Genomic DNA, 56,675 nt, shown 5'->3' on the forward strand with positions numbered 1-56,675 from the left:
GTTCGCACCCGGCACCACGCTGTCGACGCTGATGAAGTTCTACGGCGACCGCAAACTGTCGATGAACCATCCGCCCGTCTTCAACGTGACGGTGTCCAACGTCGCCGGACCCGACTTCCCGATGTACTTCTGTGGGGCGAAGGTGGCGGCCATCTATCCGCTCGGTCCGATCTTCCACGGCCTGGCCCTCAACATCACCGTCTTCTCCGTCGACGGACACCTCAACGTCGGCATCCTGACCTGCCCCGACGAGGTGCCCGACGTCGAGATGATCGCCGAGGCCTTCGATCACCAACTCAAGGCGTTGATCGAGGCGTGTGACGACTGAGGGTCGACGCCGCGAACGGCCTCGCAGTTAGGCTGAGACCGTGTCTGTTCACGACCATGGTTTCGCGCGGGTCACCGGGGCAATCCCGGTTGTCCGCATCGCCGATCCGAAGGCCAATGCCGAGGCGATCGTCGAGTCGATGCGGCAGGGCGCCGCAGAGGGCTCGCTACTCGTCGTCTTCCCCGAGATGGGTTTGTGCGGTTACAGCATCGACGATCTCGTCCAACAGGATGCGATTCTCGACGGCTGTCGCGACGCATTGAAGTCGATCGTCGACGCCAGTGCAGGGTTGACCCCGCTCGTGGTGGTGGGGTTACCGCTGGTGGTCGGCGACGGCCTGTACAACTGTGCCGCGGTGATCCGTGACGGCGCAGTACTGGGCGTGATCCCCAAGTCGTATCTGGCCAACTATCGGGAGTTCTACGACAAGCGCTACTACAGTGCCGCACGCGATGCGTCGCAGGACACGGTGCGGCTCTTCGGCTCCGACGTCCCGTTCGGTGCGGATCTCCTCTTCGACGCCGAGGATGTCCCGGGCTTCTGCCTGCACGTGGAGATCTGCGAGGACGGCTGGGTGCCCATCCCGCCGAGCGTGTGGGCCTCGCTGGCCGGCGCGACCATCCTGGCGAATCTGTCGGGTAGCCCGGTCACCGTCGGAAAAGAGTCGTACCGGAAGTTGTTGAGTACCAGCCATTCCGCGCGCTGCATCGCCGCGCACCTGTACGTGGCGGCCGGGTTCGGTGAATCCACGACCGATCTCGCGTGGGACGGCGACGCGTTGATCACCGAGAACGGGACCCTACTCACACGCAGTAAGCAATTCGAGATGGGTGCCCAATCCATCACCGCCGACATCGATCTCGACCGTCTGCGCCAGGAGCGCATGCGTATGACCAGTGTGCGCGATCAGGTCGGCGACCACGCCGAGGACCTGAAAAGGTTGCGGCGCATCGGTTTCAGCTTCGGCGTGCAGCCTGGAACCGATGACGTCGATGTGCTGCGACGTGCCATTGCGCGGTTCCCGTTCGTGCCCAGCGGCACCAGCGACCTCGATGAACGTTGTCGGGAAGTCGGCAACATCCAGGTGCAGGGACTCGCGGCACGTTTGCGTGCGACGGGACTCGAGAAGATCGTCATCGGCGTTTCCGGTGGACTCGATTCGACCCTTGCGTTGTTGGTCGCGGTGGACACCTTCGACCGACTCGAGTTGCCGCGCAACAATATTCTGGCCTACACGATGCCAGGCTTCGCCACCGGAGGCGCAACACTGCGGCGGGCGCACGTCCTGATGGACTCGCTGGGCGTGAGTGGGACGGAACTCGACATCCGCCCGTCGTGCGAGCAGATGCTCGCCGACCTCGACCACCCGTACTCGCGTGGCGAGAAGGTCTTCGATGTGACGTTCGAGAACGTGCAGGCCGGGGAACGGACCTCACACCTGTTCCGCCTGGCCAACCACCATGGCGCCATCGTCCTCGGTACGGGAGATCTGTCCGAGCTCGCCCTCGGATGGTGCACCTACGGCGTCGGTGATCAGATGTCGCACTACAACGTCAACGGGTCGGTTCCCAAAACGCTTGTTCGCCATCTCATCCGGTGGATGATCAGCTCCGGTGAGTTCTCCGATGAGACCAGTGAGGTTCTCGCCGAGATCCTTGCCGACGTGATCTCACCCGAATTGGTACCGCCAGGCGAGGACGGTGCGATTCAATCCACCGAGGACACCGTCGGGCCGTACGAATTGCACGATTTCTTTCTCTACTATCTCACCCGGTTCGGCTACCGTCCCAGCAAAGTCGCGTACCTCGCCCGTCAAGCTTGGGGTGATCTCGACCGAACGCCGTGGGATACCGAGCCGCTCGACGACCGCAACGTCTACGACGCGGCGACGATCGACAAGTGGCTCACGGTTTTCTGCCAGCGCTTCATGGCCAACCAGTTCAAGCGCACAGCCATGCCCAACGGACCCAAGATCGGTTCCGGCGGTTCGCTGTCGCCACGCGGTGACTGGCGTTCACCGTCGGATGCCTCCGCACGTGCGTGGTTACAGGAGCTCCGCGGGGAGTGAGACGCGGGCAGTGAGATGGGGCCGAGCCCCACGGTGATCATCTCGACCACCGTGGGGCGGTTCGCTATTGAGTTCTCAAACAACAGATGCGGTCCCGGCGATGCCGGGTGCGGGGAATCAGGGTGTGGGGCGGGGTAGGTCAGGCTGCGGTGTCGTCGAGTCGCATGCTGCGTCGGTGGTAGGACGGCACCGGTCGCCGTTGCGGATCCACGCTGGCGGGCGGGATCAGCCAGGGGTGGCGGTCGAATCCCATGATGATGTCCCACCCGTGGTGGTGCACATCGTCGTGACAACTGCTGCAGAGGAGGCAGCCATTGTCGAGGTCGGTGGGACCACCGTCGGCCCAGTGGTGCACGTGGTGTGCTTGGCAGCGTCCGGCATGGGCACCGCATGTGATGCACCCGCGATCCCGCACCAGCAAGGCTTTGCGTTGTCCGGGGGTGAAGAAGCGTTCCTGGCGTCCGACGTCGAGGGTACGCCGTCGGTGTTGAGGATGATTTTGGTGATCGTCGTGTCACACGACAACATCCGCGCGGTGGGTTCGGTGATGGCTCCCATGTTCTGCAACTCGCCGCCGAGCCCGGGGTTGTCGGCTGACCAGGTCCACAACAGTCCGTTGGTCGGTTTCGCGGAGAAGGTCGTGTCGGCCAAGCCTTGTGCCGCAAGTTCGACGATCGTCTCGAACGCGGCCGCACAGATCTGTTCGGGTGTCCGCGGATCCGGGGAGCCATCCGGCTGGGGTTTCGGTGCCGACAAGGCTTCCATCAGGGTGCGGGTTTTCTCGCCGGCGATGATGTCGAGGTTCGCCGAGATTTCCAACCGTCCGTCGTCGGTGATGCGGGCGGTGTAGGAGTTGATCGTCTTGTCTTCGGCGGCTGGTAACCCGCCAGGCGTCTCCGCAGCGAGCTCGTTACCCAACTGTCGCGCGTAGAGGTTGATCTCGGCGGGGGTGAATCCGGCGAAATAGTGCGACAGCAGTTTCCGGAGATATTCACACCGGTGGACGGTGTTGAGGGGTTCGGGGGAGCGGGTGTCGATGTGCGCCAACCCGCGGACGATGGCGTCGGTGTGTTCGGATGAGATGGACCCGTCCGCAGCATGTGCGAGCAGCAGATCCACATCGGTGGTGCCGGCGAACCGCACGTACCGACCTGCGACGGCGGGTGCGAAGCCCATGCTGATCAACAGTTCTCGCAGTCGGGTGGTTTTGTGGTCGGCCACCCCTAACCGATCTATTTCGCCGGTGAGGGTGGTGGCGTGGTGATCGACCAGATTGCGAAGCAGCAGGACTTGTTTCATCGCACCGAAGGCTTGGGGTCCGGTCATCTCCGGATTCCATTGCAGGTCGCTGAGTTGGGTGACGATGGTGGCGAAGACCGCTTCGGCATCAACATCTTTGACGTTCAAGAATTGTGGTGGTGTCGATCATGGGCCCCTCCCCGGTGGCTGATCGGTGTGATGCCCTTATCTTACTCGAACATATGGATTACGGCAAGGGTGTTTGATAATTCTGGGGAGGGAAAGGTGCTTGTGGACAACGGGTTACGGGGGTGGGCTGGCGGCAGATTTTTCTGTCGGTGGGGTGTGGTAGGCGTGCGGATTCAGCTGTAGATGTTCGATGTGGTTGGGAGGCTTGTTGTCTCGCCGGGTCTCGAGGCTCGCCGCACGCGGCTCGCACCTCGACCATCGGGGGGGCCAGGCCGCTGGGCGGCGTTCATCTCGACCATCGGGGGGAGGGGGCCGAGGTGCGCGGCGCGCGAAAAGTAGCTACAGCCCCAGATCCTTGGCGATGATCGTCTTCATCACCTCGTTGGTCCCGCCGTAGATCCGCGATACGCGGGTGTCGGCGTAGAGGCGGGCGATGGGGAACTCGGTGATGTAGCCGTAGCCGCCGTGCAGCTGTAGGCATTTGTCGATGACCCGGCCCGCGGTGTCGGTGGCGAAGAGTTTGGCGCGGGCGGCGTCGGGAACCGACAGCTCATCCGAGTTATGCAGCGTCAGAGCGTGATCGACGAACTGCTGGATCGCCTCGACCTCCGCAGAGCACTCGGCGAGGACGAACTTCGTGTTCTGGAAAGAGGCGACGGGACGCCCGAAGACGTCACGCTCGCGGGTGTAGGCAAGTGCATGTTGCAAGGCAGCGGCGGCGGTGGCCGCCGAGCCGATCGCGATGGTGAGCCGCTCCTGCGCCAGATTGTGTGTGAGGTACCGGAATCCGGCGCCCTCGTCGCCCAGACGGTCGGTCACCGGCACGCGCACCGAGCTGAACGAAAGTTCGGCGGTGTCGGAGGCCTTGAGCCCGATCTTCTCCAGCTTGCGGCCCACGGCGAAGCCCTCGGAGGAGGTATCGACCACCAGGATCGACAGGCCGCCGCGGCGGTTGTCGGGGTCGAAGGCCGACGTGCGGCAGACCACGAGGATGCGGTCGGCCAGGGCGCCGCCGGTGATGAAAGTCTTGGCACCGTCGAGGATGTAGTGGTCGCCGTCCTCGCTGAGTTTGGCGGTGGTGGAGATGTTGGCCAGATCCGACCCGGTGCCGGGCTCGGTCATCGCAATCGCGAACATCAGCTCGCCGGAACAGAATCCGGGTAGCCACCGCTGCTTCTGTTCGTCGGTCGCGTACTCCATGAGGTAGGGCAGGATGAGGTTGGCGTGCACCGAATAGCTGCCGAAGGTCACTCCGGCCAGCGCGCATTCCTCGGCGATGACCATCGAGTAGGTGAAGTCGTGCTCGCCGCCACCGCCGTATTCCTCGGGCGCCTCGATGCCTAGCACCCCGAGCTCACCGAGCTTGTTGTAGAACTCGCGCGGCGGATGCCCCTGCTTCTCCCAGTCGTGGTGGACTGGAACGACCTCCTTGGCGATGAAGTCGCGAATGGTCTTGCGGAAGGCTTGGTGATCGTCGTTGAACACGGTGCGCTGCATGGGTTCTGGCCTCTCTAATTGGTGCGGTACTCGCGGAGCAGTCCCTTGGAGATGATCTGTTTCTGGATTTCGCTGGTGCCCTCGCCGATCAGCAGGAACGGAGCTTCCCGCATCAGTCGTTCGATCTCGAATTCCTTGGAATAGCCGTAGCCCCCGTGGATACGAAAACTGGCCTGAGTGACCTCTGCGCAGTACTCGCTGCACAGGTACTTCGCCATGCCGGCCGCGACGTCGTTGCGTTCGCCGGAGTCCTTGAGTCGGGCCGCGTTCACCATCATCAGGTGCGCCGCTTCGGTTTTGGTGGCCATCTCGGCCAGCGAGAAGGCGATGGCCTGATGCTCGGCGATCGGCTTGCCGAAGGTGCGTCGCTGTTGGGCGTAGGTGACGGCGAGTTCGAAGGCGCGCTGCGCGATGCCGCAGGCCCTCGCCGACACATTGACCCGGCCGACCTCGACGCCGTCCATCATCTGCGCGAATCCACGGCCCGGTGTGCCGCCGAGGATGTGCTCGGCATCGGTGCGATAACCGTCGAAGATCAACTCGGTGGTGTCGATCCCCTTGTAGCCCATCTTGTCGATCTTGCCGGGAATCGTCAGTCCGGCAACCACTTCGCCGAAACCGGCCGGCTTCTCGATGAGGAAGGTGGTCAGGTTGTGGTGCGGCTTCTCGGCTCCCTCATCGGTGCGCACGAGCGCCGCGACCAGGGTCGACGAGGCGCCGTTGGTGAGCCACATCTTCGCGCCGTTGATCGTGTAGGTGCCGTCGTCGGAGCGTTTGGCCGACGTCGTGATGGCCGCGACGTCGGAGCCGAGGTCCGGTTCGCTCATCGAGAAGGCGCCACGCACCTCGCCGGTCGCCATCCGCGGCAGCAGCCGCTGCTTCTGCTCCTCGGTCCCGTGCTGTCGCAGCATGTAGGCGACGATGAAGTGGGTGTTGATCACCCCGGACACACTCATCCAGCCGCGTGCGAGTTCCTCGACGCACAGCGCATAGGTCAGCAACGATTCGCCGAGCCCGCCGTACTCCTCCGGGATCATCAGCCCGAACAGTCCCATCTCCCGCATGCCGGCGACGATCTCCTCGGGGTAGGCGTCGGCATGCTCGAGTTTTTGCGCGTTGGGGATGATCTGGGTGTCGACGAAGCGCCGCACGTTGGCGACGATGTCGGTCTGGATGTCGGTGAGACCGAGGGTCTGGGCAAGGCGGGCCATGGTCTTCAGCATGCCCGTGACGGGCCCGCCCGGTAACGGGGTCTTCGGCTAAGGCACCGATAGGAGGAGACAATGCCACGCCTGGAGGCGTCGCTGTGGGCCGCTGACCAGCACGTATAGGCGGCACCCTGGGCACTCATCGCAGAGCCGGGCAGTGTCGGCGATTCCGGCAGAGGGGTCTGCTGGGCGCGATCCCGCCATCGAATCGTCGGTGACGCCCCACCGCTTGCGGCGACGCCGTGTGCCGAGCGCGACATAGGTCGCGGCTATGACCCCATGAGCGTGAATCACCTTGTGATCGAGTGCCCGTCATGGTCGATTCGTTCATAGGGGTCGATTCGTTCATAGGGGTCGATTCGTAGGTAGGGGTCGATTCGTTGGTAGTGGTTTGGAGAAAGGAACTCTGATGAGCGATGCGGTGATCGTCGATGCGGTCCGTACCCCGATCGGACGCCGGGGCGGGGCGTTGTCGGGTATCCATCCGGCCGACTTGTCCGCCCACGTCCTCGAGGCACTCGTGGAGCGCACCGGCGTCGATCCCGCCGACGTCGACGACGTCATGTGGGGGTGCGTCAGTCAGCACGCCGAACAGGCGGGCAACATCGCGCGCACCGCGATCCTGGCCGCCGGCTGGCCGGAAAGCGTTCCGGGGACCACGATCACGCGGGCCTGCGGATCGAGCCAGCAGTCGCTGGCGATGGCCGCCGCCGCGGTCATCAGCGGTCAGCTCGACATCGTCGTCGCCGGTGGGGTCGAGTCGATGAGCCGCGTGCCGATGGGCAGCGCGGCCCCGAACGGTGAGCATCAGCCCTCGACCGTGCTCGATCGCTACGGCGTCGACCGGTTCAGTCAGGGCATCGGAGCCGAGATGGTGGCCCGGCGTTGGGATCTGAGTCGCACCCGACTCGACGAGTACTCGCTGCGATCCCACGAGCTCGCGGCGGCGGCCAGCGATGCCGGAGCGTTCGACGGTCAGCTCGCCCCGGTGCCCGGCGTCCTCGAGGGAGACGAGGGCATCCGGCGCGGCGGATCGCTGGAATCGCTGGCCAAGCTCACGACCGTGTTCGACGAGAACGGGGTCATCCACGCCGGCAACGCCTCTCAGATCTCCGACGGTGCGGGCGCGCTGCTGGTGTGCTCGTCGGAGACCGCCGCCGCACAAGGCTGGACCCCGCTGGTCCGTATCCACACCACCGTGGTGGCCGGCGACGATCCCGTCGTGATGCTCACCGGACCCATCCCGGCCACCGCCAAAGCCCTTGCCCGGTCCGGGCTCTCGATCGACGAGATCGGGGCGTTCGAGGTGAACGAGGCGTTTGCGCCGGTGCCGCTGGCGTGGCAGATCGAGACGGGTGCGGCGGAGAAGGCGCTCAATCCGCTCGGCGGCGCCATCGCGGTCGGGCACCCGCTCGGCGGCTCCGGTGCCATCCTCGCCACCCGGCTGGCGCATCACATGCGCGACAACACCATCCGTTACGGACTACAGACGATGTGCGAGGCGGGTGGCATGGCCAACGCCACCATCTTCGAACTCATCGGCTGACCACCTCAGGAGCAGATGTATGGAACTCAAGGACCTCTCCACCGCCATCACCGGCGGAGCCTCCGGCCTCGGCCTGGCCACCGCCCGGCGCATCGTCGATGCCGGCGGGCAGGTGACCCTCATCGACCTGCCGACCTCCGACGGTGCCGAGGTGGCCGAACAGCTCGGTGCCGCAGCGCGGTTCGCGCCCGCCGATATCACCGACCGGGAGCAGTTCGCCGCCGCGCTCGACGTGGCCGACGACCGCGGCGGTCTGCGCGCACTCGTGCACTGCGCCGGTGCGGGGCGCCGGATGCGCATCCTCGACGCGCAGGGACGCGCCGGATCGGCCGACGACTTCGAATTCGTCATCCGGCTCAACCTCATCGGCTCCTTCCACGCCCTCTCGCTGGGGGCCGAGCGGATGGCCCGACTGCCCGAGATCGACGGCGAGCGGGGCGTGATCGTGATGACCGCATCGGTCGCCGCGTTCGAGGGACAGATCGGCCAGATCAACTACAGCGCCTCCAAGGCGGGCATCGTCGGGATGACACTGGTGGCCGCACGAGATCTGGCGAGCAAGCACATCCGCGTCAACACCATCGCCCCCGGCACCATGGACACCCCGTTGCTGGCGCGGTTGCGTGAGGACGTCCGCGAATCGCTGGCCGCGAGCATCCCGAATCCGTCGCGGCTCGGTAAGCCGGACGAGTTCGGGCGGTTGGCAGTCTCGATCGTGGAGAATCCGTACCTCAACGGGGAGACCATCCGCCTCGACGGCGCGATCCGGATGGCCCCGAGATGACCGAATTGCACTATCCGGCAATCACTCTCGCCGCGTTGCCGGCCGGCATGGCCCGGCTGTATGCGAACCGCGCGGCCGTCATCGACGGCGAGCGGGTGCTCACCTTCGACGATCTCGACGTGCGCACCGCCGCGGTGGCCGCCGGGCTCGCCGCGATCGGGGTGGGCGAGCGCGACGTGGTCGCGCTGCACCTGACCAACAGCGCCGACTTCGTGCTGGCCTACTACGGGGCGTTGCGCGCCGGCGCGACGGTGACATTGATCAACCCGGCGCAGCCGGTCGCCGGGCTGCGGGCCCAACTCGTCGAGACCGGCGCCGTCGCGGTCGTCACCGAGGAGCCGCAGGCGCAGACACTGGTGTCGGCGATCGAGGGACTCGATCTGCGGGCCGCGATCCTCGTCGGTGACGACACCGGGTCCGAGACCGCCATGGCCCCTGCGGGTCTGATCACCCTGGCGCAATTGGCCGCCGATGCCGGCCCCGCTCCACGGGTCGCGATCACCGGTGCGGATGTGGCCCACCTGGCCTTCACCGGTGGCACCACCGGTGTCTCCAAGGGCGTGCAGGTGTTGCACCGCAACGTCATCGCCAACGTCACCCAGATGATCGCCTGGCGCGCCGGACATGCGGTGACCGAAAACGACGACGGGTCGTTTCGCCTCACCCCGCGCGACGGCGCCGGACGCGGCGTCGTACCCGGGCAGGCCGCCACCATCGTGGTGTCCCCGCTCTATCACGCGCACGCCCTGATCAACATGTCCTTCCTGCTGATGTGTGGTGCCACCCACGTGCTGGCCGGCCGATTCGATCCGGCCCGGATGCTCAATCTCATCGAACGACACCGCGCCACCTACATCACCGGCAGTCCGACGATGTGGCATGCGCTGGCCGCACATCCCGATGTGGCCACACGCGATCTCTCCTCGGTGCGGGTGGTGTCGTCGGGGGCCGCACCGATCGATCACGTCAGCCTCGAGCGACTCGCCGCTGCCTTCCCGTCGGGTGCCGTCGTGGAGGGCTACGGGCTGACCGAGGCGACCTGCCTGGTCTCGTCGGCGCCGCTGGCCGCCACCGACGATGGCACCGGTGAATACCGTTTCGGCAGTGTCGGATTGCCGACCTTCGACACCGAGGTGTCGATCCGTTCGCTCGACGATCGCACCACCGAACTCGCCGCGGGCGAACGCGGTGGCCTGTGGGTCCGCGGACCTCAGGTGACCGCCGGGTACCTGCACCACCCCGAGATCACCGCCGAACAGTACGTCGACGGATGGCTCGACACCGGCGACATCGCCTACGTCGACGACGACGGCTACCTCTACATCTGCGACCGTGCCAAGGACATGCTGATCTACAAGGGCTACAACGTATATCCGCGCGAACTCGAGGAGATTCTGGTGACTCACCCCGACATCGCCGGTGCCGCGGTGGTGGCCCGGGAGGCCGGGCCGGTCGGGCAGGAGCCGGTGGCCTTCGTCGTCGCCCGGCCCGGGCACCGGGTCGACGCCGACGCGGTGCAGGGTTTCGTCGCCGAACAGGTGTTGCCGTACAAGAAGATCCGCGACGTGATCGTCGTCGACGAGTTGCCCACCTCCGCCGCGGGCAAGATCCAGAAAGTGGCGTTGCGAGCCCAACTCGCCGCCGAGCACACCGGAAAGGGCCGACTCCATGCGTGATGTCGTCATCTGCGAGCCCGTGCGCACCCCGATCGGGCGCTACGGGGGCATGTTCCGATCGCTGACCGCCGTCGACCTCGGGGTGGCCGCCCTGCGCGGACTCCTCGAGCGGACCGGCATCCCCGACGACGACGTCGACGACGTGATCCTCGGTCACTGCAACGGCAACAGTGAGGCACCGGCGATCGGCCGTGTCGTCGCACTCGACGCCGGACTGCCGACCACGGTGCCCGGCATGCACGTCGACCGACGGTGCGGATCGGGATTGCAGGCGATCATCCAGGCCGCCTACCAGGTGGGGTGCGGCGACAACGATCTCGTCGTCGCGGGCGGCACGGAGTCGATGAGCAATGCGTCGTTCTACTCGGTGGACATGCGTTGGGGCGGTGCGCGCACCGGAATCGCCATGCACGACAGCCTGGTTCGGGCCCGCTCCACCGCCGGTGGCAAGAACTGGCCGGTACCCGGTGGCATGATCGAAACCGCCGAGAACCTCCGCAAGGAATACGGGATCTCCCGCGAGGAGCAGGACGATCTCGCCGTCGAATCGCACATGCGCGCGGTTCGTGCACAGAAGGACGGCATCCTCGGTGAGGAGATCATCCCGGTCACCGTGCGAGATCGTAAGTCCGAGAAGCTGATCGATACCGACGAGCATCCACGTCCCGATATCTCGCGCGAATCGCTCGCCGGACTGCGGCCCATCATGGGCGCCACCGACCCCGACGCCACGGTGACCGCGGGCAACGCCAGCGGACAGAACGACGCGGCCTCAATGTGCCTGGTGACCACCGCCGAGGTCGCCGCACGGCACGGCCTGACGCCGCTGGTGCGCCTGGTGTCGTGGGGCCTGGCCGGCGTGCCACCGGCGACCATGGGCATCGGCCCGGTGCCGGCCACCGCCAAGGCGCTGGACAAGGCGGGATTGACGCTCGCCGACATCGACGTCATCGAACTCAACGAGGCCTTCGCCGCGCAGGCGCTGGCCGTCACCCGGGAGTGGGGATTCGGCCGATTCGCCACCGACAGTCCCGATTTCGCGCGCACGAACGTTCACGGATCGGGTATCTCGCTGGGACATCCGGTCGGTGCGACCGGCGGGCGGATGCTGGCATCGCTGGCGCGGGAACTGCACCGGCGCGAGGCACGCTACGGCCTGGAGGCCATGTGCATCGGCGGCGGACAGGGGTTGGCCGCAGTATTCGAACGGGTCAGCGGATAGTTGATCTTCGTGACAAGCCGCCTTGACATCTGATGTCAAGGCGGCTTTACTCGTGGCATGCCCGACCCGGACGTCCCATCGCCGATCCGGGCCGCGCGGACCCGAGCGGCCCTACGGCAGTCCGATCTGGCGAAGGCGGTCGGGGTGAGCAGGCAGACGATCGTGTCGCTCGAACGCGGCGACTACGCACCGTCGGTCTACCTGGCCATCCGGGTCGCGCGGGCGCTCGGCGCCGGCGTCGAAGAACTGTTCCCGTTGCCCGAGGAGACCCGAGGAGAGCTGAGATGAGTTCCGGACGAACCACATTCCCCGATCTGTTGCTCGGCCCCGACGATGCGTCGTGGGGCGATGAACGTGAGCGCGCGGTACTGCTGGAGGGCTACGCCTACATCTACACCCTCTCGACGCTGCTGCTGTGGGCGCTCGGCGCCGTCGCGGCGTGGTTCGTACCCGCCTGGGTGACCGTCCTGTGGTGGGTCGCGTTGATCGCGCCCGCGATGGAATGGCAACGATTCTGCAAGGCTCGCCGCGTGGATCCCCAGACGTTGGTCTACGCCCGCGGATCCCGCCGCCGCATCATCGTCACCAGCCTGTACACCGGTGCCTGCTCACTGTCGATGGCACTCGCGGTGATCCTCGGGCTCGGACCCGACGGTGAGGCCACGACAATCGTGGGGGCCGTCGTCGGCGGTATCGTCGGCGGCGCCGCGGCGTTCCTGCTGGCCCGGCGACATGCGATCAAGTCCGAGAAAGAGCAAGCCGCAGGCCATCTCGACGACTGAGCAGTGCTTACCCCGCGCACCTCACTCCTCGACCGCTCGCTGCGCGGCCATCGACCGCGCGACGTCGGCGAAGGCCTGACCGGCGACCGAGAGGCCGCCCGGATCGAAGATCATCGCGAAAGTCCGTGCGAACCGCGGTGACACCGGCCGCACCACCGCGCGATCGGCCACCGATTCGGCGATGCGACGTTCGAGCAGGGTGGCCCCGATCCCGGCGAGCACCATGGGCAGTCGCTGCTCCCGATGGTCGGAGAGCACCGCGATCGGCAGTCGCACACCGGATTCGCGGATCGCGCTCTCGATCTCCTCGGCGACCGACCCGCCCCGCGGAACGAAGACCATGGGAATGCGGGGGAGATCGGCGATGGGGATCGGCCCGTCGGGAACCTCGGTCCCGGGTGGGCACACCAGCCAGAATTCCTGTTCACCGAGCACGATCATGTCGAGATCGTCACCGACCGTGGGCAAATGGGTGATGACGAACTCGCAGCGCCCCTCCTCGATCATCGCCGACGCCTGTGTCTCGACCCGCAGGTCGCCGAGGCGCACGGTGACCCCCGGATGGCGGGCCCGGAAGCCGGCGACCAGGTCGATCACCGCGCCACCGTCGATGAAGGGGGAGGCGAGCACCTCGACGCGGCCGGTCGGTTCGTCACCGGCCGCGGAGAGGGCGTCGTCGACGGTAGCCACATCACGCATGATCTGCCGGGTCGATCCGACGAGCGCCCGTCCCGCAGAACTCGGCACCATGCCGCGTCCGATCCGGTGGAACAACTGCACCCCGACTTCTCGTTCCAACGCCCGAAGCGCCTGGGACACAGTCGGTTGGGTGACACCCAACGACGCCGAGGCACCGCCGATCCCGCCGTGCTCGACGACGGCGAGGAAGTACTCGAGCTGGCGCAGTTCCATCGAACTCACCACGCTCCGTCGTGGGAAATGGTGACCTCGTCGGGCACGAGGTCGGCCGGTGGCGCGGGTGTCCCGCTGATGCGGCGCGCCACCGCGACGAAGGCGATCGCCGCCGGCGAGGGCTGCCCCGACCGCATCACCAGTCCGTAGTCGCGCAGCAATGGGGGCACCACGCCGAAGACCTCGGCGCCGCTGAACTGTTCGGCGGCGACCGGACGCGGGACCACCGTCCCGCCGACGCCGCGGTCGACGAGATCCCAGATGGCCGAGGAATGGGCGCAGTCGACCACCACGTTGCGGGCGTCGTCGGCGATGACGTCGGCGAGCAGGGCCGCGGTCGCCTGATCGGACAGGTTGACCAGCAGCGGCAGATCGCGCACGGCCGCGCGGGGCACCGTGCCCGACTCGGTGACCACATCGTCACCGACGAGTCCCGGTGGCGCGGCGAGGACGAGTTCCTGCGCGCCGAGCGGGATCGACACGAGGGAGGCGTGGTCGGCGTCGGAATCGATCACCCCGATCTCGGCGTCACCGCGCCGCAACGCGGCGAGTACCCCGGACGGGCCGTCGGCGGCGTGGACGCGGACGACCACGGCGTGGTGTCGCTCCCGGAAGGCCCGCACCATCGTGACCAGCGGGTCGATCGCGAAGGCGGCGTCGGTGACGATGTCGACGCGTCCGGAGCGCAGTTCACGGACGGCGGCCACCTTCAGTTTCGCGCGCTCGACGTCGGCGAGGATACGGCGCGCGGCGACCTCGACGCGCCGGCCTGCGTCGGTGAGTTCGAGTCGTCGACCACTGCGGTCGAACAGGGTGACACCGAGACGGCGTTCGAGCGTGCGGATGGCCTGGGAGAGTGAGGGCTGGGAGATGTAGAGGGCATGCGCCGCCTTGGTGATGCCGCCGTGGTCGATGACCGCGACGAAGTAGGTGGCGAGATGCAGGTCCACCGCCACAGCCTAGTCACAGCGCTCAGAGCTGTGCCCGCGGCCCGTCGACGCGAGAGGGCATGATCCACGATTGGGGGATGCGGGCGAAGGAGCCGACCGCCGGGTCCATCACCGGCCGGTAGTTCGCCGCCGGCCCCGCACCCGCCGTCAGCTCACGGTAGGCGTCCACCCCGCTCGTCGGATGGCGCGTGAGGCCCGGATCGCGCAATACGTCGACCCGGTACAGACCGAATCGTGTTGTGTAGCTGCCCCATTCGTAGTTGTCGGTGATCGACCAGTGGTTGTAGCCGACGATCGGTAGTCCGTCGCCGCGCGCGCGTTGAAGCCAGAAGAGACTGTCGCGCAGGAAGTTCGCCCGGGTGTAGCCGTCGGCGCGGGGTGCTCCGTCGGACAGCGGCATGCCGTTTTCGATGATGTAGAGCGGTTTTCCGGGGAAGGCCTGTGCGTAGTGATGGCACGCCTGGTAGATGTCGTCGGGTTGCGGGCGGACCGCCGCGAAATCGCCGCCCGCCGCGGCGATCGTGGTGAGATTGTTCAGCGCCGCGCCGTAGTAGTAATCGATGCCGATGAAGTCGAGGGTGTCGACGACCCGATTCATGAACAACGCATCGGTGACCGGGGTGACCGCGGGCAGGAAGGCCTCGTTGACCGCAACGCGCGCTTGCGGATTCGCGTCATGGGCGGCGGTGTGGGCGATCCGGTGGGCGTGTGCGATGCGGTCGAGGAACCGCGGCATGTCGGCGTCGGTGAGTGCGCCGATCTCCTTCTCGTGACCGTAGAAGACCAGGGGTTCGTTGATGCTGATCCACATCGAACACTGCTCGGCGTAGCGCGCGGTGATCATGCGCGCATACCGTTCGAAGTCGCCGAGTGTGCGGGCGCCGAGGAAGCCGCCCTGATCGGCCACCCACCCCGGATACACGTAATGCACCAGTGTGATCATCGGGCTCATGCCCAACGACCGGATGTCGGCGACGAGGTCGTCGTAGTAGGCCAACGCCGCCGCACTGAACCGGCCGCGTTGCGGCTCGACTCGCGCCCACTCGATACCGAAACGAAAGGTGTTGAGTCCCATGCCCGCGGCGAGGTGCAGATCGGCCCGGTAGCGGTGCCGGAAGTCGACGGAGTTGCGCACCGGGTCGACCCGTCCGGTCCGCGCCGCACGGTCGGTGTAGCGCCGCCAGTTGGAGTCCGGGTTGAAGCCCTCGGCCTGGAAACCCGAGGTGGCCGCACCGAAATGGAAGCCGTCGGTCCAGCCGGGCACACTTGGGGCGCGCACGAAGGGTGCGGTGCCCGGCGCGGCGGAGGCCGGCGCAGCACCCGGGCCCGACGCACCCAGGCCCGACGCGCCCAGCCCGACTCCCGCTGCGACCGCGGTGGTGGCGCCGAGCAGACCGCGCCGGGAGATCCCCGACGGTTGCGCGGCGTGGGCCCCGGAGCGGTGAGATCGGCTCATCCCGAGGGTCAGCGGCCGGTCCAGAGGGGCGCCCGCTTCTCGGCGAATGCGCGAGCACCTTCCTGGGCGTCATCGGAGGCGAAGATCGGGTCGAGCACCTCGCGCTGGGCGGTGATGAGATCGGGGTCGGTGTAGCGGATCGCCATGCCCACAACCTGTTTGGTGGCACGGACCGCGAGCGGACCGTTCGCGGCGATCTGGGCGCCGAATTCGCGGGCGCCCTCGAGGGCGCCGCCGGTCGGGGTGAGGACATTGACGAGACCGAACTCGTGGGCACGCTTCGCGGTGATGGGGTCGCCGGTCAGGGCGATCTCCATCGCGAGCTGATAGGGGAGGATCTTGGGCAGGCGCAGCAGACCGCCGGCTGCTGCGGCGAGACCCCGCTTCACCTCGGGCAGACCGAATTTCGCGTCCTCGGCGGCGACGATCAGATCTGCCGACAGGGCCAGTTCGCAGCCGCCGGCCAGCGCCCAGCCCTCGACCGCGGCGATCAACGGCTTACTCGGCGGATTCTCGGTGATCCCGCCGAATCCGCGACCCGGCACACTCGGCACCTCGCCGCGGGTGAACGCCTTGAGATCCATTCCTGCGCAGAATGTTCCGCCGGCACCGGTGAGGATTCCGACGGTGATGTCGTCACGGGCCTCGAACTCGTCGATCGCCGCGGCGATGAGGGTTGCGACCTGGGCGTTGACCGCGTTACGGGCCTCCGGGCGGTCGATGGTGATGACGGCGACGCCGTCGGCGAATTCGGTGCTGACCGGGCTCATCGGCCGGTGTCCTCTCGATCGGTGGGGGTGGTGACATACCAGTGCACGGGTTCGGTGCCCGACCGGGCGATGATCCCGCGTTCTTCCAAAACCAGAAGGTGGGCGTTGGTCTCGCGCAGGGCCATTCGGCTCAGCGGCAGGGACAGCTGCTCGAACGGCCGGGACCAGGTGACCGATCGGGTGATCTCCCACGCGGTCGACCCGGGCACCTCGGCGATGGCCTCGGTGATCTCGGCGAGTCGTTCCTCATGGTGGGAGAGCAGGTGAGTGACGCGGCCGGCCAGTCCGCGGAACCGGTACTCGTGCGACGGCAGCGCCTCGAGGTCGCCGAGGTGCTCGGTATTGGCCAGCGAGGTCAGGTAATCGGCGAGCGGGCTGGGGTTCTGGAACGAATTGGTGGACACGTTCGGACTGATCCGCGGCAGCAGATGATCACCGGTGAAGATGATCCCGGCGTCGTCGTCGGCGAAGCACAGGTGCCCCGCCGTGTGTCCCGGCGTCCAGATCGCGCGCAGATTCCATCCCGGGATGTCCAGGGGTGCGTCGCCGACGAGTTCGACGTCCATCGTGCGGCCCCGGGGTAGCCGCACGATCTCACGGATTCCGGCGTCGATCACGTCGGTGGGGGCACCGAGTTCGCGCAGATCGAGCTGGGCGACGGCGAGTTCGCGGGCGAGCTGCGCCTCGTCGCGGTGATGCAGGAACCGGGCGTCGTTGCGGTGCATGCCCAGTCGCGGGTCGGCGTGCTCGAGCAGCCGGGGGACGAGACCGAAATGGTCGGGGTGCAAGTGGGTGATGAACACGTCGGTGATGTCGGACAGGTCATGACCGGTGGCATGAATGCCCGCGACCAGCGTGTCCCACGATTCGTCGGTGTTCCAGCCGGTGTCGATCAGGGCGAGACCACCGGCCGAGGTGACCAGCGCGTACGCCAGGATGTAGCGCAACGGATTGTCGGGCATCGGTACCGGGATCGAGAACACGCCGGGCCGCACCTCTTCGACCGGCGGCAACACCTTCTCGGCCCACGCCTGCCGTTGCCGGTGTCCGGTGACCACCACCCCGGTGCTCGTGGCGACTTCGTCGGTGCTCCTGACGACTTCGTCGGTGGTGCTCGCACCCGGGGCGGCCGCATCCGTGGTCGGTGGGCCCGCCGATCGAGTGCTCATCAGTCCATACGATCACGCGGGACACGGCCGGGCAAACACCTCTGGGCTCACGCATCGTGAGGTAAACCCTATGTGTCCCAGATTCGCTCGCGGCATTGACACGGTGACCACGGCGGGCAAGGGTGGCCGACGTGGCCTTTGCGCAGACCCCCGACGACGCCGCCGACCCCGAGCCCGATACCCCGGACGACTCGCTTCCCCTGGCCGGTCTGACCGTGGTGGCGCTCGAGCAGGCCGTCGCCGCGCCGCTGGCCACGCGACATCTCGCCGACCTCGGGGCACGGGTGATCAAGATCGAGCGGGTCGGCGAGGGCGACTTCGCCCGACACTACGACGCCGAGGTCGAGGGACTCGCCTCGCATTTCGTGTGGCTCAACCGGGGTAAGGAGTCCTTCGCGGTCGACCTCAAGCAGGAGCGGGGCGCAGCGCAGGTGCGCGCGCTCATCGACCGCGCCGACGTGTTCCTGCAGAACCTCGCCCCCGGTGCGGCCGCCCGGCTGGGATTCGACGCGCAGCGCCTGCGTGCCGAGCACCGTGCACTGATCGTGGTGAACATGAGCGGCTACGGCACCGTCGGGCCGATGCGTGACCGCAAGGCCTACGACATGCTCGTGCAGGCCGAGGCCGGGCTGATCTCGGTCACCGGCACCGCCGAGCACCCCGCCAAGACCGGTGTCCCCACCTCCGACATCGCCGCGGGCATGTACGCACTCACCTCGACCCTGTCGGCGCTGGTGCGTCGCGGTATCACCGGTGCCGGTGCCACGATCGAGGTGTCGATGTTCGACGCGACCGTCGAATGGATGGGCCATCCGATGTACATCGGGATGCACGCCGGGCGCCAGATCCCACGATGCGGCGTCGGGCACGCGGCCATCGTCCCCTACGACGCCTATCCGACGCGTGACGGCGAGATCCTCATCGGCGTCCAGAACGACCGCGGGTGGCGCGCACTCGCGCAGGTGCTCGGCCGACCGGAACTCGGCGACGACCCGCGCTACGCCACCAACATCGAAAGGGTCGCTCGCCGTGCCGAAGTCGACGACCTCGTCGCCGCGCGGACCGCGACGTTCGACACCGCAGAACTCGACGAACGTCTTGCGGCCGCCGGGATTCCGGCCGCGCAGATCCGCGACGTCGCGGGCCTGCTGGAGCATCCACAACTCTCGGCACGTGCTCGGTGGCGCATGGTCGACACCGAGATCGGCCCGATCCGGGCGCTGTTGCCGCCCTTCACCTTCGACGACGTCGAGATGCGGATGGGCCCGGTACCCGCGCTCGGCGAGCACACCGAGGCGATCCTCGCGGAGTTGGGCGAGTCGACCACCGGATGAGCCGGCGGATCAGGGTTCGATGAGTGGTCCGGCCGGCATCGTCGGGGTGCGTTCGGCGTCGTCCCACACCGAGAGCAACTCGGCGAGGATCTGCCTCGACATCCCCAGTGCGCTGAGGTGACTCTCACCGGGCAGCTCGAAGAGCTTGGCATCGGGCAACAGCGAAACCATGTGTATGCCATGCGAATACGGGATGATGTGGTCGTGGTCGCCGTGCCACCAGCGCACCGGCGTGGTCACGTCACCGACGCGGAATCCCCAATCCTGGGCGAAGGCCACGACGTCGGTGAACGGCGCCTCCATGCGTCGGCTGCCGCCGTGCAGCAGGTCGTCCAGGAACATCGCCCGGAATTCGGGGCGCGCGAGCAACTCTCGGTCGGCGCGCGGTGAGAACCGGCCGTAGAGGCGGATCGCCGGATTCGCGATGGGCGCGGCCACCCCGAGTACCGAACTGAGGACCTTGCCCAGGGGTGCACCGGCGACCCGGACAGCCGGGGCCAGCAGCGAACCGAGGGCCATCGCCCCGCCGCCGATGGCGTCGGGGCCCACGGTGGGTGCGACTCCGCCGACGATCCCGGCGACCATGACGCGCTCCGGTAGCGCGTGTGCGGTCGCCAATGCGTACGGTCCGCCGCCGGACATGCCGATCACCGCGAACCGGTCGATGCCGAGAGCCTCCAGAACCGGCTCGAGATCGCCGGGGAACTCCGCCACACACCGGTACCGGTGGGCGGTGGAACTGCCGACGCCGGGGCGATCGAGCCCGATGAGCCGGATGTCGTGCTCGGCGGCGTAGGCGCGGGCCTCGGTCGGGATCTGGCGGCGTGCGCCGGGCGTGCCGTGCAACCAGATGACGGCGCGGCCGGTCGCCGACCCGAACTCGGCGAACCCGATCCGGCGTCGTCCCCCCTCCACCGCCACCGAGCCCTCGATCTTCGGTCGGTCGATCCCCATCATGTGACCAGGATCGCACTGTGAGTCGGTACGGTGGGCGTCGGGTCGGCGACAGAGGGGGTGGCTATGGCCGCGGGAATGGCGCCATTGCGCAATCGGGTGTTCCGCAACCTGTTCATCGCCCAGATGGTGTCCAACATCGGCCTGTGGATGCAGACCGTCGGCGCCCAGTGGTTCCTCGTCGACCAGCACGCGGGGCCGACGGTGATCTCGCTCGTCCAGACCGCGAGCCTCCTGCCGACACTGCTGTTGTCACTGCTCGCCGGGGTGCTCGCCGACATGCTGAACCGCAAGTGGCTGCTGGTGGTGATGAGTGCGTACGCGACCGTCATCGCCGGGGTCATGGCCGTCCTGGCGGTCTTCGACCTGCTCGACCCGGGCATGCTGCTGGTCCTGACGTTCTTGCTGGGTGCGGGTTCGGCGTTGTCGGCGCCGGCGTTCCAGGCGGTTAATCCGGAGATCGTGCCGCGTGAGCAGATCGCCGACGCCGCGTCCCTGGGCAGCATGTCGATCAATGTCGCGCGGGCCGTCGGACCCGCCCTGGCCGGCGCGCTGTTCACCGTCGGCGGCGCCGGTGTGGTGTTCGCGATCAACGCGGTCTCCTACCTGGCCGTCGTCATCGCGCTCCTGAGATGGCGGCGGCCTGCCGATACCTCGACGATGGAGCCCGAGCATCTCGGTACGTCGATGGCCGTCGGGCTGCGCTACGTCGCCGCGGCACCCATCGTGCGTCGGATTCTGGTGCGCTCGGCGTTGTTCGCGTTGCCCGCCTCGGCGCTGTGGGCGTTGCTCCCGCTGGTCGTCAGCGACTCCTTCCATCTCGGCTCCACCGGCTACGGTGTGGTCCTCGGTGTCCTCGGCTGTGGTGCGATCCTCGGCGTCCTGGGACTGCCCTGGATGCGTGATCACCTGTCGCCCAACGTGATCCTTGCTTCGTCGGCAGTCGTCTTCGCGGCCGGTACCGCTGCGGCCGCGCTCGGGTCCACGGTGGTGGCGTTGATCGTGTTCGTCCCGACCGGGGTCGCGTGGATCGCCACGCTGTCGACGCTCAACGCCGAGATCCAGTTGACCCTGCCTGCGTGGGTGCGTGCCCGGGGGATGGCCGCCTATCTCCTGGTGTTCATGGGGTCACAGGGAATCGGATCGCTGGTGTGGGGTGCGCTGGGCGGGCTGTTGACGGTGCGATGGGCGTTGCTCATCGCGGCGCTCGCGCTGATCCTGGCGGCGCTGGCCGTGGCGGTGCTACCGATTCACGCCGAGACGGGCACCCTCGATCGGACGCTGTCGACCGCCTGGCCGGAGCCCATGCTGGTTTTCGAGCCGGCCCCCGACGACGGTCCGGTGCGGGTGGTCGCCACCTACCGGGTCGATCCGGAGCACCACGAAGAGTTCGCCGACGCGATGACCGGTGTGGCGCTGTCCCGGCGCCGCACGGGTGCACGAAATTGGCATCTGTATCGCAACGGCGAGGACTCCGACGACTACGTCGAGCAGTTCATCGTCGGCTCGTGGTCGGAGTATCAGCGCCAGCGCACCGAGCGCTGGACCGAATACGACCACCAGCGGGTGTCGGACGCGCTGGCCCTGACCGTCGACGGACGCTCCCATCAGGAGCACCTGTTCATCCTGCGCTGAGTGTGTGGCGGGTACTGGGTCGCGGCCGGCGAGCACAGCCGAATCGGAGGAATCTCGCGTAACGTCGTAGCAGTGAGTGCTGCAGTTCTGGATCGGATCTCCCGAGGTCTGTCGCTTCCCGGCCCGTCCTATCTGCCGGTGCGTGACCTGCCAAGCGGGACCATGGTGGAATTGCCCGGGCGCGGTAGCACTTTCGTCACCGACTCCGGCCCGGCCGACGCGCCGGCGATCATCCTGCAGCATTCGGTGATGACCACCGGACTGCTGTGCTGGTATCCGGTGATCCCCGAACTCAATCAACGCTATCGGGTCATCACCCTCGATCACCGCTGGCATGGCCGCGGCATCCGATCGGGCGCCTTCGACCTGCTCGACTGCGCCGACGACGTCGCCGCGCTCGCCGACGTTCTCGGGATCGGTCGGTTCGTGACCGCGGGCTTCTCGATGGGCGGTGGCATCTCGCAACTCGTGTGGCGTCGCCATCACGATCGGGTCGCGGGGTTGGTCCTGTGCTCGACCGGGCCGTACTTCAGCACCCGTGATCCGCACCTGCGGGAGCAGGCCAACAAGACCGGCCGACTGCTCAAACCCGTCTATCGCATCATCCCCCGGCCGTCGGACGCGACGTTGGACAAGCCCACCTCGCACACCGCCCTGTGGGGTATGCGTCAGTTCCTCTCGACTCCGTTGTCGCACACCGGCGACTTCGGGGAAGGGTTGGGGCGCTTCGACTCTCGTGAGTGGCTTGCCGAGATCGACGTGCCGACGTCGGTGGTGGTCTCGGTCCGGGACAAGGTCGTCGAACCCGAACGCCAGCAGCTGCTCGTCGACGGTATCCCGGGAGCCCGACGTTTCGACGTCGACGGCGGGCACGCGTGCTGTGTGCTCGGCGCGGACAAGTTCGTGCCGGAGTTCCTCGACGCTGTCGACGCGGTGGTTCGTGCGGGGGACCCGGACTCCCCGCGCATCGTCGTGCCCTGACGTTGCGCCTTCTCGCACGCAGCGCGGTGGGGTTGAGAGGCTGTCATTGCACAGATGTGCTGTGGCGGTTCACGCGGTGACGGTGTGAACAGGGCCACGCCCCAATCGGATAGGTGATCTCGCCGTCGCGGGTCTTCCGTTCTGCGCCAATCTGAGAGAACATGTGTACACCGAAATCCGTCGAGAACTGCAGGCGGTCCGTACATTTCCCTGTGGAGGCCGATCATGATCGCACTCGTCGTAGTCCTGCTCGCGCTGGTTGCCCTCGGCATGCTGTGCAACCGGCCCGGCCTGAATTTCTATGCCCGAGAACTGGGTTCGTCGGGGCGCTACCGCGAGCGCTGACGCCCGCCCATCACGTGTGGCGAGATCGAGTCACCCGGCGCATCACGTATCCGGCAGTACGACAACGGGACCGATACCGCACACGGGGTTTGCGGTATCGGTCCCGGTCTACGCTGACCCGTCGATCGATCGGGTCAGCGTGATCCCTGTGAGAAGGGGGTTCAGGCGCCCTGGCCGGCCTCGATCTCCAGGGTGATGGTGACCTTGTCGCCGATGACGACGCCGCCACCCTCGAGCGGCATCTCGATATCGATGCCGAAGTCCTTGCGGTTCAGCACGGTGGTGGCCTCGAAGCCGGCCACCGGGCCGTTACCCATACCCGGGTTGACGCCGTTGAACTCGAGTTTGAGATCGACCGGCTTGGTCACGCCGTGCAGGGTGAAATCGCCGGTGAGCACGTAGTCGTCACCGTCGGGGCGCACCGCGGTCGAGGTGAAGGTTGCCTTCGGGTAGGTCTCGGCGTCGAAGAAGTCGGCGGACTTGATGTGGCCGTCGCGCTGCTCGTTGCCGGTGGTGATCGAGGTGACGTCGATCTCGGCCTGCACCGACGGCGTTCCGTCCTCGGCGACGGTGATGGTGCCGCTGAAGGTGTCGAACTTGCCGCGAACCTTGCTCACCATGAGGTGCTTGACGGAGAAGCCGACGGTCGAGTGGACGGGATCGATGGTCCAGGTGCCTGCGGCGATCGGCGCGGTGACGGTGGGGGTGCTCATGGGATGCTCCTTGTTCCGGGGTGTCCGGGGGTCGATGACTGTCGTATCGATGACCGGTGAGGTCGCTGGGTCGTTCCGGCCCATTACCGAGCATAACCGGACCACGGTCCGATTTCATTCCCGAATGCCGAAATTTTTTCGTGCGCTTCTATGACCAGGCGAAAACCGGCTGCTCGTACTCGTCGACACGGGTGTCACGGCCACGCAGCGCGACCTCGGCGAACTGATAGAGCACCGCGGCGGTCGGCGCGTGCACCAGCGCCGTCCGTCCACTCGGTGAGTGGTCGTCGGGATCGCGGTGCAGTCCAGGAATCGGCATCTGGATGACCGGTCGCGTCGACTCCGGAATGGTGATGAACCGGGGTGTGACGAGGAGGTCGTCGAGCGGGATGAAGTACCACACCGAGACCTCGTCGGGGTTGGGTGATGGTTCGGGGGCGTGCGGCGCCCAGCACACGACGGGAGTGATCACATACCCGGACCTGGTCGGATAGTCGTCGAGTATGCCGACGACGTCGTCGGGGGACAGGGCCACCCCCATCTCCTCGTGCAGCTCACGCAGCGCTGCGGTGGTCTGATCCTCGCCGGGATCGAGCCGGCCGCCGGGTAATGCGAACTGGGCGGCGTGGCGGCGCATACTCATCGGTCGGCGCAGGAGCCAGATGCCCTGCTCGCGCTCGTTGGTGTCGGCGTCGTCGGTGTTGCTGCTGTCGCGGTCGACGACGACGATCGCCACGGCCGCGGCCTTGCCCGGCGTGGTGGCGGCTCGCCGGTCGAAGGCCGACAGCCGGTTGTTCAGGACCTCACGCTCGACCCACGTCACCTTCTCAGTTGACCACGTGCGCGGATCGGTGCCGACAAGTGGCGCCGCGCGAGAGGTCAATACAGCGTGGGGATTCGCCGGAGCGGCAGGTCGGGTCCCTCGTCACCGGTCGCCTTCCGCTTGGGCAGTTCCACGACGGGGCGGTCGATCGGGGTGTAGGGAACCTGGTCGAGGATATGGCGGATGACGTTGAGGCGCCCGCGTTTCTTGTCGTCGGTATTCGCGACGTACCACGGTGCCCAGCCGGTGTCGGTGAAGCGGAACATGTCGTCGCGCGCACGGGTGTAGTCGTCCCAGCGCGTGTACGACTTGAGGTCCATCGGCGACAGCTTCCAGTACTTGCGTGGATCGTCGATACGGCTCTGGAGTCGCAGTGTCTGCTGACCCTCGCTGACCTCGAGCCAGTACTTGAGCAGGATGACCCCGGAGGCGACGATCGACCGCTCGTACTCGGGGGCCTCGGTGAGGAACTGCTTGGTCTGCTCCTCGGTGCAGAAGCCCATGACCCGCTCGACCCCGGCGCGGTTGTACCAGCTGCGATCGAAGATGACGACCTCGCCCGCGGCGGGTAGGTGCGGGACGTAGCGCTGGATGTACATCTGCGATTTCTCGCGCTCGGTGGGTGCTGGCAGCGCGACGACCCGGAAGACCCGGGGGCTGACCCGCTCGGTGATCGACTTGATCACGCCACCCTTGCCTGCGGTGTCACGGCCCTCGAAGACGATGCACACCTTGGCTCCGGTGGTGCGCACCCATTCCTGCATGGCCACGAGTTCGGCGTGTAGGGGTTTGACGAGCTTGCGGAATTCCTTGTTCTTCATGGGCTCGGTCGTCGTGGGCTCGTCATGACCATCGGGGTTCGAGGAGTGTTGCTTGTGCTTCTTCTTGCCCATGTTCGGCCTCCTCGACGGCGCCCGCCCGGAGGGCACTGATCTGCCCAGACTAGGTGACTGCGGTGTCCGTTTGGCCTTTACGAGTCGATTAACGATTCGTCGCGGGTGCATACTCGCGGGTTGTGGCCGATGCCCTCGCTCCCTTGACGCTGCACACGGTGGTGTCGTTGTGGCGAGTCGATATGCCCACATCTGTTGTGGTGGTGTTGATCGCGGTGGCCTATGTCGTGGCCGTGCGCAGGTCGACGGTGCTGTGGAGCCGGGCGGTTCCGTTTCTTCTCGGCGTGGCGGTGTGGCTGATCAGCGCGTGCGGGTTTGTCGGCGTGTACTCCGACACCCTGTTCTGGGTGCGAGCGCTGCAGATTGTGCTGGTGCTGATGGTGGTGCCGTTCTGCCTCGCGCTCGGGATGCCGGTGACGGTTGCCCGCGAGTCGTGTTCTGCGGCACGCAGAGTGATCGATCGTTGCCTCCGAACGCGGGCGGCGCGGGTGATCGCGTCACCGGCGGTGACCTCGGCCGGCGTCATCGTGACGCCGTGGCTGATCTATCTCACCGGGTGGTATCCGGCGATGTTGCGATCCGACGCCGTCGACACCGGGACCCGACTGTTGCTCGTGCTCTGCGGCCTCGGATACTTCTACGCGCGGCTGCAGATCGACCCGGTGCCTCGGCGCTATCCGCAATCCCTGTCATTACTCGTCACCCTTGGCGAGACACTCGGCGACGGCATCCTGGGCGTGGTGATGTGGCAGGGTGGACTCCTCGCGGCCTCGTATTACGAAGCGCTGCACCGCACGTGGGGGCCGTCGCTGCGGACCGATCAAACCATCGGCGCCGGCGTGTTCTGGGTGCTCGGCGACGTCATCGGTCTGCCGTTCCTCCTCGTGCTCTTCGACCGATTCCGTACCGACGAGGGTCGGCGGGCAGAGATCGCCGACGCCGAACTCGATGCGGCCGCACGCGAGTCGACCCGATCGACGGCAGCGGAGACCGAGTCCGACCAACCGTCGGGACTCTGGTGGGAGAACAACCCGGAGTTACGCGAGCGCTTCCGCTGAGCCGGTGGGAGTGTCGGCCGTCGGGGGGGTCTCGAGACCTCGACCATCGGGAGGGTGAACCACCCCGGGTTGAGGCGCTCCTTGATCGGGAGGAGGCCTCCCTTGATCGGTGGTCGAGGTGTCGAGGAGCGTTAGCGACGAGCCTCGAGACGGTGAGAATATGGGTAGGGCTTGTCCGGGTGTTCTGACTTACCTCGAGACGGTGACACGGGTGATCAACCGTTCGGTGGATTGAGCAACCGACACCAGGTCATCGTTGGACAGGCCGGTCAGATCATCCGATGCCAACTCGTCCATCAGTGTGTGGGCGAGGGCGATTTTCTGAGCGGTCGACAACCCGGACACATCCGGTAACGCGTCAGCGGGGAGTGCGGTATCGACCACAATTTCTCACCCCCCCGGCGATAGCGCACATGTGTTTGTGTGCTGTTGTGTTCGAGTGTATGCCGGGTTTGTCGGGTTGGCAAGGGGTTGTCGAAAGTTTTTTCGGGTGGGTTTGGTGGTGGGTTCCAGCGTCGGTTTGGCAGGGTCTCGAGGCTCGGCGCTTGGGGCGCCTCGCACCTCGACCATCGATGGGGAAGCACCTCGACCACCGATGGGGAAGCATCACTCAGACGTCAGCACGGCGACGATCGGTGTGGCGCGGTGACCGGAATCGTCAGATTCCATTTCTGGAGTGCGGGCTCGACGTAGGCGATCGTGTTGTCGCGGTCGGTGGGGCCGTCGTGCAGGATGCCCACCGCGCACACGCTCTGGTCGGGGTTCACGACGAACACCGCTGAACCCGAGTCGCCGACGACGGCATACCCACCCCAGTGGAGGCTCCGCGTGTTGGCGTCGAGTAGCGGCCCGCACGTCAGGCCCGCGCGTGCGCCGGCCATGCAGACCGGTGTTCCCGGAGGCAGTGTGGCCGCTTCCCGGGGTGTCATGACGCCGGCGATCGGGTGACCGTCGATGGTGGTGACCCATTGTGCTGCAGTCGCAGTCGGCGGTAGGAATGCGGCCGCGGCATCAAGCATGGTGCCGTCGGCCAGGGCGTCGTCCTCGTGGAGTTCGTAGGGGCTGAGGGGCAGGCGGCCCGTTTCGGACGAGTTGGTGTACAGCCACGTGGGTTGACCCAGGCCGCTTACGCAGTGCCCGGCCGTCAGGTCGCCGCGGCTGCCCGTCGACGAGGTGACCGGCCAGCCGAGGGTGCATTGCGACGCCGGGCCGGATGCCGTCGCGTCGACGATCGTGACTCCCGGCCGATACGTGTGGTCGGTCGTCGGGGTGAAGGGGACGGGATGCCCGCCGCTGCTGTTGGGCAATGTGACGAACCGGGTGGTCACCGGCGTCGGATCGGTCGTGGCTACGGCCCCACCGCATGCGGCGATGAACAAGAAGGGCAGCAACGCCGCCGGAATCGCCCACCGCAGCCGGGTCATACGCGGCAGGGTAGCGAGTAAGGCTGTGGTCTTCCTGCCGACCACGATCGAATGCGATGGAAACCTCAGTGAAAAGTGGCTTCGGCACAACGTGATTCGCTGTGGAGGACACTGTCGACACGTCGGACACGCGGAGATCGCAAGTATCCTCACCCGTATGTCGGGTTCGCCCCGGATTGACGCGCTTCGATTCCAGCCGGTGACACCCGAAAACAAAGAAAACCACCTGCTACCAGGTGGTTTTTCTATGTGGCCAGGGCCGGGATCGAACCGGCGACCTTCCGCTTTTCAGGCGGACGCTCGTACCAACTGAGCTACCTGGCCGGAAGGTTCGGTACGAACACCGAGACCTTTGGCGACCCTGACGGGACTCGAACCCGCGACCTCCGCCGTGACAGGGCGGCGCGCTAACCAACTGCGCCACAGGGCCTTGTTCAGTTATCTGTTCGCCGAGGCGAACAGCGTACCCCCTACGGGATTCGAACCCGCGCTACCGCCTTGAAAGGGCGGCGTCCTAGGCCGCTAGACGAAGGGGGCCGGTTTCCGTTCGGGAGGGCTCCGTTGGGAGCCGACTCAGATTAGGACACCGCGCGCGGAAAACACAAATCGCCACGTCAGGGGCATTTTCTGGACGTCGACACGCGAAGCGGACACCGCCTGTCCGCGACCCGTTCGACGCGAGGTAAACTCGCTTCCGCCCTCGGCGCCGAGGGTAACGCCCCTATAGCTCAGTTGGTAGAGCTACGGACTTTTAATCCGCAGGTCGTAGGTTCGAGCCCTACTGGGGGCACCGCAAACCGCCTGGTCACGGGCGGTTTTGTTGTCTCCGGAGCGGGTTGACATCGCTTGCGGTGATCGCCGCGGTCAGTGTCCACAACCGCTCGGCAGCAACGGGATCAACGGCATAGGGCTGGACCCCTCCGTCGTCCATCTTGCCGTCGGGTTCGGCGGGTGAAGCAACCGTGCAATCCTCGAGATACAGTCCGCCGAGATCGTCGAGCGCGGCGGAGGTAGCCGCCCACAATCCGGTGGCGGCTCCCTGGGAGGGTGTCTTGAAGCCGTGGCCCACGACGTTGCCGGACGCGTCGATCCAGCCCAGTTCCGTTTGCTCGGCAGAGGACAGCTCGCGCTGTAGGCCAGTGATGATCTTGCCCGGGTGCACGGCGAAGGCGCGGACGCCGTCGCCGTGACCGATTTCGTCGAGCCCAACAGCGAAAAGCGCGTTGGCTGTCTTGGATTGGCCGTACGAGATCCACTTGTCGTAGCCGGCGCGCAGATGTAGGTCGTGCCAACGGATGTCGGACAAATGGTGACCTGCCGACGAGTAGACGATCACCCGTGCCCCACTCCTGGCGAGTAGTGGGTAGAGGCGGGCCAGCGTCATGAAGTGTCCGAAGTGGTTGACCGCCAACTGATAGTCCCACCCCGGTCCAACTGGCCGAGGCGGCGTCGCCATCACGCCCGCACAGGCGACGACGAGGTCGATCGAGTCCAGTTCGGCGAGAAGGTGATCTGCCGCTTGGGAAACCCGGTGCGGATCTCCGAGGTCGACGTCGTCGAGAACTGTGACGCGTGGGAGGTGGTCGAGCATCGAGCGTGCGATTCGTCCCCGTCGCGCCGGGACGATGACGTGGGCGCCCGCAGCGACCAGTGCGTTGGTGGTTTCCAAACCGAGTCCGGAGTAGCCGCCGGTGACGAGTGCGGTTCGTCCGTGCAGATCGATGCCGTTCATCACCTCCGATGTGGTGCTCGCGGTATCGAATTCGGTCGAGAGTGGGTACTGGTGGACGATGCTCATGACCCGAACCTAGAAGCTAGAGTTCTGTCTAGGTCAAGGGCTGGAGGCGCGATGGTCGACGATACGGAGGCGTCATATTCGATCGGCGAGGTTGCCGACGCGGTCGGCATGAGCGTCCACGCACTGCGGTTCTACGAGCGCGAGGATCTGCTCATCGGTCCGATCGAGCGAACATCCGGTGGACGGCGCCGCTACCGCGAGGTCGACATCGACTGGCTACGCATCTGCACCCGCCTGCGTGAGTCCGGCATGCCCCTGGCGGATCTCCGGCGCTTCGCCGCGCTCGTGCGCGAAGGTTCGGGCAACGAAGCCGAACGGCTGGAGATTCTCGAGGGACAGCGACGCCGGGTCGACCGGCAGATCCGCGCCCTACGGGATGCCCGCGACATCATCGACTGGAAGGCCGACGTGTACCGGGAGCACCTGCGCACCGGAGACGCAGTCGGTCTCTGGGACCCCACCACGTGAGTTCCTGCGCCCGAGAAGAGTTCGTTGAGACGAATACGAATGTGCGTCTCATCACGTTCCGCACTTCCGGGCATGGGCAAAGCCGACAACAAATCGCCCTGAACTGGTCATTTGCAGTGAATCGGCAATCCGACCGCGATTGCATCTCAGATTACTCTCAGGTAAGTTCGCGCCACCGCTTTGGCGGCGGGTCACACCCGCGGCGATGCGGGGGATTCGGTGAGCGAGAAGGGGTGGGCCCGCATGCGGTCACGTGCCGGGGTGTCGAGAAGTGGCAGTAGGGGTCGAGCGGGCGTCATCGTCGGTCTCGTGGTCCTCGTGCTCGTGGCGTGGGTCCAGCTGCCGGGCGCTGCCGCGGCGGACGAGCCGCCGACGTACTCGGGTGCGGTGCCGCTGACCCCGCCGGGACTCGGGACGATCTTCGGTGGCTCTGTGCTCGGCACCTTCCGCGACGGACGCCTCGCGACCGGGCAAGAAGACTTCGAAGGTCTGGCCGCCAACGATCCCTTCTACGTCGAGCCGTCGATCTCGCAGGACATGAAACCCGGAACCCTGTTGAAGGCCAAGCGTTTCGACGTGTTGTTCGCCGGGGTCACACCCGCGCACGTGGCCGCCTACAAGATCATGTACGTCACCGAGAACGTTCGCGGGCGCAAGGTGATCTCGACCGGCGTCGTCATGATCCCCGAGGACGGCAAGCCCAACGGTTCGCGTTCGGTGGTCGCCTACCAGGAGGCCAACGATTCGGTCGGTGCGAAATGCCATCCGTCGACCCAGTGGAGCGGTGGCGCGCTCGGCGAGGCGTCGGCGTGGTCGGCGCTCGGGCCGCTGGCACTGATGTTCCAGCGCGGACTCGCCGTGGTGATCTCCGACATCGGCAACGACGCCGATCCGTCACCGCACGGCGTCTTCGCCGGAAAGTTCGCAGGCCACGCGCTGCTCGACGGTGTCCGTGCGGCGTACCGGGTCGGCCCGGCCGCGCTGAATCCGCGAAATCCGGTGGGGATCTTCGGCGTCGCCGGGGGCGGGGTCGGCGCCGGATTCGCCGCCGAGAACGTCGCGCGCTACGCACCCGAGATCAACCTCAAGGCAACGATGCTCGAAGGTATGGCGGTCGACCAGAAGAACTTCATCAGATTCGCCGACGGTCGGCTCGGGACCGGGTTCGTCTTCGCCACGCTACTCGGCCTGGAGGCCCAGTACCCCGAGATGGCGTTGGACAAGAAGCTGAACCCGGCCGGCCGCGCACTCGCCGATGTCTACCGGAAGTCCTGTCAGATGGCGTATTTCGGTATGCCGCCGCTGGTCCCGCTGAAGACCCTGTTCACCAGCGGACAAGCTCCCGCCGACATCCCCGAGTTCGCACATGTCTACCGCGACAACACCCTCGGCCGCGGGGATCGTCCGCGCGGCAAGGTGCTGGTCTCGGCGTGTAACGCCGACAACTCGTTCATGTCCCTGATCCCCGCCGCCGACTCCAAGAACCTGGTGACCCGCTATGCGCGGCAGGGTGCCGACGCCCAGTACTACGGAATGAACTGCGGCATGGACGTTTTCGTCACCAACATCTACAAGTGGGGTACCGAGCTGTTCGGCATGCACACCGTCGACTGGCTGGCCACGGAATTGAACTCATGAACGCCGAACCCATGGCCATTGACCACGTGCACGAGGTCGAACAGACCAACGGGGCCGGATTCCCGCTGCGTCGGCTGATCCTGCTCTTGGCACTGGCCTGCGCGCTGGTCGGTTCCGCGGTGGTGGCCGGACCCGCCCGCGCTGCAGACCTCGACCCGTATCTCGATCTGCCACTGACCAATCGGTACGCCGACCACCATGGCGGCGGCGTCAACCGCGCGTTGCCGACCGATCTCGGCAGGCTCTCCGAGCTGGTCACCGAGGCTCGTGCGGCCGGCATCGATGCCCATCGCTATGCGGCCCTGCTGTTTCAGTACCGTCTGGTGCAGGCGACCACCGAGGCCGGAATCGACTTGGCCGGTTGGGATCCCGCCAAGGGATTCGCGGCCACCCGCGCCGACATGATCAAGTCCTATCGCTACTACGAGAACTTCCAGATCGCCCACCGGAACCTGCAATGGGCCGGTATGGCCGGACTGGTCGGTGCCGACTTCGGCGGCGGTATCGCCGATGTCGTGCTCGCCGGTGACATTTACTCGATCCGCGGACTGCAACCGCTCGCCGCGCGGATCATCGAAGCGGCGACCTCGGTCGCCGGCCCGGGGCTGATCGGTGTGTTCCCCAAGGGGTTACAGACCTTGGCCTACAATGCCGACAAGATCACCCCGGCAGACCTGACCTGGTTCGCCGAGCGGGTACTGGTGATGCAGAAGGCTATTTTCAGCGACCTCATGCCCCAGCACGTCACCTTCGTCCACGACGGACTGGGTGGCATCGACGAGTTCCGCCGGGCCGGGATCATCGACGACGCCGTCGTCGCGGCGTGGCAGGGCATCGCCTCGGGAGATCCCGACCGGGTGGCCGCGGGCAATGCGACGCTGCTCCATCGTGAGCAGTTCGACGTCGTCGGTTGGCAATTCGACGACGTACGGAACTACCGCAAGGCCGATGGCATCGGCGCGGCGCTAACCTATGCGATGACCCTGGTCGGGTCGCCGTCGGTGGCCGGCGTGCCCGCGCTGCGCGACTTCATCCCGTTCGTCTACACCACCAGCCTCGCCAACGGGTCGACGTTGACCATCTCGACGCCGATCGCGAACTGGGACTGGTCGGTGTTCGATCAGCGCTGGCGCTATGTGACCGCCGAGCTGCTGCCGCGCTATCGCGACCTGGTGGACCATCGTTTCGCCGATCTCGTTGCGACGATGCGTGTCCCGTACGACACCCAATTCGAAAGCCACCGGCCGATCTTCAACATCCACAAGATCCTTTCCGATGCGGCGGCGCATACGGTCGTGACCGTCCGCTGAGCCGCGCAGGAGCCGGGCCGATGGCGCCGACCGCGCGGATGTGACCCGCGTCATTGGGTAATCTCTGAGGTGACATCAACTGCAGGGAAGGCCCATGACCTCATCACCGAGTTCCGGGGTGGGAGCGTCATCGGCCGACGGCCGACCCCCATCACGAGACACCGCGACGCGGTGGAGCCGGGCACGGCGCCGCTACGCGCTCCTGGTGTGGGGTGCTGTCGGTGAGCCGGGGGCAAACGAATGGGCGCAACTCGGTACCGCCGGACGCCGGCGGCTGGCGACACGTGCCCTCGCGATTTCCTCGACCGCCATCGTCGGCAGCAACGCGCTGATCGGTTTCGAGACCTTCCTCCTGGTGCAGCTGTCCTACAACGGTGGTCAGCTGACGGTCGACGAGACCCTGCGCGCACCCAACTTTCCCGGCATCGTCACCGCCATCGGGGTGTGCATCGTCGTCAATCTGGTCCTCGGGGTGCTCACGCTGCGCCCGGAATTTCGTTGGTTCATCTCCGGCGATCCCGCCGATCATGCGCGACGTGTTGCGGTGCAAAGGATTCCGGCGTTCCAGGTGCTCAGCACATCGATCGCGTGGGCGGCGTCGGTGCTCAGCTATATCGCGATGTCCGCCGAAACCCTCACCGTCGACACGCTGTTGGGCGTCGCGGTGGCGTTCACTTTGGCCGGGATGTCGAGTGCGTGTCTGACGTATCTGTTCGCCGAACGCGCCTCGCGGCCGTTGATGATGGTCGCGCTCGCCTCCGACCCGACCTCGCGGGTCGTGCATGGGGTGCGGAGCCGGATGTTCGCGGTGTGGGCGGTCAGTTCGGCCGTACCGATGGTCGGTCTGATCATCCTCAACGTCGGTCGCAGAATGCACATGCTGCCACCGGTCATCGCCGACATCGACTGGGCGAGCGTCGTTCTCGCGATCGTCGGACTCGCCGCGGGCGCCCGCATCATCGTCCTCGTCGGGCAGTCCCTCATCGACCCGCTCACCGAGCTGCGGGACGCGGTGGAGAAGGTGCATGCCGGCGACCTCGACGCCCACGTCGACGTCTACGACTCTTCCGAACTCGGGGTGCTGCAGCAGGGATTCAACGAGATGGTCACCGGTCTCGACGAGCGTGAACGCATGCGAGAGCTGTTCGCCCGCCACGTCGGCGACACCGTCGCGCAACTCGCGATCGAGAAGGGGATGGGCCTGCACGGCACCAACGCCGAGGTCGGCGTGCTGCTCGTCGACATCGTCGGCTCCACCACCATCGCGCAGGAACGCCGGCCGCAGGACACCGCGGAACTGCTCAACGAGTTCTTCGAGATCGTGGCGCAGGTCGTCGACGACCACCAGGGATTCGTCAACAAGTTCGAGGGCGATGCCGCACTCGCGGTGTTCGGGGCGCCGGTGGCGATCGACGATCCCGCAGGTGCGGCGCTGGCCGCGGCTCGGGACCTCGCGCGGGGACTGGGCGAGGCCCTCGACATCCGCTGGGGTATCGGGGTGTCGTTCGGTACCGCCTTCGCCGGGAACATCGGTGCCGAACGCCGGTACGAGTACACGGTCATCGGCGACCCGGTCAATGAATGTGCGCGACTGTCGGAGATGGCCAAGACCAGTCGGGTGCCGGTGCTCGGGAGCGGCGCGGCCATCGCCGCCGCCGACGACGAGGCACAACACTGGACGATGCTGGGTAAACGCGTCGTGCGCGGCCGCAGCGAGGCCACCGAGATCTATGGCCCGATCGATCTCGTTCCGGACAGCGCCCCGACGGTGGGCGACGTGATCTCCGGACTGTTGCGCCCGGTGAAATGGCTGGGGTCGGCCGGGCTGATGCGCCTGCGGTAAGCGGCCGACGCCCGCACCGACACCACGTTTCGCCACCTCGCGGCCCGCTCTTCTCCGCCTTTCGACGATCTCGTGGCAGGGTGAGAGGGACGTACACCGCAGCGACAAAGGGGCATTCCATGAGTGGTTGGTCGACGCACGACATCCCGGATCAAACGGGTCGGACCTTCATCGTGACGGGGGCCAACTCCGGACTCGGTGCCGAGACCACCAAGGCCCTCGTGGGTGCCGGCGCGGAGGTCATCATGGCCTGCCGCAACACCGCCAAGGCCGATGCCGTGGCCCGCGGACTCGGCGACCGGGCGCGGGTGGCCGCACTCGACCTCGCCGACCTCGCATCGGTCCGGGCGTTCGCCGACGGGATCACCAGCGTCGACGTCCTCGTCAACAACGCCGGCGTGATGGCGCTGCCGTTGCGGCGCACCGCCGACGGCTTCGAGATGCAGATGGGCACCAACCATTTGGGCCACTTCGCGCTGACCGGACTGCTGCTGCCCAAGATCGGTGACCGCGTGGTGACGTTGTCGTCGGGGTTGCACCAACTCGGCCGTATCGATCCCGCCGACCTCGGCTGGCACAACCGCCGCTACCGCCGGTGGCGGGCCTACGGCGACTCCAAGATGGCCAACCTGATGTTCGGGATGGATCTCGCCGACCGTTTCGACGCCGCGGACGGCGACGGCCGGCTCTCGCTGATCGCCCACCCCGGCTACGCGGCCACCGAACTGCAGGGCCACACCGAGTCGCTCATGGACACGGCGATGAAGATCGGCAACCTGTTTGCGCAGTCGGCCGCCGACGGCGCGCTGCCCACCCTGTATGCCGCGACCGCGTCGGACGTCGTCAACGGCACCTTCTACGGGCCGAGCCACTTCTTCGGTATGCGTGGGGCGCCCGGGGTGTCGGCCTTCAGCGGCCGCGCCAACGACCGAGCGATCCGTGACGGACTGTGGGCGGAGTCGGAGAAGCTCACCGGCGTCGCCTATCCGATCTAGGGCCGGCGAGCCTCACCACACGCCCGGCGGGCGGAATTGCACGCTGATGCGGGCGCCGACGCCGGGGCATTTCGGCACGGCGTGCTCCCAGGTGCGCTGACAACTGCCACCCATCACGAGCAGATCGCCCGAGCCCAGGACGAATCGCAGCGACGGTCCACCGCCCCTGGGGCGCAACGCCAGTGGCCGCGGCGCCCCGAGTGACAGGATCGCCACCATGGTGTCGTGGGTGGCGCCGCGACCGAACCGGTCGCCGTGCCAGGCCACGGAATCGGAACCGTCGCGATACAGGCACAGGCCCGCCGTGGCGAAGCCCTCGGGCAATTCCTCGCGATAGTGCGCGCTCAACTCCGACCGTGCCTGCGCCAGAAGGGGATCGGGCAGGCGATGATGTGCCTGATAGGTGGCGACCAGGCGCGGGACGTCGACGACGCGGTCATACATGCGCCGTCGCTCGGCACGCCAGGCCGCACCGTCGTGCAGGGCGTCGAAGAGGGTGGGGGAGTCGGTGATCCAACCCGGGCGCAGGTCGACCCAGGCGCCGTCGGACAGTTCGCGGCGGGTCACCGAGGTTCCCAGCGCGCCGAGGCTCGGCGCGGTTCCGGCGGTCCCCGTGAGGTCGAAGAGCGAACCCTGCATGCCGACGTTCATGAGCCCACACTAGCGCGTATCGAACGCATGTTCTGGTGTCCTGGAACACAGCATAAGTAGGTGGCGCATCCCGAAAAAGCGGAGTACACAGTATCAAGTGTTAGTCACTCACACTTTTGGGTGACGCGCCGCTGTATCGACGACCCGTCCGCATCGACGTCCAGGGGATTGCCATGGCCTCACTGCTCTTCCGGCTCGGCCGGTTCTCGTTCCGGCACAAATGGTGGGTGATCGCGACCTGGCTGCTCGCCCTCGTCGTCGTGGCCGGCCTGGTCGGCGCACTCAAACCCAAGTTCGCGCAGGATTTCGACCTGCCCGGCACCGACTCGGGTACCGCGACCAGCCAGTTGCAGCAGTACTTCCCGAAGGTCATGGAGCAGCAGTCCCGCGGTTCGGCGACGGTGGTGGTGTACGCCGACAACGGACTCGAGGCGCACGCCGACCAGCTCAACGCGCTGGCCGCCGACCTGCAGAAGCTGCCGGACGTCGCCGACGCCAAGACCGTCGTCAGCCCGCTCGTCGCCGCCAAGGCGCAACCGGCGGTGGCCGCGAAGGTCCTCGGCGACAACGGCCACGTCGGTCTGATCAGCGTCGGGGTCACCACGAACGTCCAGGACCTGTCCGTCGATCAGAAACAGCAACTCCTCGACGTTCTCGCCAAACATCGCGGCGACGGACTGCAGGTCGAGGCCACCGGTTCGCTCGTCCAGGTCATGGAACAGGGCGGCAAGGCCGAGTTGATCGGTTTCGCAGTGGCGTTCGTGGTGATGATCGTCGCGTTCGGCGCGTTGATCGCGGCCTTCATCCCGCTGGTCACCGGCATCGTCGGCGTCGCGCTAACGATGATGCTGGTGACGCTGAGCGCCAAGTTCATGACGATCAACCAGACCGCGACGGGCATCGTCACGATGCTCGGTATCGCGGTGTCGATCGACTACGCACTGTTCATCGTGTCGCGCTATCGCAGCGAGGTGAAACGTGGCGGTAGTCGCGCCGACGCCGCCGGTCGCGCGGTCGGCACCGCCGGAACCGCGGTGGTCTTCGCGGGCCTGACGGTGGTCATCGCGGTGGTGGCGCTGACCGTCGTGGGCATCCCGCTCATCACCCAGATGGGTGCGGGCGCGGCGGTGGCCGTGGTCATCGCGGTGATCGCGGCGCTCACCCTGATCCCGGCATTGCTCGGGGCGGTCGGCCGCTTCGTCTTCACCCCGCGTATCCCCGGCATCCGCCACGCCGAGGAGTCCGAGACCGCCGACACCAACGGCGTTCGCTTCGGTCGGACGGTGGTCAAACGGCCGCTGCCGTTCATCATCGTCGGCCTGGCGATCCTCGTCCTGGCCGCGATCCCGGTCGGCAAGTTGCAACTCGGCATGGACCTGTCGAACTCCGACGAGGCACGGGCATCAGCGTTGCTGCAGAAGGGATTCGGCGAGGGTGTCAACGGCCAGCTGTTGGTGATCGTGCACGACGCCGACGGCAACGTCGCACCGGCCGCCGAGCAGGCCGTCGCACACATCAAGACCTTGTCCGACGTCGCCAACCCGGCGACGCTGATCTGGACCGGCAACGGTACCGGGGCGAATCCGAATGCCGACGCCTCGACCGCACTGATCATGGTGACCCCGGAGAGCGCGCCGTCGGCACAGGCCACCCACGACCTGATGGAGAAGATCCGCGATTGGGGTCCGACCATCACCAAGGGCGGCGTCGAGATGCACGTCGGCGGTCAGACCGCGATCATGTCGGACCTGTCGGCGAAGCTCGACAAGGCACTCATCCCGTATCTGGTGGTCGTGGTCGGACTCGCCTTCCTCATCATGATCGGCGTCTTCCGTTCGATCTGGGTGCCGCTGGTCGGGACGATCGGCTTCATCTTCTCGGTGCTCGCGACCTTCGGTGTGACCGTGGCGATCTTCCAGGAGGGCTACCTCGGGATCATCACCGACACCCGGCCCACCCTGTCGTTCCTGCCGATCTTCCTGATCGGCGTGGTCTTCGGCCTCGCGATGGATTATCAGGTGTTCCTGGTGACCCGAATGCGCGAGGAATACATCCACGGCATGAATGCCAAGGACGCCATCATCGCCGGCTACCGGCACGGAGCGCGCGTGGTGAGTTCGGCCGCGGTCATCATGATCAGCGTCTTCGCCTCGTTCATGCTCGCGCCCGACACCACGTCCAAGATGCTCGGATTCGCCCTGGCCATTGCGGTCTTCTTCGACGCCTTCATCATTCGCATGACGGTCGTGCCCGCGGTGATCGCGTTGCTGGGTGATCGGGCATGGGGACTGCCGCGCTGGCTCGACAAGCTCGTCTTCGATTTCGACATCGAGGGCGGCGCGGTCCGCGACCGCGGACTGTCGGGTGAAAAGGAAACCGTCGTCGCGTCGGCGTCGAGCTGACGGTGCATCCCGCAATGAAGAAAGCTCGATGACCGGCGTGTCGCAGCGTCCGGCCGGGCTGCGCGAACAGAACAAGGTGCGCACCCGGTCGGCCATCCGGGAGGCCGCGATGCGGCTCTTCGCCCGACATGGCTACGCGCAGACCACCGTCGAGCAGATCGCACGCGAGGCAGAGGTCTCCCACACCACCTTCTTCCGGTACTTCGCGTCCAAGGAGCAGGTGGTCATCGGCGACGATCTCGAGGATGCGCGCGCCGCAGCGATGAACGAGATCCCGCCCGGTCTCGGGCATTTCGATCTGTTGCGCACGATGGTCCGCGCGCAGTACCGCATCGCGACCGCCGATCCGTGGGCCTCGAGTGTGGAGCGGATGCGCCTGATCCAGTCCGAGCCGGCCCTGCGGATGGCCCATCAGATCGAGTCCGACGCCGCGATCATCCGTGCCCGCGAGTACTTCGCCGACTATCTCGGTGTGCCGCAGGACGACACGCATCTCCACGTCTTCATCGCGGCGACCGCCGGGGTGATGTTCCACATTGCCGAGCAGGTCGATGACCCGCGTGACGATCGGGTGCTCGTGTCACTGCTCGAGGCCATCGACCTGATGGAGCAGGGGCTGCCGATGTGACGGCCCGGGAGTAAGGAGAAGTCCATGAAACGACTCGAGGGCAAGGTCGCCTTCATCACCGGTGTGGCGCGCGGACAGGGCCGCGCCCACGCCGTGCGCCTGGCCGCTGAGGGCGCACAGATCATCGGCGTGGATCTCGCGGGGCCGCTGCCGGGTGTGCCCTACGATTCCGCGACCCCCGACGACCTCGTCGAGACCGAGCGGCTCGTCGAAGAACAGGGTGGCACAGCCGTTCTCACCCGATGCGATGTGCGTGACGCCGACGGGCTGAGCGCAGCCGTCGCGGCCGGCGTCGAGCGGTTCGGCGGCCTCGACATCGTGGTGGCCAACGCCGGGATCTGTATTCCCCAGACCTACGACGAGATCACCGCCGAGAGCTTCCGCGACACCATCGACATCAACGTGATCGGGGTCTGGAACACGGTCCGGGCCACCGTGGATCCGCTGATCGCGCGTGGTGGCGGATCGGTGATCATCACCAGCTCGTATGCGGGGAAGAAGGTGCAGCCCTTCATGATCCACTACACCACCAGCAAGCACGCCCTGGTCGGGATGACCCGTGGCCTGGCCGCCGAACTCGGTGCGCACAACATCCGCGTGAACTCCGTGCACCCCGGTGCGGTGAACACCCCGATGGGGTCGGGCAGCATGCGCGAACGCATCGAACAGACCAACGAGGCCAACCCTAGGCTCGCCGGGATGGGCATGGTGTTTCTCAACCAGTACGTCGCCGAGGCCGACGAGATCGCCAACGTGGTCGCCTTCCTCGCCTCCGACGAGTCGGCGTTCATCACCGCCGAGCACATCTCGATCGACGGTGGGGCGCAGCACTACTGAGTGGCGAATTCGCTGCGCGCGTGCACCCGCAACGTGGTGGCGGCCGCGTCGAGGGTCGCCTGCGCGGCGTCGGGGTCGATCCGGCTCAACGACAACGCGGCGATGTCGGCGGCGACGGTGAGCCGGGTCAGCCGTCGGCGCACCCTCGCGTCGGTCCGGGGGAGCAGGGCATCGACCCCGCGGCCGATCGCGTCGGTGAGCTCGCGGTGATAACCGGCGATCACCTCGTGCACGGCGGTGTCCGAGCCGATCGGTGCTGCGGCGCTGACCAGTAGTAGACAGCCTTGGGGTGCATCGGGATTCGACGCCAACGTGCCGATCGCGGCGCTCAGTCCGGTGAGAAAGTCCAGGATCGCCTCCGGCACCACCGGGTCGGTGGTGAGCGGTCGGAGGCGAGGCCGGACCACGGTGTCGAGGTAGTCCTCGACGGCGGCGTCGAAGAGGCCCCGCATGTTGCCGTGGGCGTGGTAGATGCTCGATCGGCCCACGCCGGTGGCCTGCTCGACGTCGGCGACCGAGACGGCGTCGAAGCCACGCTGCCAGAACAGATCGCGTGCCTGGCCGATCAGCTGCTGGGGGTCGTATCCGGCGGCGCGTCCCATGTGAACTCCCAGGGGTGGAGGGTTGACAAATTGTGCAACGATCATTCTAGTATAGTTCTGGAACGAGCAGTGCACAATTTCTGGAGGAGCACCCGATGGCCGTCGCCATGATCGTCGTCGCAGCCCTGGCGGCGGCGTTGCACGTCTACATCTTCGTGCTCGAATCACTTCTCTGGACCCGCCCGCGCACCCGCGCGAGTTTCGGCACCAGCGCGCAGGAGGCGCAGGCCACCCGCGAGATGGCCCTCAACCAGGGGTTCTACAACCTCTTCCTCGCGATCATCACCATCGTCGGCGTGGCCTGCTGGTTCGCCGACCACGCCGTCGGCGCCGCGCTGATCGGCGCCGGCGCCGGCTCGATGCTGGCCGCGGGTCTGGTGCTGCTCGTCTCCTCGCCCGACAAGGCCCGCGCCGCCCTCACCCAACTCGCGTTTCCCCTGATCGCCCTCGTGCTGCTCGGCGTGACACTCGCGCGGTGAGCCTCGTTCGGACTCCACACCCCGACATCCACACCCCTCAAGGAGATTTCGATGACCACCTCGACCAGCACCCAGATCCAACTCGTGAACCGGCCGGTGGGCTGGCCGACCCCGGACGACTTCCACACGGTCGCCGTGGACCTTGCCGACCTCGCGCCGGGCGAGGTCCGCGTCGCCAACGAGTTCGTCTCCGTCGACCCGTACATGCGCGGGCGGATGATCGACACCCGCAGCTACGTCCCGCCATTCGCCCTGGGGGAGACCATGACCGGCGGAGCGGTCGGACGGGTCGTCGCGTCGGCATCCGACGATCTCCCCGTCGGCACCCTCGTGCTGCATCAACTCGGCTGGCGTGACGTCGCCCAGGCGCCCGCCGCCGAATTCACCGCGGTACCCGAACCGCCCGCCGGCACATTGACATCGGTGTACCTCGGCGTCCTCGGCCTCACCGGGATGACGGCCTACGTGGGACTCGCCGCGATCGCCGGGCTGAAAGACGGTGACATCGTCTTCATCTCGGGAGCCGCGGGCGCCGTCGGCAGTGTGGCCGGACAGATCGCACGTCTGCTCGGCGCCGCCTCGGTCATCGGTTCGGCGGGCGGGCCGGCCAAGGTGGATCTGCTCACCTCCCGGTACGGCTTCGACGCCGCCCTCGACTACAAGGGGGCACCGGTGCGAAAGCAGTTGCGGGAGCTGGCAACAGACGGAATCGATGTCTACTTCGACAACGTCGGCGGCGATCATCTCGAAGCCGCGCTCGACGTCTTCAACAACGGCGGCCGCGCCGCGCTGTGTGGGGCCATCTCCTCCTACAACGAGACGCAGGCACAGCCCGGGCCGCGCAACATGAGCAACATCATCACCCGGGGCCTGACCCTGCGCGGCTTCACCCTGCCGTCGTACATGGGCCTCGCCCGCGAGTTCAACGAGAAGATGGCGGCATGGCTGGCCGACGGGAAGATCGTCCACGACGAGACCGTGGTCGACGGCATCGACCACGCGGTGGACGCCTTCCTCGGCATGATGCGCGGGGAGAACGTCGGAAAGATGTTGGTGCGTATCTGATCACAGCCGCCGGAGCCGCTGCGCGGCCTCGGCGATCACCTCGTCACGCTTGGAAAAGGCGAAGCGCACCATGTGCCGCCACGGCTCCTTGTCGTCGGCGAAGACGCTGACCGGCACCGCGGCGACCCCGATTCTCTCCGGGAGCGACCGGCAGAACGCCTCGCCGTCGGTGATCCCGAGTGGGCGCGGGTCGGCGCACACGAAATAGGTTGCCTCGCTGCGGTGCACCCCGAAGCCGGCGTCGGACAGCGCCGCCGACAACAGGTCTCGCTTGGCCTGCAGGGACTGCGCGCTGCCGGCCACCCAGTCCATCTCCGATTCCAGCGCGTGGGCGACCGCGGGCTGGAACGGGCCCGACCCGACGTAGGTCATGAACTGTTTGACCGCGCGGGCCGCGGCGACGAGTTCGGCCGGACCGGACAGCCACCCGACCTTCCATCCGGTGCAGTTGAATGTCTTCGCGGCACTGGAGATCCGCAGGGTCCGCTCACGCATGCCGGGCAACGTCGCCAGCGGGGTGTGCGTGCGGCCGTCGAACACCAGATGCTCGTACACCTCGTCGGTGACCGCGACGACGTCGTGCTCGAGACACAGCCGCGCGATCTCGGCGAGGTCGTCGTCGTGCAGGACGGTGCCGGTCGGATTGTGCGGGGAGTTGACCAGGACCAGCGCGGTCCGCGGGGTGAACGCCGCGGCGAGTGCATCGCGATCGAGGCGAAAACCGTCGCCGTCGGGCCGCAACGGCACGGTCCGCCGTACCCCGCCGGCCATCGCGACGGTCGCGGCGTAGGAGTCGTAGTAGGGCTCCACCATGATGACCTCGGCACCCGGCTCGGTGAGCCCGACGATCGCCCCCGCGATCGCCTCCGTCGCACCGACGGTGATCAGCACCTCCGTGTCGGGGTCGTAGTCGAGACCGTAGTGCGCCCGCTGGTGTTCGGCGACGGCACGGCGCAGCCGCGGTACGCCGATCCCCGGCGGGTACTGATTGTCACCACCGTTGATCGCCGCACAGGCGGCGGCCAGCATCGAGGTCGGACCGTCGGTGTCGGGGAAGCCCTGCCCGAGATTCACCGCGTCGTGGGTGACGGCCAGAGCCGACATCTCGGCGAAGATCGTGGCGGTGAACGGGCGCAGACGAGTGACGGTGGGCATGGTCTCAGGCTGTCACATCGGCTCGGGTGACCGCTCCGGACCGACTTGTTCGGTGATCGTCGCGTTCCATGCCGACGCCAAGGAGGGTGCAAGCGGGTCGGTCGATGCTTGCGGCACCAACAGCCGACCTCCGAGAGGACACCTCCATGAACACCGCATCCGAACACCAACCGGTCATCGAACCGCTCGCCCGGCCCGGCCGGCGTCTGGCCTGGCGTGCCGCCGTCGTCGCCGGCTGTCTCGGCTTCGCGCTGGTCGCCGCGTGCGACGTCAGCCTCGGCTCCGACGCGATCGACGATCCCGACGACGTCGGCGTCGGCGAATGTCTGGCGCTCGGCCCCGACGACGATCCCGGCAAGGTCGCCGCGTCGGCGGCATCATGTGAGGACTCCGACGGTCTCACCTTCTACGTGGCCCGTCAGGTCGCGGCCGGCGCCGAGTGCGACGCCGCCAACACCTCGACGCTGACCTTCGGTGCCGACCGCGAGAGTCTCTGCCTGACACCGAACTTTGCCACCGGCAAGTGCTACCGGATCCCGATCGGCGGTGACCTCGCCGACTACCGCGAGGTCGACTGCGGTGAACCGGCGCAGGACCGGACCGTCGTCGCGCGGGCCGTGCAGCGCGGGGATGAGACGATCACCTGCGCCGACGAGGACACGACCTGGTCGTTCAGTGCTCCGAAGTCCATCGGGTACTGCCTGCGCGAGGTGTGAGTCCGCGGTGGATCCGGCATCGATCGGACGACCACCGAACACCCGACACGGACGTCGTCGGCGTGCCGCAACCGGTAAGGTGACCAGGGCTGACCGCCCGGCGTGAACCGCGTGGAGGGCGCGTATCCGCTTCCGTCGTGCCGAGGAGGGCTGTCGAGGGTGGTCTACCAACCGGGTGACTCGTTCGCCGGCTACACGATCACGAGACTGATCGGTCGTGGCGGGATGGGCGAGGTCTACCTGGCCCGGCACCCCAGCCTGCCGCGCAACGAGGCGGTCAAGATCCTGCCGTCCGATCTCAGCCGTGACCCGATGTTCCGGCAGCGATTCATGCGCGAGGCAGAACTCGCGTCGAGCATCGTGCATCCGAACATCGTGACCATCTACAACTCCGGCGAGTACGAGGGGCATTTGTGGCTCGCCATGGAGTACATCGACGGCGTCGACGGCGGGGAGTTGTTGCGGCGCAGCCCCCGCGGGCTCAACCCGATGCTCGTGTCGGCGATCGCCACCGCCGTGGCGGCCGCTCTCGACGCCGCACATGCGCGCGGGCTGCTGCACCGGGACGTCAAACCCGCCAACATCCTCATTGCCGAGAACGATTCCGCCGGTGCCGGTGACACTTCCACGACACCGCCGCGTGTGCTGCTCGCCGATTTCGGGATCGCCAAATCGACCGGCGACGTCAGCAACCTGACCTCGGCCAACATGTTTCTCGGCACGGTGGCCTATGTGGCACCCGAACAGTTGCTGGGTGCCGAGGTCGACGGACAGGCCGATCAGTATTCGCTGGCGGCCACCCTGTTCCAATTCCTGTGCGGCAGGCCGCCGTTCGAGGGAACGAGTCAGGCCAACGTGATCGCCGCGCACCTGAGCAGCGCCCCACCCGCGGTGTCGTCGTTACGACCGGGCACCTCCGCGGCACTCGACGAGGTCATGCACCGAGCGCTGGCCAAGACGCCGGGGGATCGGTTCGGCTCGTGCGGTGAACTCGCCGAACAACTCGGTCGTGCGTTGCGTGCCTCGCCCACCCGGGTCGGGACCCCGGTACCCGGGCCGACGGAGGTCATCCGGACCGCCCGTCCGACGGTGTCGACACCACCGGTCTACCCGCCGCCGGTGCCCCAACCGCCGGCGTCCCAACAGCCGGTGTCCCAGCCGCCGAAGTCCCCGTATGTGCCGCCGCAGTACTTTCCGCAGTCCGCACCCTCGGGTGCATTCCCGGGCCAACCGAACCAGGCCGGCCAACCGAGTCAGCCCGGCCAGCCGAGTCACCCGGGTTTCACCGGTGGCTATCCGATGCCGCCCGCGCGACGTTCGCGCGGAACCGTGACGATCGTTCTGGTTTCGCTCGTGGCCCTGGTGGCGGTGGTCATCGCCGGGGTGGTGGTGGCCAACCTGCTCTCCGGCTCGTCCTCCGACACGACCGCGCGATCGTCGGGCAGCGCGTCGACGACCGGTGCCGCGCCCGGGGCGACGACGCCCTACACCCGGCCGCCGGTGACCGAGGCGCCCACCACGGTCACCAGTGCGAGTCAGATCACCGTGGGCAACTGCGTGCAGATCGGCCGGGATCGTGACGCGCAGGGCAATGTGGCGACGTCGAAGGTCGACTGCGCCACTGCGGCGATGACGTTCTACGCGGCCGGTTTCATCGCCGATTCCGCCGACTGTCCCAACGACCACAACGCCAGTCTGACCTTCGGTGATTCCGGCGACAAGCTCTGTCTCACACCGAATTTCGTGCCCCAGGAGTGCTATCAGATCCCGAGTTCGGGCGGCTCGCTGTCGGACTATCACGAGCTGGCGTGCGGGTCGGCCGCCGCCGCGGGCACCGTCGCCTTCCGCGTCACCAACCGCTCCACGAGCGCGCTGACCTGCGCGAGCGGCGAGGTGCGGTGGACCTTCGAGCAACCCCAGTCGCTGGGCTACTGCCTGGCGCAGGTGTAGCGGCGTCAGCCCACAGATTCCTCGCCCGCGGCGTCAGCCCGCAGATTCTTCACCCGCGGCGTCAGCCCGCAGATTCCTCACCGATGGTGGGGCCGAGGAGGTCGTCGGCGTCGGTGATCCGGTAAGCGTAGCCCTGTTCGGCGAGGAAGCGCTGGCGGTGGGCGGCGTAGTCGGCGTCGAGGGTGTCGCGGGAGACCACCGAATAGAAGTGTGCTTGGCCGCCATCGGATTTCGGTCGCAATAGGCGTCCGAGACGCTGCGCCTCTTCCTGCCGGGAACCGAAGGTGCCCGACACTTGCACGGCCACCGACGCCTCGGGTAGATCGATCGAGAAGTTGGCGACCTTGGACACCACGAGGGTCTGCAACTCGCCGGATCGGAAGCGGTCGAACAGGGCCTCGCGCTCCTTGTTCTTGGTCGACCCCTGGATCACCGGGGCATCGAGTTCGCGGCCGAGCTCCTCGAGCTGGTCGATGTAGGCGCCGATGACCAGCGTCTGAGAGTCGCTGTGGCGCGCCAGGATCGACCGCACGACGTTGACCTTGGTGTGCGCGGTCGAGCAGAGCTTGTACTTCGCCTCGTTCTCGGCGACGGCGTACTGCAGTCGCTCCTCGTCGGTGAGGGTCACCCGCACCTCGATGCACTCGGCGGGCGCGATCCAGCCCTGGGCCTCGATGTCCTTCCACGGCGCGTCATAGCGCTTGGGGCCGATGAGCGAGAACACGTCGCCCTCGCGGCCGTCCTCGCGGACCAGGGTGGCGGTGAGGCCGAGTCGTCGGCGGGACTGCAGGTCGGCGGTCATCCGGAAGACCGGCGCCGGGAGCAGGTGCACCTCGTCGTAGATGATCAGACCCCAGTCGCGGGAGTCGAAGAGATCGAGATTCTTGTACTCGCCCTTGGACTTTCGCGTCATCACCTGATAGGTGGCGATGGTCACCGGGCGGATCTCCTTGCGCTCACCCGAATACTCGCCGATCTCGTCCTCGGTCAGGGTGGTGCGGGCGACCAGCTCCCGCTTCCACTGACGTCCCGCGACGGTGTTGGTGACCAGGATGAGGGTGGTGGCACCGGCCTTGGCCATCGCGGCCGCGCCGACCATCGTCTTGCCCGCACCGCACGGCAGCACCACGACGCCCGAGCCGCCCGCCCAGAACGAGTCGGCGGCCATCTCCTGGTAGTCGCGCAGATGCCAGTCGCCCTGGTCGAGGCCGATCGGATGTGCCTCCCCGTCGACGTAACCCGCGAGGTCCTCGGCCGGCCAGCCGACCTTGAGCAGGATCTGCTTGAGTCGTCCGCGCTCGGACGGGTGCACGACGACGGTGTCGTCGTCGAGGCGGGCGCCGAGCATCGGGGCGACCTTCTTGTTGCGCAGGATCTCCTCGAGCACCGCACGGTCGAGGCTCACCAGCGTCAGTCCGTGGACGGGGCTCTTCACCAGCTGCAGGCGGCCGAAGCGGCCCATGGTGTCGACGATGTCCATCAGCAGCGGTTGTGGCACCGCGTAGCGAGAGTAGGTGACCAGCGCGTCGACCACCTGCTCGGCGTCGTGGCCGGCCGCGCGCGCGTTCCACAGAGCCAGCGGCGTCACCCGGTAGGTGTGCACGTGTTCGGGTGCGCGTTCGAGCTCGGCAAACGGGGCGATCGCTGCGCGGGCGGACGCCGAGTCGGGGTGATCGACCTCGAGCAGCAGCGTCTTGTCGGATTGCACGATCAGGGGTCCATCGGTCACCCGATCCATTGTCCAGGTGACTGCACGTCGCGTCGAATCCCGACAGCGCTCTCCACCACGACGACAGCGCTCTCCAGCACGCCGACGGCGCCTCGTCGAGCGCTGTCGGGACTGAGTCGAGCGCTGTCGGGACTGAGTGGAGCGCTGTGGGCGCTGTGACGAGCGCTGTCGGGACTGAGTCGAGCGCTGTGGGCGAAATAGTGGGCGCTGTCGGCGCGGTGGAGGGCGCTGTCGGCATGCACCGGGGGTCCGGACGCGGCGTATGTCTGGAAGCGGCCGCGGGGAGATGGCCGATATGACCGAATCGGACGAGCCTCGAAACATCCCGAGGCAAAGGGAGTTTCGCTGTCGTGCCGGACGGCGTACGCTATCCGGAGTACGGTCCTCCGGATATTGGTCCGTGGATCACCACACCAGGTCGGTGCATCGCACCGACGCGTCCACCGCACGTCGACAAAGAGCGAGTCCCTCGAATGTCCTCACCTGTCTCCCCCTCCGCCGAACCCGATCCCCGGCGGTGGAAGGCCCTCGTCTTCATCTGTCTGGCCCAGCTGATGGTGGTCCTCGACGGCACCGTCGTCCAGATCGCCCTGCCCGACGCCAAGGTCGACCTCGGTATCAGCGACGCCAACCAACAGTGGGTCATCACAGCCTACGCGCTGGCCTTCGGTGGTCTGCTCCTGTTCGGCGGACGCATCGCCGACCTGTGGGGTCGTCGACGTGCGCTGATGGTCGGTCTCGTCGGTTTCGCCTTCGCCTCCGCGCTGGGCGGGGCGGCGGTCAACCAGGGGATGCTGTTCGGCGCGCGGGCGCTGCAGGGTGCGTTCGGCGCGCTTCTCGCCCCGGCCGCATTGTCGCTGCTGACCGTGATGTTCACCGCGCCCAAGGAACGCGCCCGCGCCTTCGGTGTCTTCGGTGCGATCGCCGGTGGTGGCGCCGCGGTCGGCCTGCTGCTCGGTGGTCTGCTCACCCAGACCCTCGACTGGCGCTGGACGATGTACATCAACGTGGTCTTCGCCGCCGTCGCCCTGTTCGGTGCGATCGTCGAGATCAAGGAGCCGCCGCGGGCCCACGACAACGCCACCCACCTCGACGTCCTCGGCGTCGTCCTGGGCGGCGGGGGACTGGCCCTGGTGGTCTACGGTTTCAGTCGTGCGGCCGAGGAAGGCTGGAGTGACACCGGAACCGTCATCTGCCTGATCGCCGCGGTGGTACTGCTCGCCGCATTCGTCGGATGGCAGGCGCGCTACCGACATCCGTTGCTGCCCTTGCGGGTTGTCGCCGACCGCGCGCGCGGCGGAGCGTATCTGAGTGTCGCCATGTCGGTGATCGCGATGTTCGGCTCGTTCCTGTTCCTTACGCTCTACATGCAAGTGGTGCACCACTATTCGCCGCTGAGCGCCGGAGTTGCCTTCTTGCCCATGGTCGGTGGCATGCTGATCGGCTCCACCCAGATCGCGGCGCGCCTCATCACCCGGGTGCCGCCACGATTCCTGCTGGTGCCGGGTGCGCTCATCGCGGCCTGCGGAATGCTTCTGCTGAGCCAGATCTCGGCCGACTCCACCCGATACTGGAGCGTGATCTTCCCGGCTTTGTTCCTGCTCGGCTGCGGGATGGGCACGGTGTTCATGACCTCGATGAATCTCGCCACCTACGGCGTCGAGCCACGCGACGCCGGTGTGGCGTCTGCGATGGTCAACACCTCACAGCAGGTCGGCGGAGCCATCGGTACGGCCCTGCTGAACACGATCGCCGCCACCGCGACGGCCTCCTACATCACCGGCCACATGGCCTCGGTGCACGGACCGGCCGACGCGAAGGTGTTGCAGGCGCAGGCCATGGTCCACGGTCAGAGCATCGGATTCTATGTTGCCGCAGCCATTCTCGCGGGCGTGGCGCTGGTGGCCGGGGTCCTGATCAACGTCCGGCGGCCGATCGGCGACGCACATGAGGCCGAGCCGGTCGCGGTGGCCGCGGGCTGACCCGGGCGCTGATCGTTCGGCGCAGGTCAGCCGTCGAGCAGCTCGACGCTGGTGATGCGATGCAGCGAGAACCGCTGCTCGTCGTCGGTGCCGTCCTCGATCCCGATGAGCTGACCGGCGCCGAGGGTCTGCGGGGACACCACATGCCTCGACGCGCTGCCGTGCGCGTCGACGTAGCCGACGCGTAGTTTCCGGTTAGCGCGCAACGCCAATCGGATCAGCGCGGTCGTCGGCTCGCCACCCCCGGTGGCCCGCACCGACGCCGAGGCAGGCCCGGCTGCGGGGGTGGCGACCGCGGCACGATCACCCGAGCGCACCCGGCCGACGACGGCGGCGATCTGATCGGGGCCGAGCGCCGCGCGACGTGGTGCCGCGGCCGGATGCCGCCGTGCGCGATTGGTGGCGACCCGGCTTCCACGGTCACGCATGTCGACGAGCTCACCCGCCGAATCCTCACCGGCCGGGGCGAATCCGGCGGCGCGCAACACCTCGAGCACATCACGGATCTCGCTGGGCGACACCGCGACCGTGGGTGCCAGCGCGCGGAGTGCCAGACGTTCGGTGGCATCACTGCGCAACACCGCCGCGAGGGTCGCCGCGTCTTCGCACCGGATGAACGACGAGGCGATCCCGACCCGGAGCGCCCCGTGCCGGCGCGCCACGTCCTCGATCAGATAGGTCAGCGACTGCGGCACCGGAGTGCGCGAATGCGTCGTGAACATGGTGATCAGTTCGTTGCTGGATCGGCCGGCATCGAGCGCGCGGCGCACACTGTCCTCGCTGATCCGGTACACCGATGCGGCGCCGCCGGATTCGAGATCGGCAACCATCTCCACCTGTTCGGCGAGTTCGGCGGTCATCGGTCCGGGCACGGTGATCGTCAGATCGGCCTGGGTGAGGAAGTGATCGACAGGGGCCGGCAAGGCCTTGCGCATGGCGGCGAGTACCGCCGAATCGTCGTCGGCGGGATCGGCGTCAAGTACCGCCCGCCCGACCGTGGTCAACGCGTGATGCCCGACGACGCCGACCGCGCGCGCCTCGTCGAGCGTCGCGCCGACCACCCGCGAGGTGAGACGACGCATCTGGTGCGGGTGATCCCAGCCGAGGGTGGCCACGAGCCCGGCAACCGACACCGGTGTCGCCGGCGCCGTCTGCCGCACCGCGGTGAGGACGGTGCGACGCACGGTCGGGGCGTGGGAGTCGTAGATCTCGGCCGACAGCGCGGGGATCGTGGTGCCGTCGCGGTCCGGCTCGCCGACCTGCCAGGCGTTGCGCGGCATCGTCAGCCAGGCCTCGAGCAGAGTGTGCCACTGGCGTTCCGGCGGCTGGTGCAGCCAGGTGTCCGACGTCGTGGTCGGGGCGAAGGCGTGCTCGCCGGTGTCGCCGGCCGGTGGGGGATCGGGAAAACCGGAGTCGATCAATCGTGCGTGACCGAGGAGCTCGACGATCAGTGCGAGCCTGGGCTGATCGAGACCGGTGGTCTTGCTCAGACGGCGCAACTCGCGCACGCCGAGGGCCCCCGACCGTAGGATCGCCGCCGGTGCCGCCCCCAGCGCGCGGAGCACCGTGGTGGCGTGCCGGATCAGTTCCAGCGCCTCGCCACCACCTGCGGCGTCGATGTCGCGGGCCGAGAACCGGCGCGGCGCCGACGAATCGTCGGGTAGCGGTCGCGCGAGGGTGTCGGTGCGCAGGGCCGGTTCGCCCCGCAGCAACTGCCCGGATTGTGCGGGGAGCTCGACGGTCTGGTGATCGATCCGAGCGAGCAGACCGTCGGCGATCAGGCGTGCGACCGGCGACTGCGGGTCGGCGTCGGGTGCGGCATCGCGACTGCGGCCCAGCGCCGGCCCCCGGGAGAGCGCCGCCAGCAATTCGCGTTGCCGCTCGTCGAGGGTGTCGAGACGCGAGCACAGGTCCTCGGGTGTCATGTGTGCGAGAGGGCCTGTCAGGTGCAGCCCGCGCCACGGCAGCGCCGAGGTGGCATTGGCGGCGACGTGCAGGGCGTCGTCGGGGCCCCAGATCAGGGCCAGTCGTCGCAGGTGGTCGATGCGCTCGAGGATGTCGTCGTGCTCGGCGCGATCGGACAGCGCGTCGAGCACCGACGCCGCCGACACCGTTGCCGAAGCCGGTGGGCCCGAGGAGATGATCACCTCGAGCACGGCGACGTCGAGCAGGTCGAGGCGCTCGCCCGCGAGTGCGACCGACGCCGCGGAGAGCGCGCGTTGCGCGAGGACCCGGCTGCCCTGCGGGGGCGGCGAGGCGAGATCGGGACGCAGCGTGAACAGATCCGCCAATTGATCGTCGGTGCGCGAGATCAGGTCGCCGGCAAGCCCGTCGGCCCGATCATCGGAACTCATTCGGCCGATTCTACCGAGCGCGCCGCGCGACCCCTTGTCACGCGGGCAGGTTCAGCAGTGCCGGGGTCGACACTTCCTTGTCGTCGCCGCTGTCGCCGTTGCCGACCTGGCCCGCGGAGTTGCGACCCCAGCAGTAGATCGAGGTCTCGTTGACGACCGCGCAGGTCGTGCCCAGCACGGTCTCGACGGCGGAGACGGTTCCCGACAGGGCGGTGATCTGGGTCGGCGAGGTGGTCGCCGACCCGGAGCCGATGCCGAGTTGCTGTCCCTCGTTGTCTCCCCAGCAGAACAACTTGCCCTGCGACACCGCGCAGGTCGAACCCCAACCGGTGTTGATCTGGGTGACCCCGGTCAGTCCGACGACCGGCGTCGGGGTGTGCTGGGCGTTCTTGGTGCCGTCGCCGATCTGGCCGTACCGGTTGTCGCCCCAGCAGTAGGCCTCGCCCGACGCCGACGCGCACACGGTGATGTATTGGTTCGGGTCATCGGTCACGCCGTAGGTGCCGACCGAGATGGAGTCGGCGCCGGTGACGGCGACCTTCTGCGGGGTGTTGGCCCGCGTGGTGGCCCCGGTGCCGAGCTGGCCGCTGTCGTTGTTGCCCCAGCAGTAGACCGCATCGGCGGTGGCGCAGGTGGTGCCCTGCGCGGTCGCGACGCCGGTGACGGTGCCGTTCAGCCCGGTCACCTCGGTGGGGGTGGAGGTCTTGTCGGTGACCGATTCCACGCCGACCTGGCCGTCGTCGTTGTCGCCCCAGCAGTACAACTTGCCCCCGGCGACCGCGCAGGTGCTGCCGTAACCGGTGGCGATCGCCGTCACCGTGCCGGACAGTCCGGTCACCGGCGTCGGGGTCTGGGCGTCGGAGGTGGTGCCGGTGCCGAGCTGGCCGAAGTTGTTGTCGCCCCAGCAGAAGGCCTGGCCGCCCGAGATCGCGCAGGCGGAGGTCTTGAAGTCCTTGTCGGTGTCGGTGTAGCCGCCCAACGACACCGCGGTCACGTCGGGGAGATTGATCTTGACCGGGGTGGTCGACGCGGTAGTACCGCCGTTGGCGAGCTGATTGTCGTAATTGGCTCCCCAGCAATACAACTGCTTGGCCGAGATGCCGCAGCTGGAGTTGCCGAAGACGGCGAGCACCGTGGGATGTCCACCGGCCGTTGGCTGATCATCGTCACCGCGGAAAGCGCCTGCGGCGAAGGCGATGCCGAGTCCGACGACGAGCAGCACCACGACGGCGGCCGCCGCCAGTGAGACGATCAGGCCGGTGCGCTTCTTCTTGGGGGCTGGTGGTCCGGAGAGCGGATAGCCGGCGCCGATGAGATGCGGTGGCGTTCCGGGCGGGAACGTCGGGGGCATGCCGCCGGTCGGTGCGGGCGCGCCGAACGGTACCGACTGATATGGCGAATTCGGTTGCGACGGTGGATTGTTGGCGACAGTCGGACCACCCGGCGCGTAGCCGCCGGGCATCGGGGACGGCGTCTGGCCGGGGTAGGACGGGTTCTGGTTTGCCGCCGGGTTCGGATGCGAGGGGCTCGGATGCGACGGCGGCGGTGTCGAATAGGACGGCGGCGGTGTCGAATAGGACGGCGGCGGTGTCGGCTGCGACGGTGGCACGGTGGGCTGGGAGTACGGCCGATTTGCCCCGACGAAAGGTCCTGCCGCCGGGTTCGACTGGTGCGGTGCCGGTGTGGGGTTACCCCGCCCCTCGAATGCTTGACCTCGACCCTCGAATGCTTGACGCAGCGCAGTCGAGAACGACCGGCAGTCGGGGTAGCGCTCGGCGGGATTCTTCGACAATGCCTTCGCGATCACCGGATCGAGGGCGCCGAGGTCGGGGCGTAGCGAGCTGATCGGCGGGATCTGTTTGGTCAGATGCGCCATGACCAGCGCCGAGGGTGTGGTGGTGGTGAACGGGGCCTGCCCGGTCAGGAGCTGGAAGACGGTGCACGCCAACGAATACTGGTCGGAGGAGGCCGATGCGTCGTGGCCTTCGATCACCTCGGGCGCACAGTAGGCCAGCGTGCCGATGAAGGCGCTCGTCGCGGTCAGCGACGTCGAGTTGACGAGTTTGGCGATGCCGAAGTCCAGGACGGTGACCCGAGCGATCTGACCGTGTTCGTCGCGGCTGACGAAGATGTTGGCCGGTTTGACGTCGCGGTGGATGATGTTGCGCCGGTGGGCGTAATCGAGGGCGTCGGCGACACGGGTGGTCACCTCGATCACGTCCGACGGGGAGATCGCACCATGGGTGAGGTCGGCGCCCTCGAGGTAGTTCATGGTGAACCACGGGGTGCCGTCGGTGTTGATGCCGTACTGGTGGATCGAGATGATGCTGGGGTGATCGAGCGCCGCGGTGGTGCGCGCCTCGTTGGTGAAGCGCCGCTGGAAGTCGGGGTCGTGCGCACCGGCCAGCGAGATGACCTTCAGGGCTTCCCGTCGCAGCAACTGCGGGTTCTCGACGAGGTACACCTCACCCATCCCGCCCGAACCCAGCAGGGACACCACCTTGTATCCGGCGACCTGCGAACCTGGACTCAGAGGCACGATTCTTCCTTTGATCGGGGGTGGACCGCTGGCCTGTGACCTTACCCAACGTGCTCTGAGATCGGCTTTCTTATCATTCGAACGATGGGTCCACGACGTGGCGTCGGGGCTGAAGTCGACGTGGCGTCGGGGCTGATGACGTGGATGTCGGTGACCAAACGGTGAGCGTGCCGCGTGCCGCGGAGGTCGCCGTGGCACAATATGCGCGTGGCTGAGAGCAATTCGAAGAAGCACTACGTGGACAACGGCTGGCCGAAGGCCTCCGACGGCGACGGTCCCGAGCACGCGGTCTCGGAGTTCGCGGCCGCTCTGCCCGGCGCGTTGTCCCCGTTCGGCGAGGTGGAGTTCCCACTTCCGGCCGACGAGGTCAACTACATCAACCCCAAGACGGTCATCAACCGCTGAGCGCGGTGACCGAGTGCGTGCGGTGACCGATCCGCAGTCCGCTGCCCGGTTGTCCCACGTCGACGACTCGGGTACGGCCCGCATGGTCGATGTAGGGGACAAGTCGGTCACCCACCGCCGCGCCGTTGCCGGCGGCACCTTTCGTACCAGCACCACCGTCATCGACCTGCTGACCTCGTCGTCGCTGCCGAAGGGTGACGTTCTCGCCACCGCGCGGATCGCCGGGATCATGGCGGCCAAACGCACCGATTCACTCATCCCGCTCTGTCATCAGCTGGCGCTGTCGTCGGTCGACGTCGACTTCACGATCGGCGCCGACCACATCGACGTGACGGCCTCGGTCATCACCGCGGGCCGGACCGGCGTGGAGATGGAGGCGCTGACCGCGGTGGCGGTGGCCGGACTCACGCTGCACGACATGGTCAAGGCCGTCGACCGCCACGCCCGCATGGACGGAATCCGGCTGCTCGAGAAGTCCGGCGGACGGTCCGGGGACTGGCACCGAGAAGACGACGGCGGGACTCACACCGACCCCGGGACGCAACCATGAGCACGCAGCGCGTCGCGCGGATCGTCGTCGCCTCCACCCGGGCCTCCCGTGGTGCCTATCCCGATCGCACGGGCCCGATCATCGCCGAGTGGCTCGCCGACCACGGGTTTTCTGTCGACGAGCTCGACGTCGTCGCCGACGGCCCGCCGGTGGGTGACGCGATCCGGGCCGCGATCTACGCCGACGTCGACCTCGTCCTCACCACCGGTGGAACCGGGCTCGCCCCGACCGACCGGACTCCCGAACAAACCCGGCCGCTGCTCGACATCGAGATCCCCGGTCTCGCCGACGCCATCCGCACCGCCGGGCTGCCGCAGGTACCGACCGCGGTGCTCTCCCGCGGCACCGCCGGGGTCGCCGGCACCACGCTGGTGGTCAATCTGCCCGGCTCGACCGGCGGTGTGCGCGACGGACTTTCGGTCCTCGCCACCGTCGTCGACCACGCTCTCGACCAGATTCGCGGTGGCGACCACTGATGCCGGGCCGTCACTGATGCCGGGCTGTCGCAGATGAGCGCTGCCACTCCGGTGGAGGTGTACACGGAGGTGAGCGTCGACCCGATCGCACTCGCCGACCACGAGGCCCGCGTCGTCGCGGCTGCTGACGGACATGCCGGCGCGGTC

48 protein-coding genes, 4 tRNA genes and 2 pseudogenes (2 of these 54 running past the window's edge) are annotated in these 56,675 nt (G+C 67.3%); 30 read left to right on the forward strand and 24 right to left on the reverse strand.

Going from position 1 to position 56,675, the window contains the following annotated elements; translation table 11 throughout:
* On the forward strand, positions 1–328 hold the 3' end of the coding sequence (locus QNM97_RS02710; protein ID WP_208792504.1) for a WS/DGAT/MGAT family O-acyltransferase. It extends 1,076 nt beyond the left edge of the window; the window shows 328 of its 1,404 coding nt (coding positions 1,077–1,404); the start codon falls outside the window, past its left edge; its stop codon occupies positions 326–328.
* A gap of 40 nt (positions 329–368) precedes the next feature.
* Entirely contained in the window at positions 369–2,396 is a 2,028-nt protein-coding gene (locus tag QNM97_RS02715) for an NAD(+) synthase (protein WP_283821479.1), read from the forward strand.
* 139 nt (positions 2,397–2,535) lie between these two features.
* Here QNM97_RS02715 and QNM97_RS02720 read toward each other — a convergent pair.
* From QNM97_RS02720 to QNM97_RS02730, 3 genes and pseudogenes are all read right to left on the reverse strand, one after another.
* A pseudogene (locus tag QNM97_RS02720) lies at positions 2,536–3,825 on the reverse strand (HNH endonuclease).
* A 338-nt stretch (positions 3,826–4,163) separates the two neighbouring features.
* The gene (locus QNM97_RS02725; protein ID WP_283821480.1) at positions 4,164–5,321 is read right to left on the reverse strand and encodes an acyl-CoA dehydrogenase family protein; all 1,158 of its coding nucleotides are present in this window, start codon (positions 5,319–5,321) and stop codon (positions 4,164–4,166) included.
* Positions 5,322–5,335: 14 nt separating this feature from the next.
* Positions 5,336–6,532 (reverse strand): acyl-CoA dehydrogenase family protein, encoded by a 1,197-nt coding sequence (locus tag QNM97_RS02730; RefSeq protein ID WP_283823080.1) that lies wholly within the window; start codon positions 6,530–6,532, stop codon positions 5,336–5,338.
* Between the two features lie 406 nt (positions 6,533–6,938).
* Between QNM97_RS02730 and QNM97_RS02735 the strand changes: the two genes are divergently transcribed.
* Genes QNM97_RS02735 through QNM97_RS02760 form a run of 6 tightly spaced genes read left to right on the forward strand, consistent with a single transcriptional unit; the run spans position 6,939 to position 12,539 of the window.
* Positions 6,939–8,075: a thiolase family protein gene (locus QNM97_RS02735; protein ID WP_283821481.1), complete on the forward strand. Its 1,137-nt coding sequence runs from the start codon at positions 6,939–6,941 to the stop codon at positions 8,073–8,075.
* Positions 8,076–8,094: 19 nt separating this feature from the next.
* Entirely contained in the window at positions 8,095–8,859 is a 765-nt protein-coding gene (locus QNM97_RS02740) for an SDR family NAD(P)-dependent oxidoreductase (RefSeq protein ID WP_283821482.1), read from the forward strand.
* On the forward strand, positions 8,856–10,535 hold the full coding sequence (locus QNM97_RS02745) for a class I adenylate-forming enzyme family protein (protein WP_283821483.1): 1,680 nt from the start codon (positions 8,856–8,858) through the stop codon (positions 10,533–10,535). The genes QNM97_RS02740 and QNM97_RS02745 overlap by 4 nt, the downstream gene beginning before the upstream one ends.
* Complete coding sequence (locus tag QNM97_RS02750) at positions 10,528–11,757, forward strand: acetyl-CoA C-acetyltransferase (RefSeq protein WP_283821484.1); 1,230 nt, start codon at positions 10,528–10,530, stop codon at positions 11,755–11,757. The genes QNM97_RS02745 and QNM97_RS02750 overlap by 8 nt, the downstream gene beginning before the upstream one ends.
* 57 nt (positions 11,758–11,814) lie before the next feature.
* On the forward strand, positions 11,815–12,045 hold the full coding sequence (locus tag QNM97_RS02755; RefSeq protein WP_283821485.1) for a helix-turn-helix transcriptional regulator: 231 nt from the start codon (positions 11,815–11,817) through the stop codon (positions 12,043–12,045).
* Positions 12,042–12,539: a hypothetical protein gene (locus QNM97_RS02760; RefSeq protein WP_283821486.1), complete on the forward strand. Its 498-nt coding sequence runs from the start codon at positions 12,042–12,044 to the stop codon at positions 12,537–12,539. Before QNM97_RS02755 ends, QNM97_RS02760 begins: the two co-directional genes overlap by 4 nt.
* 21 nt (positions 12,540–12,560) lie before the next feature.
* On the opposite strand, the gene QNM97_RS02765 is transcribed toward QNM97_RS02760, so the two are convergent.
* The 5 genes from QNM97_RS02765 to QNM97_RS02785 are packed head-to-tail and all read right to left on the reverse strand — an operon-like array spanning position 12,561 to position 17,796.
* Positions 12,561–13,451, reverse strand: a complete 891-nt coding sequence (locus QNM97_RS02765; RefSeq protein ID WP_283823081.1) for a LysR family transcriptional regulator — start codon at positions 13,449–13,451, stop codon at positions 12,561–12,563.
* 5 nt (positions 13,452–13,456) lie between these two features.
* Positions 13,457–14,401 (reverse strand): LysR family transcriptional regulator, encoded by a 945-nt coding sequence (locus QNM97_RS02770; protein ID WP_283821487.1) that lies wholly within the window; start codon positions 14,399–14,401, stop codon positions 13,457–13,459.
* A 22-nt stretch (positions 14,402–14,423) separates the two neighbouring features.
* Positions 14,424–15,857: a family 1 glycosylhydrolase gene (locus QNM97_RS02775; RefSeq protein WP_283821488.1), complete on the reverse strand. Its 1,434-nt coding sequence runs from the start codon at positions 15,855–15,857 to the stop codon at positions 14,424–14,426.
* 8 nt (positions 15,858–15,865) lie between these two features.
* Positions 15,866–16,627, reverse strand: coding sequence for a crotonase/enoyl-CoA hydratase family protein (locus QNM97_RS02780; RefSeq protein WP_283821489.1), 762 nt, complete (start codon positions 16,625–16,627; stop codon positions 15,866–15,868).
* Positions 16,624–17,796, reverse strand: coding sequence for an MBL fold metallo-hydrolase (locus QNM97_RS02785; RefSeq protein ID WP_283821490.1), 1,173 nt, complete (start codon positions 17,794–17,796; stop codon positions 16,624–16,626). Before QNM97_RS02785 ends, QNM97_RS02780 begins: the two co-directional genes overlap by 4 nt.
* 122 nt (positions 17,797–17,918) lie before the next feature.
* Here QNM97_RS02785 and QNM97_RS02790 point away from each other — a divergent pair, with 122 nt between their 5' ends.
* Positions 17,919–19,130, forward strand: a complete 1,212-nt coding sequence (locus tag QNM97_RS02790) for a CaiB/BaiF CoA transferase family protein (RefSeq protein WP_283821491.1) — start codon at positions 17,919–17,921, stop codon at positions 19,128–19,130.
* 9 nt (positions 19,131–19,139) lie between these two features.
* Here QNM97_RS02790 and QNM97_RS02795 read toward each other — a convergent pair whose 3' ends face one another.
* The gene (locus QNM97_RS02795) at positions 19,140–20,087 is read right to left on the reverse strand and encodes an alpha/beta fold hydrolase (protein WP_283821492.1); all 948 of its coding nucleotides are present in this window, start codon (positions 20,085–20,087) and stop codon (positions 19,140–19,142) included.
* A gap of 63 nt (positions 20,088–20,150) precedes the next feature.
* On the opposite strand from QNM97_RS02795, the gene QNM97_RS02800 reads away from it, so the two are divergent.
* Entirely contained in the window at positions 20,151–21,719 is a 1,569-nt protein-coding gene (locus tag QNM97_RS02800) for an MFS transporter (protein ID WP_283821493.1), read from the forward strand.
* 72 nt (positions 21,720–21,791) lie between these two features.
* The gene (locus tag QNM97_RS02805) at positions 21,792–22,700 is read left to right on the forward strand and encodes an alpha/beta fold hydrolase (RefSeq protein WP_283821494.1); all 909 of its coding nucleotides are present in this window, start codon (positions 21,792–21,794) and stop codon (positions 22,698–22,700) included.
* 506 nt (positions 22,701–23,206) lie between these two features.
* Here QNM97_RS02805 and QNM97_RS02810 read toward each other — a convergent pair.
* The 3 genes from QNM97_RS02810 to ppk2 form a co-directional block, all read right to left on the reverse strand.
* A complete protein-coding gene (locus QNM97_RS02810; protein ID WP_283821495.1) occupies positions 23,207–23,758 on the reverse strand; it encodes a YceI family protein in 552 nt (183 codons plus the stop codon).
* 148 nt (positions 23,759–23,906) lie between these two features.
* On the reverse strand, positions 23,907–24,581 hold the full coding sequence (locus tag QNM97_RS02815) for an NUDIX hydrolase (protein WP_283821496.1): 675 nt from the start codon (positions 24,579–24,581) through the stop codon (positions 23,907–23,909).
* Between the two features lie 56 nt (positions 24,582–24,637).
* A complete protein-coding gene (ppk2, locus tag QNM97_RS02820; protein ID WP_283821497.1) occupies positions 24,638–25,474 on the reverse strand; it encodes a polyphosphate kinase 2 in 837 nt (278 codons plus the stop codon).
* Between the two features lie 182 nt (positions 25,475–25,656).
* On the opposite strand from ppk2, the gene QNM97_RS02825 reads away from it, so the two are divergent.
* Entirely contained in the window at positions 25,657–26,532 is an 876-nt protein-coding gene (locus tag QNM97_RS02825; RefSeq protein WP_283821498.1) for a cytochrome c oxidase assembly protein, read from the forward strand.
* Positions 26,533–26,730: 198 nt separating this feature from the next.
* Here the strand turns inward: QNM97_RS02825 and QNM97_RS02830 are convergent.
* The 5 genes and pseudogenes from QNM97_RS02830 to QNM97_RS02850 all read right to left on the reverse strand — a co-directional run.
* Positions 26,731–26,916, reverse strand: a pseudogene (locus tag QNM97_RS02830) (HNH endonuclease); the annotation flags it as partial.
* A 233-nt stretch (positions 26,917–27,149) separates the two neighbouring features.
* On the reverse strand, positions 27,150–27,956 hold the full coding sequence (locus QNM97_RS02835; RefSeq protein WP_283821500.1) for a chymotrypsin family serine protease: 807 nt from the start codon (positions 27,954–27,956) through the stop codon (positions 27,150–27,152).
* Between the two features lie 250 nt (positions 27,957–28,206).
* A tRNA-Phe gene (locus QNM97_RS02840) sits at positions 28,207–28,280 on the reverse strand.
* Between the two features lie 29 nt (positions 28,281–28,309).
* Positions 28,310–28,386: transfer RNA gene (locus tag QNM97_RS02845), tRNA-Asp, on the reverse strand.
* A gap of 34 nt (positions 28,387–28,420) precedes the next feature.
* A tRNA-Glu gene (locus tag QNM97_RS02850) sits at positions 28,421–28,493 on the reverse strand.
* 180 nt (positions 28,494–28,673) lie between these two features.
* Here QNM97_RS02850 and QNM97_RS02855 point away from each other — a divergent pair.
* Positions 28,674–28,746, forward strand: a tRNA-Lys gene (locus QNM97_RS02855).
* Positions 28,747–28,761: 15 nt separating this feature from the next.
* On the opposite strand, the gene QNM97_RS02860 is transcribed toward QNM97_RS02855, so the two are convergent.
* The gene (locus QNM97_RS02860) at positions 28,762–29,754 is read right to left on the reverse strand and encodes an oxidoreductase (protein WP_283821501.1); all 993 of its coding nucleotides are present in this window, start codon (positions 29,752–29,754) and stop codon (positions 28,762–28,764) included.
* 51 nt (positions 29,755–29,805) lie between these two features.
* Here QNM97_RS02860 and QNM97_RS02865 point away from each other — a divergent pair, with 51 nt between their 5' ends.
* From QNM97_RS02865 to QNM97_RS02885, 5 genes are all read left to right on the forward strand, one after another.
* Positions 29,806–30,222, forward strand: a complete 417-nt coding sequence (locus QNM97_RS02865) for a MerR family transcriptional regulator (protein ID WP_283821502.1) — start codon at positions 29,806–29,808, stop codon at positions 30,220–30,222.
* A gap of 243 nt (positions 30,223–30,465) precedes the next feature.
* Positions 30,466–31,860 carry a lipase family protein gene (locus QNM97_RS02870; RefSeq protein ID WP_283821503.1) on the forward strand — a complete coding sequence of 465 codons (1,395 nt, stop codon included), beginning with the start codon at positions 30,466–30,468 and terminating at the stop codon, positions 31,858–31,860.
* Positions 31,857–33,170: a hypothetical protein gene (locus QNM97_RS02875; protein ID WP_283821504.1), complete on the forward strand. Its 1,314-nt coding sequence runs from the start codon at positions 31,857–31,859 to the stop codon at positions 33,168–33,170. The genes QNM97_RS02870 and QNM97_RS02875 overlap by 4 nt, the downstream gene beginning before the upstream one ends.
* A gap of 205 nt (positions 33,171–33,375) precedes the next feature.
* Positions 33,376–35,013 (forward strand): adenylate/guanylate cyclase domain-containing protein, encoded by a 1,638-nt coding sequence (locus tag QNM97_RS02880; protein ID WP_283823082.1) that lies wholly within the window; start codon positions 33,376–33,378, stop codon positions 35,011–35,013.
* A 119-nt stretch (positions 35,014–35,132) separates the two neighbouring features.
* Complete coding sequence (locus tag QNM97_RS02885; protein WP_283821505.1) at positions 35,133–36,008, forward strand: oxidoreductase; 876 nt, start codon at positions 35,133–35,135, stop codon at positions 36,006–36,008.
* A 12-nt stretch (positions 36,009–36,020) separates the two neighbouring features.
* Here the strand turns inward: QNM97_RS02885 and QNM97_RS02890 are convergent, their stop codons facing one another.
* The gene (locus QNM97_RS02890) at positions 36,021–36,659 is read right to left on the reverse strand and encodes an alpha-ketoglutarate-dependent dioxygenase AlkB (protein ID WP_283821506.1); all 639 of its coding nucleotides are present in this window, start codon (positions 36,657–36,659) and stop codon (positions 36,021–36,023) included.
* Between the two features lie 173 nt (positions 36,660–36,832).
* On the opposite strand from QNM97_RS02890, the gene QNM97_RS02895 reads away from it, so the two are divergent.
* Genes QNM97_RS02895 through QNM97_RS02905 form a run of 3 tightly spaced genes read left to right on the forward strand, consistent with a single transcriptional unit; the run spans position 36,833 to position 40,526 of the window.
* Complete coding sequence (locus tag QNM97_RS02895) at positions 36,833–39,061, forward strand: MMPL family transporter (protein ID WP_283821507.1); 2,229 nt, start codon at positions 36,833–36,835, stop codon at positions 39,059–39,061.
* A 28-nt stretch (positions 39,062–39,089) separates the two neighbouring features.
* The gene (locus QNM97_RS02900; protein WP_283821508.1) at positions 39,090–39,689 is read left to right on the forward strand and encodes a TetR family transcriptional regulator; all 600 of its coding nucleotides are present in this window, start codon (positions 39,090–39,092) and stop codon (positions 39,687–39,689) included.
* A 24-nt stretch (positions 39,690–39,713) separates the two neighbouring features.
* On the forward strand, positions 39,714–40,526 hold the full coding sequence (locus QNM97_RS02905) for a mycofactocin-coupled SDR family oxidoreductase (protein ID WP_283821509.1): 813 nt from the start codon (positions 39,714–39,716) through the stop codon (positions 40,524–40,526).
* Here QNM97_RS02905 and QNM97_RS02910 read toward each other — a convergent pair.
* Entirely contained in the window at positions 40,520–41,128 is a 609-nt protein-coding gene (locus tag QNM97_RS02910) for a TetR/AcrR family transcriptional regulator (RefSeq protein ID WP_283821510.1), read from the reverse strand. The genes QNM97_RS02905 and QNM97_RS02910 overlap by 7 nt on opposite strands.
* A 95-nt stretch (positions 41,129–41,223) precedes the next feature.
* On the opposite strand from QNM97_RS02910, the gene QNM97_RS02915 reads away from it, so the two are divergent.
* Together QNM97_RS02915 and QNM97_RS02920 are read left to right on the forward strand one after the other, a co-directional pair.
* Positions 41,224–41,607, forward strand: coding sequence for a DUF1304 domain-containing protein (locus QNM97_RS02915; protein WP_283821511.1), 384 nt, complete (start codon positions 41,224–41,226; stop codon positions 41,605–41,607).
* A 51-nt stretch (positions 41,608–41,658) separates the two neighbouring features.
* On the forward strand, positions 41,659–42,672 hold the full coding sequence (locus QNM97_RS02920; RefSeq protein ID WP_283821512.1) for an NADP-dependent oxidoreductase: 1,014 nt from the start codon (positions 41,659–41,661) through the stop codon (positions 42,670–42,672).
* Here the strand turns inward: QNM97_RS02920 and QNM97_RS02925 are convergent, their stop codons facing one another.
* Positions 42,673–43,827 (reverse strand): pyridoxal phosphate-dependent aminotransferase, encoded by a 1,155-nt coding sequence (locus QNM97_RS02925; protein ID WP_283821513.1) that lies wholly within the window; start codon positions 43,825–43,827, stop codon positions 42,673–42,675.
* A gap of 146 nt (positions 43,828–43,973) precedes the next feature.
* On the opposite strand from QNM97_RS02925, the gene QNM97_RS02930 reads away from it, so the two are divergent.
* Both QNM97_RS02930 and QNM97_RS02935 read left to right on the forward strand, forming a co-directional pair.
* Positions 43,974–44,543, forward strand: coding sequence for a pyridine nucleotide-disulfide oxidoreductase (locus tag QNM97_RS02930; protein WP_283821514.1), 570 nt, complete (start codon positions 43,974–43,976; stop codon positions 44,541–44,543).
* Positions 44,544–44,702: 159 nt separating this feature from the next.
* Entirely contained in the window at positions 44,703–46,493 is a 1,791-nt protein-coding gene (locus tag QNM97_RS02935; protein WP_283821515.1) for a serine/threonine-protein kinase, read from the forward strand.
* 61 nt (positions 46,494–46,554) lie between these two features.
* Here QNM97_RS02935 and QNM97_RS02940 read toward each other — a convergent pair whose 3' ends face one another.
* Positions 46,555–48,222 (reverse strand): DNA repair helicase XPB, encoded by a 1,668-nt coding sequence (locus QNM97_RS02940; protein ID WP_349632346.1) that lies wholly within the window; start codon positions 48,220–48,222, stop codon positions 46,555–46,557.
* Between the two features lie 473 nt (positions 48,223–48,695).
* Here QNM97_RS02940 and QNM97_RS02945 point away from each other — a divergent pair, with 473 nt between their 5' ends.
* Positions 48,696–50,204 carry an MFS transporter gene (locus tag QNM97_RS02945; RefSeq protein WP_283821517.1) on the forward strand — a complete coding sequence of 503 codons (1,509 nt, stop codon included), beginning with the start codon at positions 48,696–48,698 and terminating at the stop codon, positions 50,202–50,204.
* 26 nt (positions 50,205–50,230) lie between these two features.
* On the opposite strand, the gene QNM97_RS02950 is transcribed toward QNM97_RS02945, so the two are convergent.
* Both QNM97_RS02950 and QNM97_RS02955 read right to left on the reverse strand, forming a co-directional pair.
* Positions 50,231–52,558, reverse strand: a complete 2,328-nt coding sequence (locus QNM97_RS02950; protein WP_283821518.1) for a helicase-associated domain-containing protein — start codon at positions 52,556–52,558, stop codon at positions 50,231–50,233.
* A gap of 37 nt (positions 52,559–52,595) precedes the next feature.
* Positions 52,596–55,097, reverse strand: coding sequence for a protein kinase domain-containing protein (locus QNM97_RS02955; protein ID WP_283821519.1), 2,502 nt, complete (start codon positions 55,095–55,097; stop codon positions 52,596–52,598).
* 201 nt (positions 55,098–55,298) lie between these two features.
* Between QNM97_RS02955 and QNM97_RS02960 the strand changes: the two genes are divergently transcribed.
* The 4 genes in view from QNM97_RS02960 to QNM97_RS02975 are tightly spaced (at most 33 nt apart) and all read left to right on the forward strand, a layout consistent with a single transcriptional unit that may run on beyond the window.
* Entirely contained in the window at positions 55,299–55,502 is a 204-nt protein-coding gene (locus tag QNM97_RS02960; RefSeq protein ID WP_014361282.1) for a hypothetical protein, read from the forward strand.
* 13 nt (positions 55,503–55,515) lie between these two features.
* Positions 55,516–56,052, forward strand: coding sequence for a cyclic pyranopterin monophosphate synthase MoaC (moaC, locus tag QNM97_RS02965; protein ID WP_283821521.1), 537 nt, complete (start codon positions 55,516–55,518; stop codon positions 56,050–56,052).
* Positions 56,049–56,528: a MogA/MoaB family molybdenum cofactor biosynthesis protein gene (locus QNM97_RS02970; protein ID WP_208792461.1), complete on the forward strand. Its 480-nt coding sequence runs from the start codon at positions 56,049–56,051 to the stop codon at positions 56,526–56,528. Before moaC ends, QNM97_RS02970 begins: the two co-directional genes overlap by 4 nt.
* A 33-nt stretch (positions 56,529–56,561) precedes the next feature.
* Positions 56,562–56,675, forward strand: partial view of a molybdenum cofactor biosynthesis protein MoaE gene (locus tag QNM97_RS02975; RefSeq protein ID WP_283821522.1) — the 5' end (the start) only. 333 nt of this gene lie beyond the right edge of the window; 114 of the gene's 447 nt are visible here — the first part of the coding sequence; its start codon is at positions 56,562–56,564; its stop codon lies beyond the right edge, outside the window.

The sequence above is a fragment of the Gordonia sp. L191 genome (genome assembly GCF_030077625.1).
Classification (GTDB): domain Bacteria; phylum Actinomycetota; class Actinomycetes; order Mycobacteriales; family Mycobacteriaceae; genus Gordonia; species Gordonia polyisoprenivorans_A.

What these genes read in the sequence shown, in the direction of transcription:
- QNM97_RS02725 (WP_283821480.1), bottom strand. Translation starts at nt 5,321, where the DNA reads ATGCAGCGCACCGTGTTCAACGACGATCACCAAGCCTTCCGCAAGACC.
- QNM97_RS02730 (WP_283823080.1), bottom strand. Translation starts at nt 6,532, where the DNA reads ATGGCCCGCCTTGCCCAGACCCTCGGTCTCACCGACATCCAGACCGAC.
- QNM97_RS02735 (WP_283821481.1), top strand. Translation starts at nt 6,939, where the DNA reads ATGAGCGATGCGGTGATCGTCGATGCGGTCCGTACCCCGATCGGACGC.
- QNM97_RS02740 (WP_283821482.1), top strand. Translation starts at nt 8,095, where the DNA reads ATGGAACTCAAGGACCTCTCCACCGCCATCACCGGCGGAGCCTCCGGC.
- QNM97_RS02745 (WP_283821483.1), top strand. Translation starts at nt 8,856, where the DNA reads ATGACCGAATTGCACTATCCGGCAATCACTCTCGCCGCGTTGCCGGCC.
- QNM97_RS02750 (WP_283821484.1), top strand. Translation starts at nt 10,528, where the DNA reads ATGCGTGATGTCGTCATCTGCGAGCCCGTGCGCACCCCGATCGGGCGC.
- QNM97_RS02755 (WP_283821485.1), top strand. Translation starts at nt 11,815, where the DNA reads ATGCCCGACCCGGACGTCCCATCGCCGATCCGGGCCGCGCGGACCCGA.
- QNM97_RS02760 (WP_283821486.1), top strand. Translation starts at nt 12,042, where the DNA reads ATGAGTTCCGGACGAACCACATTCCCCGATCTGTTGCTCGGCCCCGAC.
- QNM97_RS02765 (WP_283823081.1), bottom strand. Translation starts at nt 13,451, where the DNA reads ATGGAACTGCGCCAGCTCGAGTACTTCCTCGCCGTCGTCGAGCACGGC.
- QNM97_RS02775 (WP_283821488.1), bottom strand. Translation starts at nt 15,857, where the DNA reads ATGAGCCGATCTCACCGCTCCGGGGCCCACGCCGCGCAACCGTCGGGG.
- QNM97_RS02780 (WP_283821489.1), bottom strand. Translation starts at nt 16,627, where the DNA reads ATGAGCCCGGTCAGCACCGAATTCGCCGACGGCGTCGCCGTCATCACC.
- QNM97_RS02785 (WP_283821490.1), bottom strand. Translation starts at nt 17,796, where the DNA reads ATGAGCACTCGATCGGCGGGCCCACCGACCACGGATGCGGCCGCCCCG.
- QNM97_RS02795 (WP_283821492.1), bottom strand. Translation starts at nt 20,087, where the DNA reads ATGATGGGGATCGACCGACCGAAGATCGAGGGCTCGGTGGCGGTGGAG.
- QNM97_RS02800 (WP_283821493.1), top strand. Translation starts at nt 20,151, where the DNA reads ATGGCCGCGGGAATGGCGCCATTGCGCAATCGGGTGTTCCGCAACCTG.
- QNM97_RS02810 (WP_283821495.1), bottom strand. Translation starts at nt 23,758, where the DNA reads ATGAGCACCCCCACCGTCACCGCGCCGATCGCCGCAGGCACCTGGACC.
- ppk2 (WP_283821497.1), bottom strand. Translation starts at nt 25,474, where the DNA reads ATGGGCAAGAAGAAGCACAAGCAACACTCCTCGAACCCCGATGGTCAT.
- QNM97_RS02825 (WP_283821498.1), top strand. Translation starts at nt 25,657, where the DNA reads ATGCCCACATCTGTTGTGGTGGTGTTGATCGCGGTGGCCTATGTCGTG.
- QNM97_RS02835 (WP_283821500.1), bottom strand. Translation starts at nt 27,956, where the DNA reads ATGACCCGGCTGCGGTGGGCGATTCCGGCGGCGTTGCTGCCCTTCTTG.
- QNM97_RS02860 (WP_283821501.1), bottom strand. Translation starts at nt 29,754, where the DNA reads ATGAGCATCGTCCACCAGTACCCACTCTCGACCGAATTCGATACCGCG.
- QNM97_RS02865 (WP_283821502.1), top strand. Translation starts at nt 29,806, where the DNA reads ATGGTCGACGATACGGAGGCGTCATATTCGATCGGCGAGGTTGCCGAC.
- QNM97_RS02870 (WP_283821503.1), top strand. Translation starts at nt 30,466, where the DNA reads ATGCGGTCACGTGCCGGGGTGTCGAGAAGTGGCAGTAGGGGTCGAGCG.
- QNM97_RS02875 (WP_283821504.1), top strand. Translation starts at nt 31,857, where the DNA reads ATGAACGCCGAACCCATGGCCATTGACCACGTGCACGAGGTCGAACAG.
- QNM97_RS02885 (WP_283821505.1), top strand. Translation starts at nt 35,133, where the DNA reads ATGAGTGGTTGGTCGACGCACGACATCCCGGATCAAACGGGTCGGACC.
- QNM97_RS02890 (WP_283821506.1), bottom strand. Translation starts at nt 36,659, where the DNA reads ATGAACGTCGGCATGCAGGGTTCGCTCTTCGACCTCACGGGGACCGCC.
- QNM97_RS02895 (WP_283821507.1), top strand. Translation starts at nt 36,833, where the DNA reads ATGGCCTCACTGCTCTTCCGGCTCGGCCGGTTCTCGTTCCGGCACAAA.
- QNM97_RS02900 (WP_283821508.1), top strand. Translation starts at nt 39,090, where the DNA reads ATGACCGGCGTGTCGCAGCGTCCGGCCGGGCTGCGCGAACAGAACAAG.
- QNM97_RS02905 (WP_283821509.1), top strand. Translation starts at nt 39,714, where the DNA reads ATGAAACGACTCGAGGGCAAGGTCGCCTTCATCACCGGTGTGGCGCGC.
- QNM97_RS02910 (WP_283821510.1), bottom strand. Translation starts at nt 41,128, where the DNA reads ATGGGACGCGCCGCCGGATACGACCCCCAGCAGCTGATCGGCCAGGCA.
- QNM97_RS02915 (WP_283821511.1), top strand. Translation starts at nt 41,224, where the DNA reads ATGGCCGTCGCCATGATCGTCGTCGCAGCCCTGGCGGCGGCGTTGCAC.
- QNM97_RS02920 (WP_283821512.1), top strand. Translation starts at nt 41,659, where the DNA reads ATGACCACCTCGACCAGCACCCAGATCCAACTCGTGAACCGGCCGGTG.
- QNM97_RS02925 (WP_283821513.1), bottom strand. Translation starts at nt 43,827, where the DNA reads ATGCCCACCGTCACTCGTCTGCGCCCGTTCACCGCCACGATCTTCGCC.
- QNM97_RS02930 (WP_283821514.1), top strand. Translation starts at nt 43,974, where the DNA reads ATGAACACCGCATCCGAACACCAACCGGTCATCGAACCGCTCGCCCGG.
- QNM97_RS02945 (WP_283821517.1), top strand. Translation starts at nt 48,696, where the DNA reads ATGTCCTCACCTGTCTCCCCCTCCGCCGAACCCGATCCCCGGCGGTGG.
- QNM97_RS02950 (WP_283821518.1), bottom strand. Translation starts at nt 52,558, where the DNA reads ATGAGTTCCGATGATCGGGCCGACGGGCTTGCCGGCGACCTGATCTCG.
- QNM97_RS02960 (WP_014361282.1), top strand. Translation starts at nt 55,299, where the DNA reads ATGCGCGTGGCTGAGAGCAATTCGAAGAAGCACTACGTGGACAACGGC.
- QNM97_RS02970 (WP_208792461.1), top strand. Translation starts at nt 56,049, where the DNA reads ATGAGCACGCAGCGCGTCGCGCGGATCGTCGTCGCCTCCACCCGGGCC.